Origin of the sequence: Sphingobium sp. B11D3A (assembly GCF_025961695.1) — a bacterium.
Classification (GTDB): domain Bacteria; phylum Pseudomonadota; class Alphaproteobacteria; order Sphingomonadales; family Sphingomonadaceae; genus Sphingobium.
Genome location: NZ_JAOQOE010000001.1, coordinates 2,024,019 through 2,079,402 on the forward strand (window position 1 = coordinate 2,024,019; position 55,384 = coordinate 2,079,402).

59 protein-coding genes, 1 tRNA gene and 1 other RNA gene (2 of these 61 only partly in view) are annotated in these 55,384 nt (G+C 65.8%); 33 read left to right on the plus strand and 28 right to left on the minus strand.

What is annotated here, in order from left to right; all coding sequences use genetic code 11:
- The 3 genes from M2332_RS09635 to M2332_RS09645 all read right to left on the minus strand — a co-directional run.
- Positions 1-472, minus strand: the beginning of a protein-coding gene (locus M2332_RS09635) for a glycerate kinase (RefSeq protein WP_264573869.1). 749 nt of this gene lie to the left of the window's left edge; the window shows 472 of its 1,221 coding nt (coding positions 1-472); the start codon lies at positions 470-472; its stop codon lies beyond the left edge, outside the window.
- A 6-nt stretch (positions 473-478) separates the two neighbouring features.
- The gene (locus tag M2332_RS09640; RefSeq protein WP_264573870.1) at positions 479-1,447 is read right to left on the minus strand and encodes an NAD(P)-dependent oxidoreductase; all 969 of its coding nucleotides are present in this window, start codon (positions 1,445-1,447) and stop codon (positions 479-481) included.
- Positions 1,448-1,536: 89 nt separating this feature from the next.
- Complete coding sequence (locus tag M2332_RS09645; protein ID WP_181561226.1) at positions 1,537-2,037, minus strand: MarR family winged helix-turn-helix transcriptional regulator; 501 nt, start codon at positions 2,035-2,037, stop codon at positions 1,537-1,539.
- A 231-nt stretch (positions 2,038-2,268) separates the two neighbouring features.
- Here M2332_RS09645 and M2332_RS09650 point away from each other — a divergent pair, with 231 nt between their 5' ends.
- The gene (locus M2332_RS09650) at positions 2,269-2,916 is read left to right on the plus strand and encodes a c-type cytochrome (protein WP_181561225.1); all 648 of its coding nucleotides are present in this window, start codon (positions 2,269-2,271) and stop codon (positions 2,914-2,916) included.
- A 36-nt stretch (positions 2,917-2,952) separates the two neighbouring features.
- Here M2332_RS09650 and M2332_RS09655 read toward each other — a convergent pair whose 3' ends face one another.
- Positions 2,953-4,074, minus strand: a complete 1,122-nt coding sequence (locus tag M2332_RS09655) for an NAD(P)/FAD-dependent oxidoreductase (protein ID WP_264573871.1) — start codon at positions 4,072-4,074, stop codon at positions 2,953-2,955.
- Positions 4,075-4,174: 100 nt separating this feature from the next.
- Between M2332_RS09655 and M2332_RS09660 the strand changes: the two genes are divergently transcribed.
- The 9 genes from M2332_RS09660 to galE all read left to right on the plus strand — a co-directional run bounded on the left by M2332_RS09660 (position 4,175) and on the right by galE (position 13,450).
- On the plus strand, positions 4,175-4,648 hold the full coding sequence (locus M2332_RS09660; RefSeq protein WP_181561223.1) for a prepilin peptidase: 474 nt from the start codon (positions 4,175-4,177) through the stop codon (positions 4,646-4,648).
- A gap of 55 nt (positions 4,649-4,703) precedes the next feature.
- The gene (gene cpaB / locus M2332_RS09665) at positions 4,704-5,675 is read left to right on the plus strand and encodes a Flp pilus assembly protein CpaB (RefSeq protein ID WP_181561222.1); all 972 of its coding nucleotides are present in this window, start codon (positions 4,704-4,706) and stop codon (positions 5,673-5,675) included.
- A 1-nt stretch (position 5,676) separates the two neighbouring features.
- A complete protein-coding gene (locus M2332_RS09670; RefSeq protein ID WP_264573872.1) occupies positions 5,677-7,125 on the plus strand; it encodes a type II and III secretion system protein family protein in 1,449 nt (482 codons plus the stop codon).
- A 16-nt stretch (positions 7,126-7,141) separates the two neighbouring features.
- Positions 7,142-7,801, plus strand: coding sequence for a CpaD family pilus assembly protein (locus M2332_RS09675; RefSeq protein ID WP_264573873.1), 660 nt, complete (start codon positions 7,142-7,144; stop codon positions 7,799-7,801).
- Between the two features lies 1 nt (position 7,802).
- Entirely contained in the window at positions 7,803-9,092 is a 1,290-nt protein-coding gene (locus tag M2332_RS09680; protein ID WP_264573874.1) for an AAA family ATPase, read from the plus strand.
- Between the two features lie 46 nt (positions 9,093-9,138).
- Complete coding sequence (locus M2332_RS09685) at positions 9,139-10,134, plus strand: type II secretion system F family protein (RefSeq protein WP_264573875.1); 996 nt, start codon at positions 9,139-9,141, stop codon at positions 10,132-10,134.
- A 15-nt stretch (positions 10,135-10,149) separates the two neighbouring features.
- The gene (locus M2332_RS09690) at positions 10,150-11,136 is read left to right on the plus strand and encodes a type II secretion system F family protein (RefSeq protein ID WP_264573876.1); all 987 of its coding nucleotides are present in this window, start codon (positions 10,150-10,152) and stop codon (positions 11,134-11,136) included.
- A 95-nt stretch (positions 11,137-11,231) separates the two neighbouring features.
- Positions 11,232-12,287, plus strand: a complete 1,056-nt coding sequence (locus M2332_RS09695) for a mannose-1-phosphate guanylyltransferase/mannose-6-phosphate isomerase (protein WP_264573877.1) — start codon at positions 11,232-11,234, stop codon at positions 12,285-12,287.
- Between the two features lie 155 nt (positions 12,288-12,442).
- Complete coding sequence (gene galE, locus M2332_RS09700) at positions 12,443-13,450, plus strand: UDP-glucose 4-epimerase GalE (RefSeq protein ID WP_264573878.1); 1,008 nt, start codon at positions 12,443-12,445, stop codon at positions 13,448-13,450.
- Between the two features lie 5 nt (positions 13,451-13,455).
- Here the strand turns inward: galE and M2332_RS09705 are convergent, their stop codons facing one another.
- From M2332_RS09705 to msrP, 3 genes are read right to left on the minus strand one after another with little or no spacing between them, the layout of a single operon-like run.
- Positions 13,456-14,343, minus strand: a complete 888-nt coding sequence (locus tag M2332_RS09705) for a CHAD domain-containing protein (RefSeq protein ID WP_264573879.1) — start codon at positions 14,341-14,343, stop codon at positions 13,456-13,458.
- Between the two features lie 32 nt (positions 14,344-14,375).
- The gene (locus M2332_RS09710; RefSeq protein WP_264573880.1) at positions 14,376-15,023 is read right to left on the minus strand and encodes a sulfite oxidase heme-binding subunit YedZ; all 648 of its coding nucleotides are present in this window, start codon (positions 15,021-15,023) and stop codon (positions 14,376-14,378) included.
- A 4-nt stretch (positions 15,024-15,027) separates the two neighbouring features.
- Positions 15,028-15,966 carry a protein-methionine-sulfoxide reductase catalytic subunit MsrP gene (gene msrP, locus M2332_RS09715; RefSeq protein WP_264573881.1) on the minus strand — a complete coding sequence of 313 codons (939 nt, stop codon included), beginning with the start codon at positions 15,964-15,966 and terminating at the stop codon, positions 15,028-15,030.
- Positions 15,967-16,118: 152 nt separating this feature from the next.
- Between msrP and lysA the strand changes: the two genes are divergently transcribed.
- From lysA to M2332_RS09730, 3 genes are read left to right on the plus strand one after another with little or no spacing between them, the layout of a single operon-like run.
- Positions 16,119-17,381, plus strand: a complete 1,263-nt coding sequence (gene lysA, locus M2332_RS09720) for a diaminopimelate decarboxylase (protein ID WP_264573882.1) — start codon at positions 16,119-16,121, stop codon at positions 17,379-17,381.
- A 52-nt stretch (positions 17,382-17,433) separates the two neighbouring features.
- Positions 17,434-18,204 carry a siroheme synthase gene (locus M2332_RS09725; protein WP_264571755.1) on the plus strand — a complete coding sequence of 257 codons (771 nt, stop codon included), beginning with the start codon at positions 17,434-17,436 and terminating at the stop codon, positions 18,202-18,204.
- Positions 18,205-18,253: 49 nt separating this feature from the next.
- Entirely contained in the window at positions 18,254-19,159 is a 906-nt protein-coding gene (locus tag M2332_RS09730) for an SMP-30/gluconolactonase/LRE family protein (RefSeq protein ID WP_264573883.1), read from the plus strand.
- Here the strand turns inward: M2332_RS09730 and M2332_RS09735 are convergent.
- Positions 19,156-19,431 carry a hypothetical protein gene (locus tag M2332_RS09735; protein WP_264573884.1) on the minus strand — a complete coding sequence of 92 codons (276 nt, stop codon included), beginning with the start codon at positions 19,429-19,431 and terminating at the stop codon, positions 19,156-19,158. The genes M2332_RS09730 and M2332_RS09735 overlap by 4 nt on opposite strands.
- A gap of 252 nt (positions 19,432-19,683) precedes the next feature.
- Between M2332_RS09735 and ispG the strand changes: the two genes are divergently transcribed.
- From ispG to M2332_RS09755, 4 genes are all read left to right on the plus strand, one after another.
- Positions 19,684-20,850: a flavodoxin-dependent (E)-4-hydroxy-3-methylbut-2-enyl-diphosphate synthase gene (gene ispG / locus M2332_RS09740; RefSeq protein ID WP_264573885.1), complete on the plus strand. Its 1,167-nt coding sequence runs from the start codon at positions 19,684-19,686 to the stop codon at positions 20,848-20,850.
- On the plus strand, positions 20,847-21,164 hold the full coding sequence (locus tag M2332_RS09745) for a hypothetical protein (RefSeq protein WP_264573886.1): 318 nt from the start codon (positions 20,847-20,849) through the stop codon (positions 21,162-21,164). Before ispG ends, M2332_RS09745 begins: the two co-directional genes overlap by 4 nt.
- Before the next feature lie 156 nt (positions 21,165-21,320).
- Positions 21,321-23,651, plus strand: a complete 2,331-nt coding sequence (locus tag M2332_RS09750) for an FtsK/SpoIIIE family DNA translocase (RefSeq protein WP_264573887.1) — start codon at positions 21,321-21,323, stop codon at positions 23,649-23,651.
- Positions 23,652-23,790: 139 nt separating this feature from the next.
- Positions 23,791-24,399: a LolA family protein gene (locus M2332_RS09755; RefSeq protein ID WP_264573888.1), complete on the plus strand. Its 609-nt coding sequence runs from the start codon at positions 23,791-23,793 to the stop codon at positions 24,397-24,399.
- 72 nt (positions 24,400-24,471) lie between these two features.
- On the opposite strand, the gene M2332_RS09760 is transcribed toward M2332_RS09755, so the two are convergent.
- Positions 24,472-24,545 (minus strand) — tRNA-Gln (locus M2332_RS09760).
- A 158-nt stretch (positions 24,546-24,703) separates the two neighbouring features.
- Here M2332_RS09760 and M2332_RS09765 point away from each other — a divergent pair.
- From M2332_RS09765 to M2332_RS09775, 3 genes are all read left to right on the plus strand, one after another.
- Positions 24,704-25,774 carry a Ppx/GppA phosphatase family protein gene (locus M2332_RS09765; protein WP_264573889.1) on the plus strand — a complete coding sequence of 357 codons (1,071 nt, stop codon included), beginning with the start codon at positions 24,704-24,706 and terminating at the stop codon, positions 25,772-25,774.
- Positions 25,774-26,445 carry an RlmE family RNA methyltransferase gene (locus tag M2332_RS09770; protein ID WP_181561204.1) on the plus strand — a complete coding sequence of 224 codons (672 nt, stop codon included), beginning with the start codon at positions 25,774-25,776 and terminating at the stop codon, positions 26,443-26,445. The genes M2332_RS09765 and M2332_RS09770 overlap by 1 nt, the downstream gene beginning before the upstream one ends.
- A gap of 169 nt (positions 26,446-26,614) precedes the next feature.
- Positions 26,615-27,910 carry an MFS transporter gene (locus M2332_RS09775; RefSeq protein WP_264573890.1) on the plus strand — a complete coding sequence of 432 codons (1,296 nt, stop codon included), beginning with the start codon at positions 26,615-26,617 and terminating at the stop codon, positions 27,908-27,910.
- A 55-nt stretch (positions 27,911-27,965) separates the two neighbouring features.
- Here the strand turns inward: M2332_RS09775 and M2332_RS09780 are convergent, their stop codons facing one another.
- The 8 genes from M2332_RS09780 to M2332_RS09815 form a co-directional block, all read right to left on the minus strand.
- Positions 27,966-29,075 (minus strand): 5-methyltetrahydropteroyltriglutamate--homocysteine S-methyltransferase, encoded by a 1,110-nt coding sequence (locus M2332_RS09780; RefSeq protein WP_264573891.1) that lies wholly within the window; start codon positions 29,073-29,075, stop codon positions 27,966-27,968.
- 170 nt (positions 29,076-29,245) lie between these two features.
- Positions 29,246-30,118: a class III extradiol dioxygenase subunit beta gene (locus M2332_RS09785; RefSeq protein ID WP_264573892.1), complete on the minus strand. Its 873-nt coding sequence runs from the start codon at positions 30,116-30,118 to the stop codon at positions 29,246-29,248.
- 1 nt (position 30,119) lies between these two features.
- Positions 30,120-30,521, minus strand: a complete 402-nt coding sequence (ligA, locus tag M2332_RS09790; RefSeq protein WP_264571743.1) for a protocatechuate 4,5-dioxygenase subunit alpha — start codon at positions 30,519-30,521, stop codon at positions 30,120-30,122.
- A gap of 236 nt (positions 30,522-30,757) precedes the next feature.
- Positions 30,758-31,999, minus strand: a complete 1,242-nt coding sequence (locus M2332_RS09795; protein ID WP_264573893.1) for an RluA family pseudouridine synthase — start codon at positions 31,997-31,999, stop codon at positions 30,758-30,760.
- Positions 31,996-32,382, minus strand: a complete 387-nt coding sequence (crcB, locus tag M2332_RS09800; protein WP_264573894.1) for a fluoride efflux transporter CrcB — start codon at positions 32,380-32,382, stop codon at positions 31,996-31,998. The genes M2332_RS09795 and crcB overlap by 4 nt, the downstream gene beginning before the upstream one ends.
- Before the next feature lie 73 nt (positions 32,383-32,455).
- On the minus strand, positions 32,456-33,781 hold the full coding sequence (locus M2332_RS09805; protein ID WP_264573895.1) for a hypothetical protein: 1,326 nt from the start codon (positions 33,779-33,781) through the stop codon (positions 32,456-32,458).
- 64 nt (positions 33,782-33,845) lie between these two features.
- Positions 33,846-34,754 carry an RNA polymerase sigma factor RpoH gene (gene rpoH, locus M2332_RS09810; protein ID WP_264573896.1) on the minus strand — a complete coding sequence of 303 codons (909 nt, stop codon included), beginning with the start codon at positions 34,752-34,754 and terminating at the stop codon, positions 33,846-33,848.
- A gap of 52 nt (positions 34,755-34,806) precedes the next feature.
- Positions 34,807-35,754: an RluA family pseudouridine synthase gene (locus tag M2332_RS09815; protein ID WP_413715983.1), complete on the minus strand. Its 948-nt coding sequence runs from the start codon at positions 35,752-35,754 to the stop codon at positions 34,807-34,809.
- A 22-nt stretch (positions 35,755-35,776) separates the two neighbouring features.
- Between M2332_RS09815 and M2332_RS09820 the strand changes: the two genes are divergently transcribed.
- The 12 genes from M2332_RS09820 (at position 35,777) to M2332_RS09875 (ending at position 46,458) form a co-directional block, all read left to right on the plus strand.
- A complete protein-coding gene (locus M2332_RS09820; protein WP_264573898.1) occupies positions 35,777-36,268 on the plus strand; it encodes a M67 family metallopeptidase in 492 nt (163 codons plus the stop codon).
- Between the two features lie 9 nt (positions 36,269-36,277).
- Positions 36,278-36,931, plus strand: a complete 654-nt coding sequence (locus tag M2332_RS09825) for a histidine phosphotransferase family protein (protein WP_264574939.1) — start codon at positions 36,278-36,280, stop codon at positions 36,929-36,931.
- 92 nt (positions 36,932-37,023) lie between these two features.
- Positions 37,024-39,474, plus strand: coding sequence for a chemotaxis protein CheA (locus tag M2332_RS09830; protein ID WP_264573899.1), 2,451 nt, complete (start codon positions 37,024-37,026; stop codon positions 39,472-39,474).
- Positions 39,471-39,911 (plus strand): chemotaxis protein CheW, encoded by a 441-nt coding sequence (locus M2332_RS09835; protein ID WP_264573900.1) that lies wholly within the window; start codon positions 39,471-39,473, stop codon positions 39,909-39,911. Before M2332_RS09830 ends, M2332_RS09835 begins: the two co-directional genes overlap by 4 nt.
- A gap of 78 nt (positions 39,912-39,989) precedes the next feature.
- Positions 39,990-40,355, plus strand: coding sequence for a response regulator (locus M2332_RS09840; protein WP_181561191.1), 366 nt, complete (start codon positions 39,990-39,992; stop codon positions 40,353-40,355).
- A gap of 19 nt (positions 40,356-40,374) precedes the next feature.
- Positions 40,375-41,463: a chemotaxis protein CheB gene (locus tag M2332_RS09845; protein ID WP_264573901.1), complete on the plus strand. Its 1,089-nt coding sequence runs from the start codon at positions 40,375-40,377 to the stop codon at positions 41,461-41,463.
- A complete protein-coding gene (locus tag M2332_RS09850; protein ID WP_264573902.1) occupies positions 41,460-42,353 on the plus strand; it encodes a CheR family methyltransferase in 894 nt (297 codons plus the stop codon). The genes M2332_RS09845 and M2332_RS09850 overlap by 4 nt, the downstream gene beginning before the upstream one ends.
- A gap of 53 nt (positions 42,354-42,406) precedes the next feature.
- Positions 42,407-43,090, plus strand: coding sequence for an N-acetylmuramoyl-L-alanine amidase (locus M2332_RS09855; RefSeq protein WP_264572348.1), 684 nt, complete (start codon positions 42,407-42,409; stop codon positions 43,088-43,090).
- A 131-nt stretch (positions 43,091-43,221) separates the two neighbouring features.
- Positions 43,222-44,997 (plus strand): SLC13 family permease, encoded by a 1,776-nt coding sequence (locus M2332_RS09860; protein ID WP_264573903.1) that lies wholly within the window; start codon positions 43,222-43,224, stop codon positions 44,995-44,997.
- 78 nt (positions 44,998-45,075) lie between these two features.
- Positions 45,076-45,506: RNase P RNA component class A (gene rnpB / locus M2332_RS09865), an RNA gene on the plus strand.
- A gap of 101 nt (positions 45,507-45,607) precedes the next feature.
- Positions 45,608-46,147 carry a J domain-containing protein gene (locus M2332_RS09870; protein WP_264573904.1) on the plus strand — a complete coding sequence of 180 codons (540 nt, stop codon included), beginning with the start codon at positions 45,608-45,610 and terminating at the stop codon, positions 46,145-46,147.
- Positions 46,144-46,458: a (2Fe-2S) ferredoxin domain-containing protein gene (locus tag M2332_RS09875; protein ID WP_181561185.1), complete on the plus strand. Its 315-nt coding sequence runs from the start codon at positions 46,144-46,146 to the stop codon at positions 46,456-46,458. Before M2332_RS09870 ends, M2332_RS09875 begins: the two co-directional genes overlap by 4 nt.
- 32 nt (positions 46,459-46,490) lie before the next feature.
- On the opposite strand, the gene M2332_RS09880 is transcribed toward M2332_RS09875, so the two are convergent.
- The 7 genes from M2332_RS09880 to hisB form a co-directional block, all read right to left on the minus strand.
- Positions 46,491-48,014 (minus strand): amino acid permease, encoded by a 1,524-nt coding sequence (locus M2332_RS09880; protein WP_264573905.1) that lies wholly within the window; start codon positions 48,012-48,014, stop codon positions 46,491-46,493.
- 125 nt (positions 48,015-48,139) lie between these two features.
- Complete coding sequence (locus M2332_RS09885; RefSeq protein ID WP_264573906.1) at positions 48,140-48,517, minus strand: histidine triad nucleotide-binding protein; 378 nt, start codon at positions 48,515-48,517, stop codon at positions 48,140-48,142.
- A gap of 20 nt (positions 48,518-48,537) precedes the next feature.
- Positions 48,538-48,852: a phosphoribosyl-ATP diphosphatase gene (locus M2332_RS09890; protein WP_264573907.1), complete on the minus strand. Its 315-nt coding sequence runs from the start codon at positions 48,850-48,852 to the stop codon at positions 48,538-48,540.
- A gap of 60 nt (positions 48,853-48,912) precedes the next feature.
- Positions 48,913-49,677, minus strand: coding sequence for an imidazole glycerol phosphate synthase subunit HisF (gene hisF, locus M2332_RS09895; protein WP_264573908.1), 765 nt, complete (start codon positions 49,675-49,677; stop codon positions 48,913-48,915).
- 110 nt (positions 49,678-49,787) lie between these two features.
- Complete coding sequence (gene hisA / locus M2332_RS09900) at positions 49,788-50,534, minus strand: 1-(5-phosphoribosyl)-5-[(5-phosphoribosylamino)methylideneamino]imidazole-4-carboxamide isomerase (RefSeq protein ID WP_264573909.1); 747 nt, start codon at positions 50,532-50,534, stop codon at positions 49,788-49,790.
- Complete coding sequence (gene hisH, locus M2332_RS09905; RefSeq protein ID WP_264573910.1) at positions 50,531-51,145, minus strand: imidazole glycerol phosphate synthase subunit HisH; 615 nt, start codon at positions 51,143-51,145, stop codon at positions 50,531-50,533. The genes hisA and hisH overlap by 4 nt, the downstream gene beginning before the upstream one ends.
- A gap of 6 nt (positions 51,146-51,151) precedes the next feature.
- A complete protein-coding gene (gene hisB / locus M2332_RS09910) occupies positions 51,152-51,745 on the minus strand; it encodes an imidazoleglycerol-phosphate dehydratase HisB (RefSeq protein ID WP_264571726.1) in 594 nt (197 codons plus the stop codon).
- 109 nt (positions 51,746-51,854) lie between these two features.
- On the opposite strand from hisB, the gene M2332_RS09915 reads away from it, so the two are divergent.
- Positions 51,855-52,334, plus strand: coding sequence for an SspB family protein (locus M2332_RS09915; RefSeq protein ID WP_181561177.1), 480 nt, complete (start codon positions 51,855-51,857; stop codon positions 52,332-52,334).
- Between the two features lie 39 nt (positions 52,335-52,373).
- On the opposite strand, the gene M2332_RS09920 is transcribed toward M2332_RS09915, so the two are convergent.
- From M2332_RS09920 to M2332_RS09935, 4 genes are all read right to left on the minus strand, one after another.
- Positions 52,374-53,669 (minus strand): YceI family protein, encoded by a 1,296-nt coding sequence (locus M2332_RS09920; protein WP_264573911.1) that lies wholly within the window; start codon positions 53,667-53,669, stop codon positions 52,374-52,376.
- Positions 53,670-53,969: 300 nt separating this feature from the next.
- Positions 53,970-54,281, minus strand: coding sequence for a hypothetical protein (locus tag M2332_RS09925; RefSeq protein WP_264573912.1), 312 nt, complete (start codon positions 54,279-54,281; stop codon positions 53,970-53,972).
- Between the two features lie 315 nt (positions 54,282-54,596).
- A complete protein-coding gene (locus M2332_RS09930) occupies positions 54,597-54,893 on the minus strand; it encodes a hypothetical protein (protein ID WP_264573913.1) in 297 nt (98 codons plus the stop codon).
- 11 nt (positions 54,894-54,904) lie between these two features.
- Positions 54,905-55,384, minus strand: partial view of a hypothetical protein gene (locus tag M2332_RS09935; protein WP_264573914.1) — the end only. The gene runs 591 nt beyond the window's last position; the window shows 480 of its 1,071 coding nt (coding positions 592-1,071); its start codon lies beyond the right edge, outside the window; its stop codon occupies positions 54,905-54,907.

A 55,384-nucleotide genomic window follows, 5' to 3' on the forward strand; every position in this document is an offset into this window, starting at 1 on the left:
GGTGGCGCCGCACCATGTTGATCTCGCCGATCGACGCGCCGGAGCGCACCAGCGCGCGGGTCACCGCCTGCTTGGCCGCGAGATCGAGTGGCGGGGATGGCGCTGCGAGCAGGGCCGAGGCTCCACCCGAAAGGAGCACCAGCAGCAGATCGCCTTCCTCGGCGCTCTCAGCCAGGGCGAGGCATCGCTCTGCCGCCGCAAGACCTGCAGCATCCGGCACGGGATGGCTGGCTTCGACCAGCTCGATGCGGGTGAGCGGGCCGCCATAGCCAGTGCGGGTCACGGCGAGGCCGGTGGCATCCGGCCAGTGCTGCTCCACCGCCTGCGCCATCGGCACGGCGCCCTTGCCTGCGGCGATGACGAGCACGCGCCCCTCGGGCCGGGGCGGCAGGGCCGCAATGATCGTCTCGGCCCGCTTGCACGCCGCCACAGCGACGGCAAAAGCCTCCTGCAGCAAAGCGCGCCGGTTCATCGCCATTTAGCGGGCCGCCAGGAAGGTTGCGACATTCTCGCCGGTGCGCCGCGCCACTTCCGTCACCGCCTGTGCGCTCAGCCATGCCGAGTGCGGCGTGACGATCACATTGTCGCGTTGAGCAAGGCGCAGAATGGGGCTGCCCGGTGGTGGCGGCTCGACCGGCGCCACATCGATTCCGGCGCCGCCGATATGGCCTGACGCCAGCGCGTCCTCCAGCGCATCGAGATCGATCAGGGCGCCGCGCGCGGTGTTGATGATGACGGCACCGGCCTTCATGCCGGCCAGCGTCTGCGCGTTGAGCATGTGCCGCGTGTCGTCCGTCAGCGGGCAATGCAGGCTGATGATGTCGCTGGTCGCCAGCACCTCCTCGAAGGCCAGCCGCCCCTCACCGGCCGGCTGCCCTTGGCGCCCTGCGAACACGACATCCATGCCCATCGCCTGCGCGCGACTGGCGACGGCCTGCGCAATCGCGCCGCTGCCGAACAGACCGAGCCGCTGCCCGGCAAGATCCCGCACGGGCGCGGCGAAGACGCAGAAGGCCCGGCCGTTCTCCCATTGGCCATCAACCACCGAATTGCGAAACGGCACCAGCCCGCGAGCGAGCGCGAGGATCAGCATCATCACATGCTCGGCGACGGATGTGCCGGCGTAACCCACCACATTGCGCACTTCGATGCCCCGGGCCTTGGCCGCGACGCTGTCGACCACGTCCGTCCCGGTCGCCGTCACGGCAATGAGCTTGAGGGCCGGCAGCGAGCCCAGCATGGCGGCGTCCAGCCGCACCTTGTTGATGATCGCCACCTGCGCGCCGGCGAGGCGAGCCGCCACCTCCTGCGGCTCGGTGAAATCATGCTCGATCCATTCATGGGCCGTGCCGGGCCGGGGAATCTCGAACCCGCCCATCGTTATCTTGTCGAGATGCACAATGCGCGGCGCGCCGTGCGCTACCTGCTCGTTCGTGCCCGTTGCCATGCGGATCGCTCTCCCTAGATCGTTCGCAATGCAACTATCTAGCGCGGCAGGCCAAGTCCAGCGCCTGATGCGACGGACCCGAAAGGCAATCAGCCCATTGGAGATTCGTACAATAATCTCATGAGCTTGTCGGTGACGACATTGACCTGATCAATCTCCTTGTCGCTCAGCCCTTCCAGCACCGACGCGCGGAAGGCGTGGGCAACCGCCATGATTTCATCCAGCGCTTCCTGCCCGGCCGGCGTGAGCTGGATCAGCTTGGTGCGCCGGTCGCTGGGGTCCTGCAACCGCACCACCAGGCCATCGGCTTCCAGCGTATCGAGCATCCGCGTCAGGGTTGGCCCTTCGATACCGATCCGCTTGGCGATGGCAATCTGCGCGCTCGGTTCCGGCGACCGGGCGATCGTCGAGAGCGCTTCCATGCGGGCCGAACCATAGCCCAGCGGACGCAGGCGCTCGTCCAGCATCGCGCGATAGCGGCGCGCGACGAGGATCATGCGATAGGTGAACCCATATTCGCGATCCAGCCGGCTCCCGCCGGTGATCGTCGGCAGGACGATGGCTGCCGGTTCCTCAGAATTCTCAGCCAATAGTAACCCCCACGTGGCCGGCGCGCCTGATTGCAAGTCGTTCCAAAGGCCCGATCATTTGCCCCCTGTCAACCCGAGAGCTGACGCCCGGCCGGATTGCCGCCTAGCCGGGCCAGCGTATCGCAATGCACAATTGAGTGTTGACGCTGCCCGTCCGCCACGCCAGATGCTTGGGCACAAGCCCGCGAGGGTTGGAGAGGACGACAGATAAGATTGTTGGGAGTTGCTGCAATGTCCACCCTTCGCGCGCTGTCGACTCGCGCTCACGCTGCCCTGATCCTGCCTTGCCTTGCCGTGCTTTCGGCCTGTGGCGGCAGTGCCGAACCGGCCCAGAACAATGTTTCCGAACCTGACAATGTGCAGGAAAACGCCGTGAACGCGGCGGCGGTGCCTGTCACAAATGAAGCCGGCAATCAGGCGGCGACCACACCCGCGCCGGCTGCCGAGGCGACAGAGGCTGCAGCGACAAAGCCTGCCGCCGAAACTGCAGCACCCAAGGAAACCGCAGCGGCCACACCGGCCCCCGCGAAGGTCGCAACCTCGGCGCCCGCCAGTGCCCCAGCCGCCGCGCCGGAGGGCGATGCCGCCAATGGCGCCAAGCTGTTCGCACAATGCCGCGTGTGCCACTCTGTCGAGCCTGACAAAAATGGTCTTGGCCCCTCGCTTCACGGCGTGGTCGGCCGCAAGGCCGGAACGCTCGCCGGGTTCAATTACTCGCCGGCCGTCAAGGGGAGCGGCATTACCTGGTCGGCATCTGCGCTGAATACCTATCTGCGCTCGCCGATGAAGGCGATGCCGGGCACCAAGATGGCGTTTGCGGGCATTGCCGACGATGCCAAGCGCGCCGACGTCATCGCCTATCTCCAGACCTTGAAATAAGCCGCCAGGCTGAAGCCGAGCCCATGAGGTCCGGCTTCAGCGGGACGACCCGAACCGATCCGGCGCATAGATGGATGCATCGATGTGCCGGAGCGCCGTCGGCAGCGCCTCGCCGAGCAACGTGGCCGCGCCGATCTGTGCTGCGGCAGGCGCCGTCTGCATGCCGAAACCGCCCTGCCCCGCGAACCAGAAAAAGCCGGGCACAACCGGGTCATAGCCGTAGACCGGCAGCCGGTCGGGCGCGAAGCTGCGGAGTCCTGCCCATTTATGCTCCACGGCCGCGACCGGCCAGTCGGTGACCTGCATAAACCGATCGACCGCGCGCGCGACATCCAGCTCTTCCGGCACCACGTCGCGTGCATCGTCCGGCGTTTCGTCATGCGGGGTCACCCACAAGCGCCCCTGCCCTTCCGACTTGAAGTAGAAGCTTCCATCGAGCGCGATGACCAGCGGGACATGCGCGGGCGCCGTTGGGCAGCGCAGTTGCACGACCGTCCGGCGCAGGGGCGTGATGCCCAGCGGCACGACGCCGCAACGCCGGGCGACATCATCGGCCCAGGCGCCGGCTGCATCGACGATGATGCCGCACACCAGCGGCCCGTCGCTGGTCTCCACAGCCCAGCCAGCGCCCTCCCGGCGCGCTGAAAGCAGCCGATTCGTCAGCCGCTCTTCCGCGCCGCCGCGTCGTGCGGCCCGCCGATAGGCAGCGAGAAGCCCGCCGGTATCGATGTCCGCACAGGAGGGGGCCGCGACACCGATCGTCCATTCGTCGCGGATGCCCGGCACAGCCTCGGCAAGCGCCTCCCGCCCGAGTCGCGTGAACTGGACGTCGCTGCTCGCGAAATCGGCAATCAAGCGGTCGGCTAGCACCTGTTGATCATGACGGCCGAGATGGATGGCGCCGCGCGGCGAGAGAAAGCCATGCTCGGAAAATGACGGTTCCGGCCGCGCCAGCATCGGCCCGCTCGCACTGGTCAACGGCTGCACGCCGGGGCCGCCATAGGTTTCTTCCCAGAACGCCACCGACCGCCCGGAAGCGTGATAGCCGGGCTGATCTTCCTGCTCGATGAGCATGACCCGAGCGTTGCCAGCAATGCCAGCGGCCAGACTGAACCCGGCGATACCGCCGCCGACGATTAGGATATCGACCGAGGTCATCGGCACCGCTCCGAATCGGTGGCAGCGCGACAAAGCCAGGGAATGCGCGCCAGATAGTGGTTACGCTTTGGTAAGGCGTACACTCTAGTCGTGCCCCATCATGTCGGGTGTCTGGATATCGACAGCGCTCAGCGCCATGCTGGCTTTGCTTCTCATATGGGGAGCGACGACGGACCTGCGCAGCCGAATCATATCCAACCGACTCAATCTGGCCATCGCGCTGCTCGCGCCCTGCTGGTGGTGGGCCAATGGCCTGTCCTTCTATCCTGACGTTCTGCTGCAAATCGGCCTGGCCGCCGCAGTTTTCCTGCTGTTCACGGGCTTGTTCGCGCTCGGCATGATGGGCGGGGGCGACGTCAAGATGCTTGGCGCGCTGGCCTTGTGGCTTCCGCTGGCGGCAATGTCGACCCTCATCATCGTCATGGCGCTGATCGGCGGCCTCGTCACCATCGTGACCGTCGTCCACCACCGGACGACGCGCCGAATCGGCCAGCCGGAGATCCCCTACGGCGTCGCCATTGCGCTCGCGGGCCTTTGGGTTCTCGGCGAACGCTATCTTAACCATTTGACTTAATGATCACGCGGATTGGGGCCGGGGGTGGCTCCGCCGACTGGAGGCGAGTTTCGAAATGGAACCGAAGAAGATCGCGCTGCTTGCTGGCGCGTTGATCATAGCGGTGGCGGCGGCGTTTCTCGCCCGGTCCATGTTCACCAGCGGCGGGGGATCGCCACAGGCAACGGCATCGGCCATGCCCGATACCGCGCAGATGCCGCATGTGCTGGTGGCGACCAAGCCGCTGCCGGTCGGGACGATCGTCGGGCCGGATGCCTATCGCTTCCAGCCCTGGCCGAAGGAACTGGTCGAGGACGCCTATTATATTCAGGGGAAAGCCGACGAGGCCCAGATGGTGGGCGCGGTCGTGCGCACCGCCATTGCTGCTGGGCAGCCGGTCACGCAGGGATCGCTGATCAAGCCGGGCGATCGCGGCTTTCTCGCCGCAGCCCTCAGCCCCGGCATGCGCGCCGTGACGGTGCCCGTCTCGGTGCAGAGCAGCGTTGCCGGTTTTGTTTTCCCCGGTGATCGCGTCGATCTGGTTCTCACGCAGAGCGTGCCTGGCGGCGGCGACGGCCCGCCCCTCAAGGTCTCCGAGACCATCCTGCGTAACCTGCGCGTGCTGGCGACCGATCAACGCACCAACGCCCTCGACGAATCGGGCAATCCGGTGGTGCGGACATTCTCCAACGTGACCATGGAAGTCACGCCGCGCATGGCCGAAAAGATCAGCGTCGCCCAGACTGTCGGTGCCCTGTCGCTGGCGCTGCGCTCGCTGGCGGACAACACGCAGGAGCTGGAAGCCGCGCTGGCCTCCGGCGACATCGATGCGGTGGATGCCGAGAATGGCGGCAACACGCTGATCACCGCCGCGCGGCCGGTCGATGGCCGCTCCACCTATTCCACCGGTGCCGACGTCTCGCGCTATCAGCGCAGCACGGTTCCCGCCAAGCCCATCGATCCCTCGGGCGCGCCGTCCGGCAATGGTCCGATGGTGCGCGTGGCGCGGGGGACGGCGGTCACCAATGTCGAGCTGGGGAGCAAGTGAGATGAGCAGCCCGTCTAGGCTCCGTATGGCGCGCACCGCGACCGGCGTTCTTGCCACCGCGCTCGCCCTGACCGTCAGCGCTACCGTGGCGCCGGCCCTTCATGCCCAGGCGACCATGGCGCCCAAGACCGACGGCACGCTGCTGCTGGCCGTTGGCGAAAGCCGGGTGATCAACCTGCCGGCCAATCTCACCGACGTGGTGATCGCCAACCCCAATGTGGTCGATGTGCATGTCCGCTCGCAGCGGCAGGTCTATCTGATCGCAAAGGCATCGGGCGAAACCAACGTGTTCATCACCGCGCGCGACGGCAAGATGCTCTACGCCAATGCCGTGCGGGTGGGGAACAACATCACCAGCATCGACCAGATGCTCCGCCTCGCCATGCCCGAATCGGACGTGCAGGTGAACACCATGAACGGCATGGTGCTGCTCACCGGCACCGTCGCAGCGCCGGAAGACGCAGCGGAGGTCCAGCGGCTCGTCCAGGCCTTCTCGGGCGCCGACACCAACGTCGTCAGCCGACTGCGCACCGCGACGCCGCTGCAGGTCAACCTGCAGGTCCGCATTGCGGAAGTGAACAAGAACTTCACGAAATCGCTCGGTTTTAACATCCTTACGCAGGATACGACGGGCGGCTTCCAGTTCGGCATTGGCCGGGGCAACCCCGGCTCGCTGGCGACGGGCCAGTTCAACGTCATCGAGAATGGCACGTCCATGGCCTTCGCGGGCAATCTGCTCGGCCTCAACGTGCTCAGCACGCTTGATCTCGCAGAGAATCAGGGCCTGGCGGTCACGCTGGCCAATCCGAACCTGACGGCCCTCTCCGGCGAAACGGCGAGTTTTCTCGCGGGTGGCGAGGTGCCGATCCCCATCGCGACCCAGCAGCAGGTCAGCGTCGAATATAAGCAATATGGCGTCAGTCTGGCATTCACTCCCACGGTGCTTGCCAATGGCCGCATCTCGATGCGCGTGCGGCCCGAGGTCTCGCAGCTCGACAGCAGCTCGGCGGTGCGCGTGAGTGGGTTCGACATTCCCGGCATCCAGACCCGCCGCGCGGAGACGACCGTGGAACTGGGCTCGGGCCAGAGCTTCATGATCGGCGGCCTGCTCTCCACGGCGAGCGGCAACACGATCGAGAAGACGCCGTTCCTGGGCGACATCCCCATTCTTGGCAATCTGTTCAAGTCGCAGAGCTATCGGCGCCAGGAAACCGAGCTGGTGATCATCGTCACGCCCTATCTCGTGCGCCCGGTCGACGCGCGCCAGATCGCGCTGCCGACTGACGGTTATCGCAGTGCCGATGACGCGCAACGCATTCTGGGTGGTCAGATCCACGACGGTAGATCCGGCGATGCCCGGCCCACGCCGCAACCCCTGCCTCCCAAGACGGTCGAGCAGGGCAGCGTCGCCGCGCGCTCGGGCAATGCCGCACCCGGCTTCAGCTTCTGAGGTGGAAGGACGAGAGATGATCAAGACAAGCTTCTTCCGCGCAGCCGGCACCACAACCTTGATGGCGCTGGCCCTCATCGGCCAGTCCGCCGATGCCCGCTCCCGCGAGGTCAATCGCGGGGTCGAGCCAGTGCATCAACCGGTCGTCGAGCGCACCGATTTCGTCTTCGACCTGAACCCGGACGGCGCAGGCACGCTCAGCCGCATGGACGAGCGCCGGTTGACCGTCTGGTTCAACGCCCTTGGCCTTGGCTATGGCGACCATGTGACGCTCGCCGGCGATACCAGCGGTTCTCTGGCGCTGCGCGATGGCGTGACGCAGGTCGTGGGGCGCTACGGTCTGCTCGTGGATGGCGAGGCGCCACTGACGGCAGGCGCACCGCCCATCGGCGGCCTGCGCGTCGTGGTCAGCCGCTCGGTCGCCAGCGTGCCGGGCTGCCCGACATGGCGGGACAAGGCGGAAGCCAATTTGAGTGGCGGCCTGAGCGACAATTATGGGTGTGCCATGGCCACCAACCTCGCAGCCATGGTCGCCGATCCGCGCGACCTGGTGGAAGGGCGCGAGGGCGGCCTGGACGTCACCAATGTCGTGAACAGCAAAGCCATCAAGACCTATCAGGAGACGGCCCCGACGGGCGCCGGCGGCCTGCAGGGCATGTCGGTGGGAGGCAAGTGAGATGAACGCACCCTGGAAAGCCGGCGGACCGCATGGCCGCGATGCGTTTCACGCCTATGTCTGCGACGATCATAGCCTCGAGGTTCTGCGGACGGCGGTGCAGGAGATGGGCTGGCCCACCGAGAAGCTCTACAAGGGCGGGCTGCGCAACGCTGTGCAGTCGCTCTCGATGTCCGCAAGCCCCAACATCCTCTTTGTCGACCTCTCCGAATCGGCCGACCCGCTCACCGACATCAACAGTCTGGCGGAGGTCTGCGAGCCGGGCACGGTGGTGATTGCCTCGGGGCAGGTGAACGACGTGCGCCTGTACCGCGATCTCGTCGCCAGCGGCCTGCAGGATTATCTGCTCAAGCCGCTCGCCGTCGACACCATGCGCGATATTCTCACCGGCGCTCAGGCGGTCTTCCTGACGCCCAAGGCAGAGGTGGCGAGTGAGCGGGCGCACATGATGGTGTCTGTCGTTGGCGCGCGCGGGGGCGTCGGCGCCTCCACTGTCGCCACGTCACTCGCTTATCTCACCAGCGCGCGCGGCAAGCGCTCGACGGCCCTGCTCGATCTCGACGTGCATTTCGGCACCGGCGCCCTCGCGCTCGATCTCGAACCGGGGCGCGGCCTCACTGATGCGGTGGAAAATCCCAGCCGCATCGACGGGCTCTTCATCGAGCGCGCCATGGTCCGCGCCAGCGAAACGCTGGCCGTGCTCTCGGCCGAAGCGCCGATCAGCCAGCCATTGCTGACGGACGGATCGGCTTACTTCCAGCTGGAGGAAGAGCTGCGGTCTGCTTTCGAATGGACGTTCGTGGATATGCCGCGTGGCATGTTGGTCCAGCACCCGCATTTGATCCATGAATCCAGCGCCATCGTGCTGGTCACCGACTTCACGCTCGCGGCGGCGCGCGATACCATCCGCATCCTCTCCTGGCTCAAGACGAACGCCCCGCAATCGCAGGTGATCGTAGCCGCCAACAAGGTGCAGGTCGGCGTGGCGGAGATCACCCGCAAGGACTTCGAGCAGAGCATCGAGCGGGCCATCGACGTGGTGCTGCCCTATGACGCCAAGGTCACCGCCCAGGCGGCCAAGCTGGGCAAGACGGCAGCGGAAAGCGGCCGCTCCAGCAAGCTGGGCCAGGCCTTGCTCGATCTGAGCAACCGACTGAACTCGGCAGACCTCGCCGAGACGGGCGCCAAAGGCAAGAGCGGCGGATCGCTGATCGGCCGGCTGCTGGAGGTGAAGATCCCCGGCAAGGCGAAGAAGAAGATGGATGCCGATCCTGTGCCGGGCAATGATTGACGCGGCGCAAGCGCCTGCGAGCAAGACGTAACTGGATGAGACCCTGATGAATAGCCAGCTTCTCCTGCTGATCCTGCTCGCGGCGATGGCCATCGCCTTGCTGGTCATGGCCCTCTCCGGGCCGTCCGCCGACCGCGTCGGGAGCCGCCGGATCGCCGCCATTCGTGGGCGCCATGCAAGCAGCGAGAGCAACCAGATCGAAGCGCGGATGCGCAAGGCGATTGCCGCGCGGGGGCTCGATCAGGGGCATCTGTTCACATCGCTGATCCCGAACCCGGAACTGCTCGCCACCCGACTGCGCATGACGGGCAAGAAATGGACGCTCAGCCAATATGTCACGACATCCGTCGCGCTGGCGATTGGCGTGCTCGCCATCATGGTGCTGCGCGATTATTCGTTTCTTCTGTCGGTGCTCGTCGCGATTGCGATCGGCTTCGGGATTCCGCATTTCGTCGTCGGTCGGCTGATTGCGCGGCGGGTCAACAAGTTCACTACCAATTTCCCTGACGCGCTCGACCTGCTCGTGCGCGGCCTGCGTTCTGGCTTGCCGGTGGGCGAGACAATGATGGTCGTCAGCCAGGAAATCCCCGGGCCGGTGGGTGAGGAATTCAAGCTCATCACCGAGCGGATCAAGATCGGCCAGTCGATGGACCAGGCGCTGCAGGAAACCGCCGCCCGCCTCGGCACGGCGGAATTCAAGTTCTTCTGCATCACCATCAACATCCAGCGCGAGACGGGCGGCAATCTGGCCGAAACGCTCGCCAACCTCAGCAACGTTCTGCGCCAGCGCGCGCAGATGAAGCTGAAGATTCGCGCCATGTCGTCCGAATCCAAGGCATCGGCCTACATCATCGGCGCTCTGCCCTTCATCGTCTTCGGGCTGATCAGCTGGATCAACTTCAAATATATGTCGGCCTTTTTCATCGGCGATCCCAATGGCGTGTTCGGCCTCAGCCTGATGCAGGTCATCGCCATCGGCGCGATGATGTGGATGAGCATCGGTGTGTTCATCATGGCCAAGATGATCAGCTTCGAGATCTGAGGGGAGCGCGCGATCATGCAATCCACCGGCGCCACGCTCTTTGGCCTCACCGCAGCCGATCTCGGCACCTTGCTTGCCGCCATGGCGACCTTCGCCGTGCTGGTCGCGCTCTACGCCGCTACGACCGTGCGCAACCCGATGGGTCGGCGACTGCGGGCGCTGACCGATCGCCGCGAGCAGCTCAAGGCCGGCATCATCGTTGCCCCGTCCAAGCGGCGGACCAAGATAGTCCACCAGAGCGACACGACGGACTGGATGCAGAGCTTCCTGTCCTCGCTCAAGGTGCTGCAGGACGATCAGTTGCGGGATGCGCAGAAGAAGCTCGCCCAAGCCGGCATCCGCTCCAAGGAATATGCTATCGCGGTCATCTTCGCGCGGCTGGTGCTGCCGATCGCCGTGGGCGGCTCGGCGGCTCTGCTGATCTACGGTCTTGACCTCTGGCCGCACTGGGGGCCGCTCAAGAAGTTCGGCGCCTTCGCCGGGGCCCTGCTGCTCAGCTACAAGGCGCCGGACCTCTATGTCGGCAACAAGGTCACCAAGCGCTCCGATGCGATCCGCAAGGGTATTCCCGATGCGCTCGATCTGCTGGTGATCTGCGCCGAGGCCGGCCTGACCGTAGACGCCGCCTTCGCGCGCGTCGCCCGCGAACTGGGCTCGGCCTATCCCGAACTGGGCGAGGAATTTCAACTCACCTCCATCGAGCTCTCCTTCCTCACCGAGCGGCGCATGGCCTTCGAGAATCTGGCCGAGCGGGTGGATGTCGAGGCGCTCAAGGGTGTCGTCACCACGATGATCCAGACCGAGAAATACGGCACGCCGCTGGCCTCTGCGCTGCGCATCCTCTCCGCCGAATTCCGTCATGAGCGCATGATGCGCGCCGAGGAAAAAGCGGCGCGCCTGCCGGCGATCATGACCATCCCGCTGATCCTGTTCATCCTGCCGACGCTGTTCGTCGTCATCCTCGGCCCGGCGGCCTGCTCCATCAAGAAAGCGTTGCTGTAACCTCAGGTTACATTGCGGGCCGCCTTGCGGTCAGGCCGTCCCTGCGCCACTAGGGCCAGAATCGCCATTTGGCACGGACTATCAGGAGACCGTCATTGCCCGCTCAGATCATCACGCCGGTCATCCTCTCGGGAGGATCGGGCACGCGGCTCTGGCCGGTCAGCCGCAGCGAGCATCCCAAGCAATTCATCGCTCTCACGGCGCCGGAAACCATGTTCGAGCTGACGCTGGGCCGGGTAGCCGGTCTCGAAGGCGGCGCGACGCCCCTGGTTGTTGCGAACGCGGCCCATGCCGAGATCATCCGCAAGCAGGCGGGGTCCGAGTTGACGCTGATACTCGAGCCGAGCGCCCGCAACACGGCGCCCGCCATCGCGCTGGCGGCGTTGGCTCTGGAAGAGAGCGACAGCGCCCTGCTGGTGATGCCGAGCGATCATGTGATCGCTGACGTCCCGGCTTTCCATGCCGCCATCGAGCGCGCCCGGCCGCTGGTCGCCGATGGCTGGCTCGTGACTTTCGGCATCGAACCGACCGCACCGGAAACCGGTTTTGGCTATATCGCGCTCGGGGACGAACTGGCTGCGGGCGTCAACACCGTCAGCCGCTTTGTCGAAAAACCTGACGCAACCCGCGCCGCACAGATGCTCGCACAGGGCGGGCATGTGTGGAACGCCGGCATCTTCCTGTTCGGCGCCCGCGACTTTCTGGCCGCACTGGCGACGCACCAGCCCGCGATGCTGGCCGCTGCGCGCGCGGCGATGGCGGCAGCCACCCGCCAGGGCGCCGCGATTCTGCCGGATGCCGCAGCCTTCGCGCAATGCCCGTCCGACTCGATCGATTATGCCGTCATGGAACGGGCAGACAAGGTCGCCTGCGTCCCGGTCAGCATGGGCTGGTCGGACGTGGGGAGTTGGGATGCGCTTTACGACCTTGCCGACAAGGATGAGGCGGACAATGCCCTGCAGGGCGCCGCCTATGCCATTGATGCCAAGGGCTGCCTGATCCGCAGCGATGGCCCGGCCGTGACGGTCGTCGGCGCGGAGGACCTGATCGTCATCGCGTCGGGCGACGAGATCGTCATCCTCCCGCGCGGGCGCTCTCAGGAGGTCCGCAAGGCTGTCGCGGCGCTGAGTGAGCGGTCGGGGCGGTCATGAATCGCGCCCGCCCGCACTGGCTGCGGGCACTGCTGATCGTCCTGGCCTTGATGATCATCCTGCCGGTTGTCGCGCAGTTCGTGTAGAGCGGCAAAGGGCACTTCCAAGCGCAACACGCTCGTGGCAAGGCGGCCCCACGCAGCAAGGACAATCCGATGACCGACAAGCCCACCATCCTCGTCACCGGCGGCGCCGGCTATATCGGCAGCCACGCCGTGCTGGCGCTGGTTGATGGGGGATGGCCGGTCGTCGTGGTCGATAATCTCACCACCGGCTTCCGCTGGGCCGTGCATGAGAAAGCCGCGTTCGTGGAAGGCGATATCGGCGACGCCGCGTTCATGGAAGGCGTGCTGCGGCAGCATGGCGTCAAGGGCATCATGCATTTCGCCGGTTCCATCATCGTCCCTGAATCCGTTGAAAATCCGCTCAAATATTACCGTAACAACACCGCCAACAGCCGCGCCCTCATCGAGGCCGCGGTGCAGGCCGGCGTGCCGCACTTCATCTTCTCCTCCACCGCCGCCACCTACGGTATTCCGAAGGAAAGCCCGGTGCGCGAAGACAGTCCAAAGCAGCCGATCAATCCCTATGGCATGTCCAAGCTGATGACCGAGATCATGCTGGCGGACGTCGCCGCGGCCCATCCGCTCAATTTCTGCGCGCTGCGCTATTTCAACGTCGCCGGCGCGGACCCGCAGGGGCGCTCCGGCCAGTCGACGGCGGGCGCGACCCACCTCATCAAGGTCGCGGTGGAAGCGGCGCTGGGCAAACGCGAGAGCGTCGCAGTGTTCGGCACGGATTTCGATACGCCGGATGGCACGGGCGTGCGCGATTATATCCATGTGAGCGATCTGGCTGCCGCGCATGTGCTGGCGCTGGAAGCCCTGATGGCCGAGCCGGAGCGCAATCTGACGATGAACTGCGGCTATGGTCGCGGCTTCTCGGTGCTCGACGTGCTCGACGCCGTGGACCGGGTCACAAACCGAAAGGTCGAGCGCCGCATCGAAGGCCGCCGCGCTGGCGATCCGCCGGCGCTCATCTCCGATAACAGCCGCATCAAGGCCACGCTGCCCTGGCAACCCGCTTATGCGGATCTCAACACCATCGTCGATCACGCGCTGGCATGGGAGCGCAAGCTCTCGGACATCCGCGGCGACAGCTGAGCGGTTCAGCGCCGGTGCGGCGGGATAGCCCAGTGCGCGGCGAAGTCTGAGGATTTCTCCGCGAACAACGCCTCGCCCAGCCGGGCAGCCTTGCGGGCAAGAGCCTCGGCGCGTTGGTGCGCCAGGGCTGCGAGTTGCGCCGCCGCAGCAGGGTCGGACAGCAATCCACCATCCTGACGCAGGCGCGCGATCAGCATGTCGAGATCGTGCCGGTCGCCCAGCAGGTCGCCGAGACGATCGGTCCTGGCGAGGCGCCGCTTCGCGAGGTCCGGGTTCAACCGGCTCAGAAGGCGGATATGCTGGCCGTGATATTTGACGTGCTTGCGCCATGCATGACTGGCTTGCGCAGCAGCGGGGGTTCCGGCGATGGCCTCGAGCGCGCGCATCGCTTGCCGGGCCTGCCGATACGTCTTGCGCAAGCCCGGCAGGATCGCGTCCTCGCCCCGCGCGGTGAGCGCCCATGTCGGCGCGCGGACGCGGGCTGCGAGCAACGGCGCCCGACATGACTCGATCTGCTCGGCCATAGCCCCGGCAGCACCATGCCCCGGCGCTGCCCAATGTGACCGCAGCATCGCCCAATCCTGGCGCGCCTCGTCCGCATCGATCAGGCTATCCAGCGTCTCGATCAGCACCGCGCTGTCCCGCGCGCCGGAAAGCATTGCTGCGATATCCCGGAAGGCGGCATTTTCGGTTTGATAGGCTGGAAAGGCGGGGCGGACGAGCCGCAGCAGGCCGCGCATCGCCTTGCAGGTCCGTCGCAGCTGATGAACGGTCCGAGCGGGCAGCGCCTCACCGCTGCGAAGGAGAGCGAGGGCCTCGTCCAGTCGCTCACAGGCGATCCGGCGGAAACCCTCCTCCACGGATGTATCGGACGATCTGAACCGAAACGGCATGTCGCGCCCACCCCCTCGTGACGGGCTTGACGCTAAAGACTCGGGGCAGGCTGGTCCAGCTGGGATGCGGCGGAAGCCGGCCGCGCACTCCCTGCGCGCAGCCGCATGACCGCTCGCCAGCCGAGCAGCGCCGCCACGATCCCCCCGTAGATCAGCGGCGAGCGTGTATCGGCCTTCACAAGCAGGAAATAGTGCACGACGCCCATGATCGCGATGAGGTAGACAAGCTGGTGCAAACGCCGCCATGCGCGCACGCGCATCTTGCGCCGGATGCGATTGGCGGAGGTGATCGCCAGCGGGACCAGCAGCACGAAGGCCGCCATGCCGATGGTGATGTAGGGCCGCTTGACGATATCCGCGACGATGAACGACCAGCCGAACTGCTGGTCCACCGCCACATACATGATCAGATGCAGGGCCACATAGGCGAAGGCCCACAGGCCAATGCGGCGGCGATAACGGAGTAGCGCCGGCATTTTGAGCACCTTGGCCAGTGGACTGATCGCCAGCGTGATGCACAGGAAGCGCAGGCCCCACAGGCCCAGCTCGCGCAACACATATTCGATGGGATTGGCCGTCAGCCCATCGGTCAGGCCCTGCCAGACGAACAGCAGTAGGGGCGCCACGCACAGCAGCCAGACCAGTGCCGAGATCAGGCGATCGCGCGTCTTCCTGGTCATGCCGTCAGTAAAGCTTCTTGGGGTTCATGCCGCGATAGAGACTCGCAACTTGATCGCCATAGCCATTGAACGGCAGCGTCTTGCGGCGCAGCAGCTCGCCGATCCGCCGCTCACGCGCCTGCGACCAGCGGGGATGATCCACATCCGGGTTCACATTGCCGTAAAAGCCATATTCGTCGGGCGCGAGCATCTGCCAGCTCGTGCGCGGCTGGCGGTCGGTCAGCGTGATCCGCACGATCGACTTGATGCCCTTGAAGCCATATTTCCACGGCACGACCAAGCGAATCGGCGCGCCGTTCTGGCGGGGCAGCAGGCGGCCATAGAGGCCCACCGAAAGCAGCGTGAGGGGATTCATCGCCTCATCCAGCCGCAAGCCTTCGCGATAGGGCCATTCGATCACGTTCCGGCGCTGGCCGGGCATCTGCTTGGGATCGTTGAGGGTCTGGAAAGCCACATATTTAGCGCTGCCGAGCGGCTCCACCTCGCGCAGCAGCGCGGAGAGCGGAAAGCCGATCCATGGAATGACCATCGACCACGCCTCGACGCAGCGCATCCGGTAGATGCGCTCTTCCAACGGAAAGCGGCGCACGATGTCCGAAATATCGAACTTGCGCGGCTTCTGGCACAGGCCATCCACGGTGACGGTCCAGGGCGCGATTCGCAGGCTGCCGGCATTCGCCGCCGGGTCGCTCTTGTCGGTGCCGAACTCGTAGAAATTATTGTAGGTTGAGACGTCCGCAAAGGGCGTCAGCGTCTCGTCGATCTTCATTTTGTTGGGCGAGAACTTTACCGTCGCGGGCGCATCCGCCGCCATCGCCGCCGGCGCGATCAGTCCGGCGGCGCCGATGCCGGCCACCCCGGCAATGAACTCGCGCCGGCGCAGATACAGCGCTTCATCGGTGACGTCGTTTTCGGTCAGGTCGGCAGATTGACGGATCAGCATGGCAAGACTCTCCTGCCCCCAGAGCGGGAACAATGCCTGCCCTTGGCTGCATGTGCAATGAACATGCCCATGGCCGAAGGGGCAATAAACCCCTCCCGCCAGACGCAAAAGCCGGTTTCCATCCGCCGCACCAGCCTCTAGGGGCGCAGATCATGGATCATTTCGCTTACAAGGATGGCGTGCTGCACGCCGAGGACGTGCCGATGGCGGCGATTGCCGAGGCCGTCGGGACACCGGTCTACATCTATTCGCGCGCCACGCTGGAGCGCCATGCCCGCGTGTTCCGCGAGGCGCTGGCCGGCCTGCCCCGCAAGCACATCGCCTTTGCCATCAAGGCCAACCCCAATCTCTCCGTGCTGCGCGTGCTGGCGCGCGAGGGTTATGGCGCGGATATCGTCTCGGGCGGCGAGATGCAGCGCGCGCTGGCGGCCGGGATGCCGGCTGGGGACATCGTCTTCTCCGGCGTCGGCAAGACCCGCGCCGAGCTGAGCGCGGCGCTGGAAGCCGGGATCGGCCAGTTCAACATCGAGCTGGAGGAGGAAGGCGCCGTTCTCGCCGAGATCGCGGCCGCGATGGGCAAGACCGCCGATGCCGTGCTGCGCGTCAACCCGGATGTCGATGCCGGCACGCACGCCAAGATTTCCACCGGCATGAAGGAAAACAAGTTCGGCGTCGCCATCGATCAGGCGGGCGGCATCTTCCAGCGGCTCTGCGCCCTGCCCGGCCTCAACCTGCGCGGCATCGCCACGCACATCGGTAGCCAGTTGTTCGACCTCGCCCCCCTTGAAGCCGCCTATGGCAAGATCGGCGCGCTGATGGGCGAACTCCGCGAGGCCGGCCACACTATCGACCGCATCGATCTGGGCGGCGGCCTGGGCGTGCCCTATGAGCGTACGAAGGTGCCGCCGACGCCGGCCGATTATGGCGCAATGGTGGAGCGGGCGACCAAGGGCTGGGACGTCACGCTCTATTTCGAGCCGGGCCGCGTGATCGTCGGCAATGCCGGTGTGCTGCTCACCCGCGTCATCTGGGTGAAGCCCGGCGTCATCCGCCCCTATGTGATTGTCGATGCGGCCATGAACGATCTCGCCCGGCCCGCCATGTACGATGCCTTTCACGATTTCGAGGCTGTCGCGCCGACCGGTGAGCGGATCGTGGCCAACATCGCTGGCCCGGTCTGCGAGAGCGGCGACACCTTCGCCATGGCCCGCGATATCGACGTGGTGAAGACCGGCGATCTCGGCATCTTCCGCACCGCCGGGGCCTACGGCGCAACGATGGCCAGCACCTACAATTCGCGCGCGCTGGTGCCCGAAGTGATGGTGGATGGCGACCAGTTCGCCGTCGTTGCCGACCGCATCATGCCCGAGGCGATCATCGCCGCCGAGCGCCTGCCGGATTTTCTTAAGGACTGAGCATCGGCCGCAAGGGGCAGACGGACGGGCCAGGACCGGCTAGGAGAGCGCCATGCACAGCCTTCCGCTCTTCGTGATCCTGTCGGGCCAGCCGGTCATCCTGCTTGGCACTGGGGAGGCCGCGGACGCCAAGCGCCGGCTGATCGAGCGGGCCGGCGGCGTGCCGGTTGCGGACGAGAATGCCACTGCCCGCATCGCCTTCGTGGCGCTGGAGGATGAAACAGCCGCCCAAGCCGCCGCAGACCGGCTCAAGGCGCGCGGACTGCTGGTCAATGTCGTCGACCGGCCGGCGCTGTGCGATTTCACGACCCCCGCCATTGTCGACCGCGATCCGGTATTGATCGCCGTTTCCACGGGCGGCGCCTCCTCAGGGCTGGCCGCAGCCTTGCGTCAGCGGCTGGAGACGATCCTCCCGGCCCGGCTCGGCGCCCTCGCCAGCGCGCTCAATGCCGCCAAGGTCGCAATGCGGGAGGCCTGGCCCGATGCCCGCGACCGCCGCCGCGCGCTTGGCGAGGCGCTGGCGCCGGGCGGCATGCTCGACCCCTTCGGCACGCCTGCGGTGGACCCGTGGCTGGAAGCGCGCATCGCGCCGGCCTCCCGCGCCGTGCATGTCATCGCCTTGCGCTCGGACGACCCGGATGACCTGACGGTTCGGGAAGCCCGCACGCTCGGCCAGGCAGACCGCATCCTGTTCGCGCCCGACACCCCGCCCGCAATTCTCGCCCGCGCCCGCGCCGACGCGGAACGCCTGCCGCTCAGCGCGGAAGAAGCCCCGCCCGAACTGCCGGGGCTGACCGTCTGGCTCGTCCCGGCCGAGGATTGATAGGCCTTTCCGCCGTGAGCGCCGGGAATACCGGCTCAGGAGATCGTTCATGACGTCACATCCCTCCGCCCCCGCAGCCTCGCCCGCCGTATCGGTCGCGCTCGATGCCCGCGCCGCACTTGGCGAAGGGCCACGCTGGCACGCAGCCGAGCGCCGGCTTTATTGGGTGGATATCCTGCGCAATGAACTGCACCGCTTCGACCCAGAAACTGGGGCGGACGAGATGCGCGCCTTCGCCCAGCCGGTCGGCTGCTTCGCCTTCCGCGCGGCCGGTGGCTTGCTGCTGGCGATGAAGGACGGCCTCGCCATTCTGGCCGACTGGGGCTCCGAGCCGCAGCCCTTTGGCGATCAGATCCTCGCGGGCAAGCCGGACCTGCGCTTCAATGATGGGCGGACGGATTCGGCCGGGCGGTTCTGGGTGGGCAGCGTCAACATGGCCAAGAGTGCGCATGATGCCGCGCTCTATCGCGTCGGCACGGACGGGGCGATCGACCTGATCGAAAGCGGCATGCTCACCTGCAACGCGGCTGCCTTCAATGCGTCGGGGACGACCTTCTGCCACGCGGACACCCCCAGCCACGCCCTGCGCGCCTATGATGCCGATCCGGCGAGCGGCACGCTCTCCAACCGTCGCATCCTTCACCAGTTCGAGCACGGCACCGGGCGCCCCGATGGCGGATCGTTCGATGCGGAGGGTTGTTACTGGAGCGCCCTGTTCGAGGGTGGCCGGGTGGTGCGGCTCTCGCCCGAGGGCGAACTCCTCCAGACGGTGACACTGCCGGTCAGCCGGCCGACCATGATCGCATTTGGGGGGGAGGATCTGCGCACCGCTTATGTCACCACGGCGCGGGCCGGGCTGGACGAGACGGCACTGGCGCGCGAGCCGCATGCGGGCGCGATTTTCAGCTTCCCCATCGATGTGCCGGGTCTGCCCGAGGCGCCCTTTGGCGGCTAAGCCTGGGCTTTGTTGGCTCGCTTGGCAAAGCGGGTCACGAACACCGGTGGGCTGGTCGCGTAGCAGGCCTGTGCGAGCGGCAGCGCCGTTTCGCAGACGGCGCATTGGGCGCTGACGCGTCCGACATACCATTGGGTGCTGGCGCAATCGGGACAGTGATTGAGCTTGCCTGGCTCGTAGCGCGCGCCAATGGCCGTGCCATCGAATGGTTTGACGTGAATGCCCGGGTGACGAACGGCAGAGCTCAAAGCCTGCACAGGTGAATGCGCCATGTCACGATCCTTCCGGCGATGAAAACGTCCCGCGCGTTCGCGGGTTCCTGCCTGTGCCAACGGCTCGGCGCATCTGTCTCTTGTCGGGACGATTTACCGCGCGCGCCATGATGGCGACTTGCGACGGGTGCGTCCCGTGCCCCCCGCGGCGGGTTGATCCGCGCAATCCCCCCTCGCCTCTGCCCTAGAGCGGGGCTATAAGCGCCGGGATGATGACCGACCCCCGGACACGCCCCCTCTCCAAGGACAATCATGTCAGAGCATAATCCCGGCCTGCGCCCGTGGCGCGACATTGCGCGGCGCGAATGCCGCCAGATCATGGTCGGCAACGTGCCGGTCGGCGGCGGCGCGCCGGTGACCGTGCAGACGATGACCAACACGCCGAGCCACGATGCGAAGGCGACGATCGACCAGATCCGCCGCTGCGAGGAGGCCGGTGTCGACCTCATCCGGGTTTCCTGCCCGGACGTGGAGAGCACGGCGGCGATGAAGCAGATCGTCCGCGCGGCCAAGGTGCCGATCATCGCGGACATTCATTTCCACTATAAACGCGCGCTGGAAGCCGCCGATGCGGGCGCGGCCTGCCTGCGCATCAACCCCGGCAATATCGGCTCTGCCGCGCGCGTGAAGGAAGTGGTGGATGCCGCCAAGGCCAATGGCTGTGCGATCCGCATCGGCGTGAATGCCGGCAGCCTCGAAAAGGATCTGCTGGAGAAATATGGCGAGCCCTGTCCCGAGGCGCTGGTGGAGAGCGCGCTCGACCATATCAAGCTGCTGCAGGACCAGGACTTCCACGACTATAAGGTCGCGGTGAAGGCGAGCGACGTGTTCCTGGCCGTCGCGGCCTATATGCAGCTTGCCGACGCGGTGGACTGCCCGCTGCACCTTGGCATCACCGAAGCCGGCGGGCTGATCGGCGGCACGGTGAAGAGCGCAATCGGCATCGGCAACCTGCTCTGGGCCGGCATCGGCGACACCATTCGCGTTTCGCTCTCCGCCGAGCCGGAAGAGGAAGTGCGTGTCGGCTACGAAATCCTCAAGTCGCTCGGCATCCGCACACGCGGTGTCCGCGTCGTCTCCTGCCCGAGCTGCGCAAGGCAGGGCTTCGATGTGATCCGCACGGTCGAGGCACTGGAGAGCCGCCTTCAGCACATCAACACGCCAATCTCGCTCTCCGTGCTGGGCTGCGTGGTCAATGGCCCCGGCGAAGCGCGGGAGACGGACATCGGCCTCACCGGAGGCGGCAATGGCAAACATATGGTCTACCTCTCCGGCGTGACCGATCACCACATCAACGATGCCCAGATGATCGACCACATCGTTTCGCTGGTGGAAGCCAAGGCGGCCGAGATCGAAGCGGCCAAGCTTGAGGCCGAAATGAGCGATGCTGGCAATGCCAGCGCCGTGGCGGCCGAATGACCGACCGGCCCGACATGGCCCCGTCCGCGCCGAGCCGTGATCTGCGCGCTCCGCAGACGCAGGCTGCCTCGCGCGTCACCGGCGCCAGCGCCACGGGTGCGGTGGCAACCGGTGCGAGGGCGACGGGGGCCTCAGCGACCGGCGCAATTGCGGTCGGCGCCTTCGCATTGGGTGCCTTGGCCATGGGCGCGATTGCGATCGGCACGCTCGCCATCGGGCGGCTGCGCATTGGCCAGGCCCGGATCAGCCGGCTGCGGATCGACACGCTGGAAATCGGAAATGCCATTCGCACCGGGGAGACGCCTCGCCGGTGAGGCTCGCAGTCTCGGCGTCGGCCGTAGCGCCCCCAGCATGCCGAAAAACCGGGGACTCTTGACGCCGAGTCCCTGAAAGAGGATTGTCGCCGCGCGGAACATTTCGGGCACGGCGCGTGCGTGACCCCGCCGCGCCGGACGAAGGAGTGAGTGGCAATGGCAAGTCGGGCACCGATGAATCGGACCCCCGAATGGCAGGCGATGCTGCGCCGGAGCCTGATCCGCATCGGCACCTTTGCTGGCTCGGTAGGGCTGTACGCGCTGGCGCTGTTTCTGCTGCTGGCACTGCTCAGCTACAAGGTGAGCGACCAGGCGCTGAACACCGCTGCCGGGCCGGAGACGCGCAACCTGATGGGCGTCGCCGGCGCCTGGGCGGCAGACATTCTCTTCACCTTTGCTGGCCTGCCCGCCTTGCTGTTGCTGCCCTTCATCCTCGTCTTCGCGCGGCGCCTGTGGGCCGATGCGGACATGAGCGGCTGGCGGGGGCAGATCGCCAAATGCATCGGCGGCCTGCTGCTCATCGGCACCGGCCTGTGGATTGCCCAGCCCGAACCGCTGGTCGGGCTGCCGGCCCGCTGGGGCGGCGTCATCGGCTTCCTGTTCGCCCACGGCCTCACGGCCCTGACCGCGCGCCTCGGCGAAACCGCCGACCTCATTCTGCAATGGCTACTGCTGGCGGCGTTCATTGCGTCCGGCCTGTGGCTGTGGGTCCGCAGCCTCGCGCTCGAAAAGCCGCTTTGGCATCTCGCCCGCCCCGCCCTGCCGCTGCTCTCCAGCCTTGGCTCCTTGCGAACGGCGAAAGCTGGCAGCCTGGATGTCGCCGAGCCCGAACGCGACCCGCACCCCGAACGCGAGGCGGAACCACGCCGCCCGGTGGACACCACACCCCGCCAGCCGATCACCATCCAGTCGCCGAGCAGCGCCGCCATTCCCAAGGCGTTCGGCCCCGTCTCAGGACAGGAAGATCTGTTCGGCAATGGCGCGCTGCCCTCTCCCGACCTGCTGTCGCCCGCGCCTGCCAGCGCGGTCAGCAAGATCGACCGGCCCGGCCTGGAGCGTAATGCGCGGCTGCTGGAAAGCGTGCTCGATGACTTCCACGTCAAGGGCGCGATCACCGAGGTGCGCCCCGGCCCCGTCGTCACCATGTACGAGCTGGAGCCGGCACCCGGTATCAAGGCCAGCCGCGTCATCCAGCTCGCCGACGACATCGCCCGCAACATGTCCGCGCTCTCGGCGCGCGTCGCCACCATTCCGGGACGGACGGTGATCGGCATCGAGCTGCCCAATGCTGACCGTGAATCCGTGGTGCTGCACCAGCTCATCACCAGCCAGCAGTTCGCCGAGCAGAAGGGCGGCCTGCCCATCATCCTCGGCAAGAACATCTTCGGTGAGCCGGTCATCGCCGATCTCGCCGGTATGCCGCATCTGCTCGTCGCGGGTACGACCGGCTCGGGCAAGTCGGTCGGCCTCAATACCATGCTGCTCTCGCTGCTCTACCGGATGACGCCGGACGATCTGCGCCTGATCATGATCGACCCGAAGATGCTGGAACTGAGCATCTACGACAACATTCCGCATCTGCTCTCCCCGGTCGTCACCGAGCCGGCCAAGGCCATCCGCGCGCTCAAATGGGCGGTCGAGCAGATGGAGGATCGCTATCGCATGATGGCCTCCATCGGCGTGCGCAACCTCGCCGGCTATAATGAGAAGGTCCGCGGCGCCCGTGCCAAGGGCAAGTCGCTGGGGCGCCGCGTGCAGATTGGCTTCGACGAGCAGACCCGCCAGCCGATCTACGAGGAGGAGGAGCTGGATTATCAGCCGCTGCCGCAGATCGTGGTGGTGGTCGACGAGCTGGCCGACCTGATGATGACGGCGGGCAAGGAAGTCGAATTCCTGATCCAGCGCCTCGCGCAGAAGGCGCGCGCCGCCGGCATCCACCTCATCCTCGCGACCCAGCGCCCCTCGGTCGACGTCATCACTGGCGTCATCAAGGCAAACCTGCCGACCCGCATCAGCTTCTTCGTCACCTCCAAGATCGACAGTCGCACCATCCTTGGCGAGCAGGGCGCCGAGCAGCTGCTGGGCAAGGGCGACATGCTCTACATGGCGAGCGGCAAGGGCCTGATGCGCGTCCACGGCCCGTTCGTGAGCGATGACGAGGTGCGCGGCGTCGCCGACCATTGGCGCTCCAAGGGCCAGCCAGATTACATTTCCGCGGTCACCGAGGAGCCCGAGGATGGCAGCTTCGCGCTCGATGGCGTCGATCTCGGCGATGACAGCGCCGATGCCAAGCTGTTCCGCAAGGCCTGCCAGCTCGTCTTCGAGAACCAGAAGGCCTCGACCAGCTGGCTCCAGCGCCAGATGCGCATCGGCTATAACAGCGCGGCCCGCCTGATCGAACGGATGGAAAATGAAGGCATGGTCGGCGCGCCCAACCATGTCGGCCGCCGGGAAGTGCTGCGCGACGAAATGGGCAATCCCAAGTAAGGGCGGCCCGTTGCCCCGCCCCCGGCGCGGGAACGCGCTGCGGCGCGCGGCATTCAGTGGATATTCAACGGCAGGGACCTATCCGGGCGCGATGATCAGACTTCCCAAATTCACTCGACGTTCCGCCATGCTCTCTCTGATGCTCAGCGCGCTCGCGGCACCGGCCTTGGTGCCGGCGAGCCCGGTTGCTGCGCAAGCCGCGCGGTCGAGCGATCTGGCGAGCGTCAGCACGGCGGTTCGCGGCATCACCACGCTGAGCGGCGACTTCACCCAGACCGACCGCAACGGGCAGGTGCAGAACGGCAAGCTGCTCTGGAAGCAGCCGGGCAAGATCCGCTTCGATTATGGCGCCGGCGATCTGCTCATCGTTGCCGACGGCAGCTCGCTCTACATGATCGACTATCAGGTTGCGCAGGTGCAGCGCTGGCCGATCCGCAATTCACCGCTCGGCGCGTTGCTCGACCCCAAGCGCGACATCACCCGCTACGGCAAGATCGTCGACACCGGCGATCCGCGCGTCGTCTCGGTCGAGGTTCGCGATCCCCAGCATCCCGAATATGGCGTGATCACGCTCATCTTCACGCGCAAGGCAGGCGTGCCGGGTGGGCTCTCCCTCTATGGCTGGGTGGCGCTGGATGCGCAGGGCAATCGCACCAATATTCGCCTGAGCAATCTCAAATATGGCGCGCCCATTGCCGATTCGGCCTTCCGCTGGCGCGACCCGCGCGGAACCCGCGGCCCGCGCTGATCCGGCCGCGAAACCGACGACCGGCCGCGCCACCCCCAAAGGGGCGGACACGGTCGCGATGATCTGAAAAGCTGGATGCCCCGCGAGGATTCGAACCTCGATTGACGGAGTCAGAGTCCGTAGTCTTACCTTTAGACGACGGGGCAAGAGCGGGCGCAGATAGGGCGCGGACTGCCTGCGGTCAAGGCGATTTTCCACCCTCATCGTTCGGAGCATGGCAGCCACCTTGCGTCGCCCGCCACGCACGTCTAGCGTGGTGGCAAGTCCCGGCGGAAGTCCCGCCGGAAGAGAAGGTCAAGAAGTCATGGCGCATAAGGCGACGCCCGCGCCGCGCATGGGGCAGGAGCCCGGCACACTAGTGTCCGCCGGGAGCGCGAAACAGAAGGCGCGATCCTTCAATCGTCCGCTGCCGCGCGGCAATCTCGCTGCGCTCGACCTCGGCACCAACAATTGCCGCCTGCTCATTGCGCGGCCGGATGGCGACCGCTTCGTGATCGTGGACGCCTTTTCCCGTATCGTGCGCCTTGGCGAAGGCCTTTCCGCCACCGGGCGCCTGTCGGACGCCGCGATCGACCGCACCTTGTCCGCCCTCTCCGTCTGCGCCGAGAAGCTGCGCCGCCGCCGCGTGGTCCTGGCGCGCTCTGTTGCGACCGAAGCCTGCCGGCAGGCAGAAAACGGGCGCGCCTTTGTCGACCGGGTGCAGCGCGAAACCGGCATCATGCTCGACATCATTTCGCCCCGCGAGGAAGCGCGGCTTGCGGTCCTCGGCTGTAAGGCGCTGCTGGAACGTGGCGAAGGCCCGGCGCTCATCTTCGACATCGGCGGAGGCTCGACCGAGCTGGTGCTGCTCGATGGCGATGGCGATCAGTTGCGCATCGTCGATTGGCACAGCGCGCCGCATGGCGTCGTGTCGCTGGCGGAAGCTGTGGCGGGCCATGGCGACACCGCCAGCGAGCGAGCCGCCGCCTATGCCGAAATGCTCCGGCGGATGCGCGAGGCTTTTGCCGCCTTTGCCGAGCGGCTGCCCAAGACCGGGCCGGTGCGCCTGCTCGGCACGTCCGGCACTGTCACCACGCTCGCCAGCGTCCATCTGGGCCTGCCGCGCTATGATCGCAAGGCGATCGACGGGCTGACCGTACCGGCCGATGCCATGCGGGAAATCGCCGGCCGCCTCTCCACCATGAGCATAGCGGAGCGCATCGCCCAGCCCTGCATCGGCGACGAGCGCGCCGATCTGGTGGTGGCGGGCTGCGCCATCTTGGAAAGCATCCTCGACATCTGGCCGGCAGACCGGCTGGGCGTCGCCGATCGCGGTATTCGCGAAGGGATTCTCCGTGCGCTGACGGACAGCGCCTCAAGCCGGGACCTGGGATAATGGCCAGAGGTGACAAATCTGTCGGCACGCGCGTGCGCACGGCACGCGGGCGCACGGCCCAATCGACGCGCTGGCTGCAACGCCAGCTGAACGACCCCTATGTGAAGCGGGCCAAGGCGGAGGGCTATCGCAGCCGCGCCGCCTACAAGCTGCTGGAGCTGGACGAGAAGTTCGGCCTGCTCAAGGATGTCCGCCATGTGGTCGATCTGGGCGCGGCGCCGGGCGGTTGGACGCAGGTGGTGCGAAAGGTGCTGCCCAAAGCGAAGGTCGTGGGCATCGACCTCTTGCCCATCGAGCCGCTGCCCGATGTGACCCTGCTCCAGATGGACTTCATGGCAGACGAAGCGCCCGATCAACTGATCGCGGAGCTGGGCGCCGCGCCGGATCTGGTCCTGTCGGACATGGCGGCCAACACGGTCGGCCACCAGCAGACGGACCATCTGCGCACCATGGGCCTGGTCGAAGCGGCCGCCGATTTCGCGATGCAGACTCTGCGGCCCGGCGGCGCCTTCGTCGCAAAGGTCTTTGCCGGCGGGACGGATGATGGCCTGCTGCGCCAGCTCAAGGCAGCCTTTCGCACCGTCAAGCACGCCAAGCCGCCATCCAGCCGCAAAGGGTCGGTGGAGTGGTTCGTCGTCGCGCAGGGGTTCAAGGGCCGGCAGGCGCCATAAAGACGGTTGTGCGGTTGACCCGGACCGCACAAGGGGACTAGCGCGATCTGGCCTGCCACTGCGCGGGCAAGCAGCGTCGCTCACCCGCATGGACATGCGACCAGACGCCGCGTCGGGCGTTGTGCCGGAACAGGATAGAGGAGGCGGCATGAGGTCAGGCGGCAATGGCATGTTTCGCTCCCTCTCCAACCGCAACTTCCGGCTGTGGGTCAGCACCAATCTCTTTTCCAACATCGGCACCTGGATGCAGGGCACGGCCCAGACATGGCTGGTGCTCACCGAACTGACCGATCATAGCGCCGGCGCGGTCGGCATTCTCACCGCGCTGCAGTTCCTGCCGCAAGTGCTGCTTGTGGCGGTGACCGGATCGGTCGCCGACCATGTCGACCGGCGCAAGCTGCTCATCACGATCCAGTGCTTCCAGACCCTGCTGGCGCTCAGCCTTGGCGCGCTCATCATTTCGGGGCTGGCGGAGCTCTGGCACGTCTACATCTTCGGCTTTGCGCTCGGGTGCTGCATGGCGTTCGAGGCGCCGGCGCGGCACAGCTTCGTCTCTGATCTGGTGGGGGACGAGATCATCGGCAACGCGGTGGCCATGAACAGCACGGCCTTCCAGACCGCCCGCATGATCGGCCCGGCACTGGCGGGCCTGTGCATCGCGCTGGTCGGCACGGGCTGGGTGTTCGTGATCAATGGCCTGTCCTACCTGATCGTCACCACCGGCCTGCTCAACGTGCGGGTGACACGGCATGCCTATGCGGCGGCGCAGCCGCGCGGGGTGAGCCGGCTGCTCGACGGCTTTCGCTATGTGGCCGGGCGACCGGACATTCGCACGGTGTTCCTGATGCTGTTCTTCTTCGGCACGCTGGGCATGAACTTCGGCATTTTCATCAGCGTGATGGCGGCGACCGTTTATCAGCAGGGTGCCAGCGAATATGGCCTGCTGACCTCCATCATGGCGATCGGCTCGGTCACCGGCGCCTTGCTGACCGCCCGGCGCGACCGGCCCCGGATGCATCACGCGGTCATCGGCACCTTCCTGTTCGGCTGTTTCATGACCGCCGCCGCGCTCTCGCCGAGCTACATCCTGTTTGGACTGGTGCTGATCGGCGTGGGGCTTGCGGCGCAGACCTCGCTCACCTCATCCAACGGCTTCGTCCAGTTGGCGACGGATCGGGCGATGCGCGGGCGGGTGATGGCCATCTATGTCGCGATCACCTTGGGCGGCCTGCCGCTGGGTGCGCCGCTGATCGGCTGGGTCGCCGACACCTATGGCGCGCGGGCCGCGATGGGCGTGGGGGGCGCGGCGGGCTTTCTCTCCGCAGCGATTGGCCTCAGCTATCTGATCCGCGTGCGCAACCTGCGCTTCATCTGGGATGACGAAGGACCGCGCCTGCACATGAACCCGGACCCGCATCTGCGCGAACCCGGCCCGGCGGTGCTACCGCCAGATCGGGCGCTTTAGGAGCGACGCTCCCTCCCCCGCGCGGCGCGGCGGGAAGGAGCGCGTCTAGTCCTCGTCAGCCCCAGACCTCCTGGGCAACCTCGGCGACCAGTTCCATCTTCGCCTTCTGCTGGTCGAAGGCGATGTCATTGCCGTGGACGGTCGAGGCGAAGCCACATTGCGGCGACAGGGCAAGCTGGTCGAGCGAGGCAAATTTCGTCGCGTCGTCGATCCGGCGCTTCACCTCATCCTTGGTCTCCAGTTCACCCAGCTTGGTGGTGATCAGGCCGAGCACGACGATCTTACCCTTGGGCAGGAAGCGCAGCGGCGCGAAGTCGCCCGACCGCGCATCGTCATATTCGAGGAGGAAGGAGTCGATATCGACCTCATTGAACATGATTTCGGCGACCGGTTCATAGCCACCCTCGGCGGCCCAGCTGGAGCGGAAGTTGCCCCGGCACAGGTGCATCGCCGTGAACATGTCATCCGGCGCGGTGGCCAGCGCATCGTTGATCATCTTGGCATAATGGCGCGGCAGATCATCGGGATCGAGGCCGCGCTTGCGGGCATTCTCGCGCTGCTTGTCATCGCACAGATAGGCCAGGTTGGTATCGTCGAGCTGCAGATAGCGGCAGCCGGCATCGGCGAGATCGGCGACTTCCTCCTGATAGGCCGATGCCACGTCCGCGAAGAAATCGGCCATGTCGGGGTAGACCGCCTCGCTGATCCCTTCACGCCCGGCGCGGAAATGCAGCATGGTGGGCGAGGGAATGGTCACCTTGGGCGTCTCGCTCACCACGCTGGCGAGATATTCGTAATCCGCCCGCTGGATCGGCTTGGCGTGGCGAATTTTGCCCGTCACCACCATCTTGGGCGGCGCGAAATGCACGTCCTTGCCGATCGCATTCTGGAACTGCACTTCCATGCCGCCCTGCTCCTCGATCCCGTCGAGCTGCAGCAGGAAGTCGGTGTGGAAGAATTTACGGCGGAACTCGCCGTCCGTCACCGCCTTGACGCCGACGCTCTCCTGGAACGCCACGACATCGGCAATGGCCTTGTCCTCGATCGCGCGCAGCGCGGCAGCGTCGATCTTGCCGGCGGCATGATCGTGCCGGGCCTCGATAAGCGCCTGCGGACGCAGGAAGCTGCCGACATGGTCGGCGCGGAAAGGGGGTTTGGACGTCATGGCAGTCTCCAGCTCCAACCGGCGCAACGCACGCCGTACGAAACCCTCATATAAAGGATTCTTTATATATAGGAAGCTTTATGTGACAAACCGACACGCTGAGCCGACAAACGAAAAAGCCCGGCGCAAGGCCGGGCTTTCCTGGGATGCTGCGAAGAGGGCCAAGCCGCTCAGGCGCGCGCCTTCGCAGGCGCTTCCGCGATCTCCTTGGGCCGCAGCACGATGTGGCCGACGGCGGTGTTGGAGGCCGGAACATGATAGAAACGATGCAACGCCTCCACCTCGGTGCCGAGCGCGGCGCGCATGATGAGCCACATGATGAGCTCGATGCCCTCAGTGCCCGCCTCGCGCAGATATTCCAGCCGCGTGATGGCGCGCAGCTCATCGGTCTCGCCGACGAGCTTGTCCAGAAAGGCATTGTCGAACTCGGGATTGATCAGCCCGGCGCGCGGCCCCTGCAACTGATGGCTCATGCCGCCAGTGCCCCAGATCTGCACGTTGAGATCCTCGGGATAGGTTTCGACCGCATAGCGTATCGCCTCGCCCAGCGCCCAGCAGCGCGCGCCCGAGGGCGTCGGGAACTGCGTCACGTTCACCGCAAGCGGAATGACCTTGCACGGCCATTTGTCGACCTTGCCGAACATCAGGCTGAGCGGAACCGTGCAACCATGGTCCACATCCATATTGTTCATCAGGGTCATGTCGAACTCGTCGATGACGAGTTGCTCGGCCATGTGCGCCGCCAGCTCGATATGTCCTTCGACCACGGGCACGTCGCGCTTGCCCCACCCTTCGTCGGCCGGCTCGAATTCCTCGGCCATGCCGAGCGCGAAGGTCGGCACCACGTCCAGCATCATCGCGGAGGCATGATCGTTGTAGCAGAGGATGACCACGTCGGGCTTTTCTTCCTGCTCGAAGGTCTTCACCCACTCATAGCCATCGAAGATCGGCTTCCAGTAATCGTCCGTCGAGCGCCCGGTGTCGAAGGCCGCGCCGATGGCGGGGACGTGGCTGGTGGCAATGCCGGCAGTGATCCGTGCCATGTCAGTTGCCCTCCCGCTTGGAGCGCTGGCCAGTCGGCGAGCGACCGCCGGACCGCATCATCGCGGCATATTCGTCGGGCGTCATGTTGGTCATCGAGCTCACCGCGCGCTGCGTGCTCCAGCCGTCTGTATTGGAGAGCTTGACGAGGAAATAGATGTTGCCGCCCAGATCGATGAGCTTGCTGAAATCGCGATCCTGCACGGCGCGCTTCTGCTCTTCGCTCATCTTGAACTTGTCGAGATAGGCGCGCTCATGGTCCTTGAACTCGGCGCGGTTGCCTGCATCCATCAGCGACATGCAGAATTTGTGCAGGTGATAAGCCTCGCGCGAACGGCGGGCATTGAACACGGTCGTGCCGGGAATGTCTTCCAGCTCGCTGAGCGGATAAAGGCGAGTGCGCATGGCGGACCTTTCGATCGGTCGAATGAAGAATATAATGGAAGGCCTGCGCCTTTCCAATGGCAGAGGCCCTTGTCATTGTGCGCCTGCGAAATCAAGCGGGGTGATGCTGTCGGACGTGCGGATTGGCCCTGCCTGCAGCGCAAAATCGAATGAGAACACCTCGCCTTCAAAAGGATACGCAAGCCCCTCCTCCAACGAGGAGGCGAGAAGGTCGCCTCAGTCCGCTGTGCCTTTTGCTAATCCCGCCCCGGCTTTCGCGGCCGTGCGCCGCCGGTGGGCCGCTTGGCACCCGGGCGCGCGGCTGGCCCGGCCGGCTTGGCCCCCTTGCCGCGCGGCTTGGGCGGCCCCTTGAAGCGCTCGGGCTTGTCCGGCGCGCTGCGGGAGCGGCGTTCGCCGCGGCGGGCCTTGCGCATGTCCTTGGCGTGCGCGGTCGACGCGCGCTTGTCGGCGGCCTTGCGGTCGGAGGCGGTCGGCTGGATGTCGATCTCCAGCGGCAGATCGCCCTCGTTCACGTCAAAGCCCAGGCTCGCCAGCGTTTCAGCGAAATGGAAGGGCGGCTCGGCCTTCACGTCGAGCGGAGAGCCATCGGGATGGTCGATGCGGATGCGCCGGGCGTGCAGGTGCATCTTGCGGCTGATCGATCCGCTAAGGAACGCCTCCTTGCCGCCATATTTGCCGTCGCCCACGATGGGGTGGCCGATCTCGGCCATATGGACACGCAGCTGATGGGTGCGGCCGGTGTGCGGCTGCAGCTCCACCCACGCGGCGCGGTTGCCGGCGCGCTCGATCACCCGGTAGCGCGTGCGGGCGGGCAGGCCGTCCTTCTCATCGACATGCATCTTCTCCCCGCCGGTGCCCGGCTGCTTGGCCAGTGGCAGATCGATGAAGCCGTCCGAGACGGATGGCACGCCCATCACGATGGCCCAATAGACCTTGCGCGCTGTGCGGGACGAGAAGCTCTTGGCGAAATGTGCGGCGCTGCGCGAGGTGCGGGCGAGCAGCAGCGCACCGCTGGTGTCCTTGTCCAGCCGGTGGACGAGGCGCGGCCGGTCGTCGCGCTCGAACATCAAAGCATCGAGCAGTCCATCGACATGCTCGTGCGTCTTGGTGCCGCCCTGCGTGGCAAGGCCCGGCGGTTTGTTGATGACGATGGCCTGCGCGTCGCGATGAATGACCAGACCCTCGGCAAAGTTGATCTGATCCTCGGTCAGGATGGGGCGCGGGCGGGGTGCCTTGCCCGCTTCCTTTGCCGCAGCGACATCGAGCGGGGGCACGCGCAAGGTCTGCCCCTCGGCAATGCGGTCGCCCGGTGTCGCGCGGGCGCCATCGACGCGCAATTGCCCGGTCCGCGCCCAACGCGAAACGATGGCGAAGCTGGCTTCCGGCATGTGGCGCTTGAACCAGCGGTCGAGGCGGATGCCATCGTCCTCGGCGCGCACGGTGAACTGGCGGACGCCAGCAAGATCGGTCTTGCTCATGCCGTGGCACTCCGCATGAGGGTAAGGCCAAGCGCCAGCGCGCCGATGGAGGCTGCAACGGAGAGCAGCACATAGCCGAGCGCGTTCAGCGCTTCGCCGCGCTCGATCATCAGCATCGTCTCCAGGCTGAAGGCGGAAAAGGTGGTGAAGCCGCCGAGTACGCCCACGGCGACCAGGAGCCGGATCTGCTCGCCCTGCTGGCCCTGATAGCGCGCGGCCAGCCAGCCCGCGACAAGGCCCATGGCCAGCCCGCCCAGCACGTTGGCGGCGAGCGTACCCCAGGGATAGCCCGGCCCCATGATGCGCAGGCTCGCGCCTCCCAACTGGTAGCGCAGGGCCGCGCCGATGGCGCCGCCGATCATCACGAGAACTGTATTGAGCATGATCCACGCCCTAGCCGCTTTTGCGCAACAGGCAAATGGGCGTTCGGTGGCGAAGCCTTGGTGGCCAGCCTGCTCAGTCGGATGGCGCCAGCAATCCATCCCGAGCCAGTGTCCAGTCGATCTCGGCAACGAGCCTTGTGTAGCGCGGGTCTTCGACACTGCCGTAGCGCGCGGCGAAGGCGGCATCGCTCAGCCCCTCGTCGTTCTGAAGCAGGGCAGGCGGCAGCAGTCGTTCCTGCGTCGCGGTCGCCAGGCGTTGCGCGACGTCCTGCGACCGACGCGGATCGCCAGCGGCCTGCGCGATCTGGAAGCCGGAGCGGTCCGCCGCCAGATCGACGAAGGAGAAGCCCGAGGCGGTGCCGGTCTGGAATGCCGACGCGGCAGACAGGCTGTCCGCTAGTTCCTTCCATTCGCCCATCGCGGATGAAAACTGCACACCGGTCTGCGCAGCCAGCGCAGCGGACAGCGCCCAATGCTTGGGGAGGTCGTCCCGGCCATGGAGCGTGATTGCCGCCGCAGGCGACGGACAGCGGCGCGTGGCGCTCGGTTCCAGCCCGGCCAGTTGCCCGGCGCGCGGATCGACTACCAGCATCGCCAGCGCCACAAAGCCCGCCCGATTCGTTTCCGCCGTCGCGACTTGGCCCGGGGGGAAAGCGCGGCGGACCTGTATGGCGAAGTCGCTTTGCGGATCGCGCGCCTGCAGCGCCACCAGCGCGCAATAGCGATCGAGCACCTGCGCGCCGTCTATCGCGTCACCGCCAGTAAACTGATCGAGCAAGCCGGTCTTGGGCGGCAACTGCACCGCCGCCATCACCGCGCCATTGCGGATGGAGAAGCGTTGGACGACCGTGTCGAGCGGCGGGATCACGGCGCCGCGCAGACGCAGCAGCTGACGCAACCCCTCCAGCAGCAGCCGAGTCGGATATGCCGGCAACGAGACCGCGCCGATGCGCGCCTCTACTTCGGGAAATCCGTTACTCGGGCCGCTTACGACCAGACCGACATTCAGCCAGCGCCCCAGCGGCAGGGCATGGCTCGCGGCGACATGAAGCCGCTCATCGTGGAGATAGAGATCAAGCCGGTCAGGGCGGAAGCCATGGGTTGCGAGCGCGCTCAAGCCATCGAGATGAGTGGGCGTGAGGGTGAGCAGGCTGACACCGCCCGGCCGTTGCCTGCTGGCCTGCAACTGCTCGATCGCGGCCCGACCGGCACCGACCTGCAGAGGGGTGGGCGTGGGGCGTGCGTCGGCAAGGGGCGCCCCGCTGGTGAACAGCACCGCGCCGATGAGCACCGGCAGGACGAACAGGACAAAGAGGATCGCCAGAACACGCCAGACCTGCTCCCGCGGGCTACGGCCTGCCAATCCCATCCACGAGCCAGAGGCACGCTTGCGCTGCATCGCGTCCCCTATCCGTTACGACTGCCCTCTTCGCCTATCGCGATGAGCGCAACCCGCAGACTCGTCAGCCGGCCACCGTCATCAGGCGCTTTTCACCGGCGATTCGCAACATGGCGCGCTGCAGTTTCTCGAACGCACGAACCTCGATCTGGCGGACGCGCTCGCGACTGACGCCATAGACCTGGCTCAGCTCCTCGAGCGTCTTGGGCTCCTCCGCAAGGCGCCGCTCCTGCAGGATATGCCGTTCGCGGTCATTGAGGTCGTCCAATGCATCGAGCAGCATGTCGTGCCGCACGTCGCTTTCCTGCGCGTCGGCAATCCGCTCATCCTGCAACGGCCCCTCGTCCGCCAGCCAGTCCTGCCACTGCCCTTCGCCGTCATCGTTCATCGAGACGTTGAGGGATGTGTCGCCGCCCATGGCCATGCGGCGGTTCATGGAAATGACGTCATCTTCCGAGACACCGAGATCGGTCGCGATCTTCGTCACATCCTCGGGGCGCAGATCGCCATCCTCGAAGGCTTCGATCTGGTTCTTCATGCGCCGCAGGTTGAAGAACAGCTTCTTCTGCGCCGCCGTGGTGCCGATCTTCACGAGGCTCCACGAGCGCAGGATGAATTCCTGGATCGACGCGCGAATCCACCACATCGCATAGGTGGCGAGGCGGAAGCCCCGGTCCGGTTCGAATTTCTTCACGCCCTGCATCAGCCCGATATTGCCCTCGGAGATCAGCTCGGAGACGGGCAGGCCATAGCCGCGATAGCCCATGGCGATCTTCGCCACGAGTCGCAGATGGCTCGTCACCAGCCGCGCCGCAGCCTCCGGATCGCCATGCTCCTGATAGCGCTTGGCGAGCATATACTCCTCCTCGGGCTTGAGGAGCGGGAACTTGCGAATCTCCGACAGATAGCGGTTCAGGCTCGCATCGCCGCCAAGCGCAGGGATCGTTGCAGGGAGATTACTGCCGTTACTCACGAAACTTCATCCTTCTGGAGCGCGCAAACAAGAAGGGGCATCGCGCTCATCCTTATACGCAAAGATGGCTGAACAGTTGCTGCATGTCATCCGTAATCGGGCTTTCAAAGCTGAGAGGCTGGCTTGTGACCGGGTGGATGAAGCCCAACCGGGCCGCATGAAGCGCCTGACGATGAAAACCGAGTTCAGCGAGCAGCGCCTTGTGGATGCCGCCACGGGCATAGACAGGATCGCCCAGCAGGGGATGACCGAGATGGGCCATATGCACGCGCACCTGATGGGTCCGTCCCGTCTCCAGCCGGCATTCGATCAGCGCCGCCCGGTCCAGTCGCTCGAGCGTGCGATAATGGGTGATGGCGTGCTTGCCGCGCCCCTCGCGCTGCACCGCCATCTTCTTGCGATCCGCATCCGAACGGCCGATCCACTGATCGACTTTGCCGGAAGGCGGCGTAGGCCGCCCCTGCACGATGGCGAGATAGCGCCGGTCGATACTGTGATCCTTGAACTGGCGGGCCAGCCCCTCATGTGCCTGATCGGTCTTGGCGACGACGAGCAGACCGGAGGTATCCTTGTCGATGCGGTGGACGATGCCGGGCCGCGCGACCCCGCCAATGCCGGAGAGCTGCCCGGCGCAATGGTGGAGCAAGGCATTGACCAGCGTGCCATCCGGATTGCCGGCGGCGGGATGCACCACCATGCCAGCCGGCTTGTCCACCACGATCAGATGCGCATCCTCATGAGCGATCACCAGATCGATCGCCTGCGGTTGCGCCTCGGCGGGGATCGCCTCCGGAATCTCTACGGCAAAGGCCATGTCGGCCTTCACCTTATAGGCCGGATCAGCCGCCGGGCGACCGTCCGGCCCGGTCACTTGCCCTGCCAGGATCAGCGCCTTCACGCGCTCGCGCGACAGGGCTGGCAGCACGCTCGCAAGCGCGCGGTCCAGTCTCATGCCGTGCTCGGCCTGCGTGATCAGCGCCGTAATGCTGGTAACCCCCATTTCCACGGCCTAATATCTGGGGATGGCCGTGCACATATCAAGACCGTTGCGCGATGCGATCCGCGCGCAGGCGAAGGCTGCCGCCCCGCTGGAATGCTGCGGCCTACTGATGGGCCAGCGCTTGGCCGGCGCGGACGGCGGGACGACCATCACCATCACCGAACTTCGCGCTGCCGCCAATGTCGCAAACCAGCCCGAGCACCGCTTCGAGGTCGATCCGGCCGTGCTCATCGCCGCGCATCGCGAGGCGCGGCAGGGCGGACCGGCTATTGTCGGCCATTATCATTCGCATCCCCATGGCGAGGCCGTCCCCTCGGCGGTCGATGCGGCCATGGCGGGGGCGGCGGGCGAGATCTGGCTGCTCGTCGACGCGCGCGGCGACCTTCTGGCCTGGCAGGTTGTCGCGTCAGGCCGCATCCATGGCGTTTTCGATCCCGTCGAACTGGTCGGTTCGCCGCATGGGCGGCTTGCACCCGCGCGCCCGCAGCGCCATGAGGGCACGGCCATCGCCTGAAGAGAGGATATCCCCGTCTTGGTCAAATCCACCGCGTCCGACTCCATCGATTTCGCCAGCCTGCTCTGCTCTCGCCTGTGCCATGATCTGCTCAGCCCCGTCGGCGCGCTCAACAACGGCATCGAACTGCTTGCCGATGAGACCGACCCGCGAATGCGCGAGCAATGCCTCACGCTGCTGGCGGACAGTGCCCGGACGACGGCCGGCAAGCTCAAATTCTTCCGCTTGGCCTTCGGAGCCGGGGGCGGATATGGCGAGGCCATTCCCGTGCACGAAATCCGCTCTGCCGTGGAAGGCATGTTTCCGCCCGGCGGCAAGATCTCGCTCGACTGGATGATTGCCGGGGACAGCCTCTCCAAGCCGGCCGCCAAGCTGCTGCTCAATCTGGTGCTGTTGACCGGCGAAGCCCTGCCGCGCGGCGGCGTGATCGCGATCGGCGCGGAGCAACAGGGCGGAACGACCGAGATTGCGGTGCGCGGCGAAGGCGCACGCATCACCTTCGACCCCGCCATTCGTGCCGGGCTGGAAGGGCATGGCGATCTGACCACCCGCACGGCCGCAGCCGTGATGATCCGCACGGTGGCGACCGAAGCCGGCGGCGAACTGATGATCTCCGGCGCCGACGAGCCCCACCTGCTGTTCGGCGCGCGCCTGCCGGCTTGATCCCGCCTGTGTGAGAGCCCGACCGGCAGGTCTTAACCGGGCTTTCACGACTTGGCCCCAAAGGTGTCGCCGCGTTAACCACAGGCGGCGGCATGGACGAGATCATCGGGGAGTTCATTGCGGAAACTCTTGAAACGCTGGAGGTCCTCTCCGGCGAAGTCGTCGCGTGGGAAGCGGACCCGACCGACAAGTCTCGCCTCGACGCGTTTTTCCGGTTTTTCCACACCGTCAAGGGAAGCTGCGGCTTCCTGAACCTGCCCCGTTTCGAGCGGCTGGCGCATGGCGCCGAGGACGTGCTGGCAGCCATCCGGCGCGGCGAACGGCTGGCCGATCCCGCCACCGTCACGGCTGTGCTGGCGGTTATGGACCGAATCGGCGCGCTGGCGCGTGGTCTGGGCGGCGAGCCCGTCCCGGATGAAGCCGATGATGACGGGCTGCTGGATGCCCTGTCACTCCGATCCGGCGGCTTCGAGCTCTTTCACCCGATCGCCGCGCGTGCCGCAACGATGCCGGCCCCGCCCCACGAACCGCCCGCGCAGCGCGCGGACTCGCTAGAGACACCCGCTCCCGCGATGCCCAGCCCGCAGCAACCGACCGCCCCGCCGCGCGACAAAGCCCCGCGCACGATTCGGCTGCCGTTGGCGCTCATCGATCAGCTGATGAACGGCATCTCCGACATGGTGCTCGCCCGCAACGATCTGGCGCGCCGGATGCGTGACCATGGCGTCGCGCCGGATGTGGAGAGCAGCTTCGAGCGGATGTCGACCAATGTCGCGGACCTGCGCGACATGATCAGCAAGACGCGCATGCAGCGGGTCGACCGCCTGTATGCGGCCATCCCGCGCATGGTGCGCGACCTCAGCCGCGAACTGGGCAAGAAGGTCACCGTGACTCTCGACGGCGGCGATGTCGAGATGGACCGCGAAATGATCGAGATGGTCGCCGACCCGCTCACCCACATCGTCCGCAACGCCCTCGATCACGGTCTTGAGTTGCCGGCAGACCGCATCGCCGCCCGCAAGCCGGACGTCGGGCGGCTGAACATCGTCGCCCGGCAATCGGGCAACCAGATCGTCATCGAGGTGGCCGACGACGGGCGCGGCATGGACCGGGCCGCCCTGGTCGATCGGGCGGTCGCGGCCGGACTTGTCACCGCTGCCGAGGCGGCCGGGATGAGCGACGCCGAGAAGCTGAACCTGATCTTCCTGCCCGGCCTCAGCACGGCGCGGGAGGTGACCTCCATCTCCGGGCGTGGCGTCGGCATGGATGTCGTGCGGGCCAATATCGAGCAGATCGGCGGCGTGATCGACATCACCACGACGCCTGGCGACGGCACGGTGATCACCATGCGCGTGCCCCTGACACTGACCATCATTCCGGGCCTGATCGTGCGGTGCGGCGGGCAGACCTTCGCCATGCCGCGTGGCAATGTCGTGGAACTCATTCACGAAAACAGCAACATGGTCTCGATCGAGGAGGTCGCCGGCGGACGCATCGCGACCATTCGCGGCGAGCGTCATCCGGTTGTGACGCTTGAGGACGTGCTGGGCCTTGCCCGTCAGGCCGAAGCGAACGGGCCGCGGACCTTGATGGTCATTCGCTCCTCGGCCGGGCAAAATTATGTGCTGGGTGTCGAAACCGTCGACAGCAATGAGGAGCTGGTCATTCGCCCGGCCTCACCGGTGATCGCATCCGCCGGGGCATTTGCGGGCATGACGCTCCCCGACAACGGCCAGCCAATGCTGCTGCTCGACGCCACCGGGCTCTTCCAGATCGCGCAATTGCCCGTGGTCGATGCCGACAAGGCGCGGCGGGATCATCACAGCCAGGAACCGACCGAGGCCATCGATACCTTGCAGGTGCTCTTCTATCGCGACCGGGATGGCGTGGAACGGCTGATGCCGCTGCCCATCGTCGAGCGCGTCGAGGAACTGGACTGTACGCAGATCGGGCGCTCCGAGGGACGGGCATTCGCGCGGATCGAGGAGCGCCTGCTGCCGGCGCTCAATGTCCGCCCGGATGAGACCGGTGTGCTAAAGGCCATGCGCCTGCACGATGGGCGCGATCTGCTCATCTTCCTCATCGAAGAGGTGCTCGACATCCTGGAAATCCCCGCCCGGCTGGAAGTGCCGATCGGCCGGGGACGGATCGCCGGCCTGGTGCTGGTTGGCGAGCAGCAACTGGAGCTGGTCGATCCGTTCACCCTGTTTGAGGAGGTCGCGGCCCGCCCGGCCTCTGACGCTGCCGCGCAGGCCGTGCGCTGCATGATCGCCGATGTCGAAGACCCGTGGATGCGCAACATCCTGGCGCCGCTGCTCGTTCAGGCCGGCTATGACGTCGTTCTGGGCGCCGCAGGCGACGCGCCGCCCGATGTTGTGCTATGTGGAAGCGGACATGCCCCGGCGCTCATGGGCGTTCCGGTGCTTGCCCTGCGGGAGCAGCCGCAATTGCCGGCCGACCCCAATGCGCCCCCCTCCATCTACCGCTATGATCGCGCCGGGCTGATGGCGGCGATTTCCAGCTTCGCACGGAAGGCCGCATGACCGACTCGCTGTTCCTGTTCGCATCCATCGCGGGCGCCCCGATTTCCGTGCGTGCCTGTGCCATCGAAGCCGTGGTGCGGCTGGGGGATATCGTCCCCGTGCCCTTGGCGCCTGCGCACGTGCGCGGGCTCGCGGCGCTGCGCAGCCGTGTGCTCACGGTAATCGATCTGCAATCGCGCATCTTTGGCAAGGCGGGGGATGCACAGACCGCACCGCTGGCGATCGTCGCGGACATTGCCGGGCACAGCTATGGTTTCCTCATCGATGCCGTGACCGATATCTGCCAGGCGCAGGGCGGCGTGCAGCCATTGCGCGGCCGCATCGATCCTGCGTGGCGGCCATTCGTTTCCGGCCTCGTCGATTATGATGGCCGCAGCCATCTTCTGCTCACGCTCGCCGATTTCACCAACGCCCCGTCTGGCGCGCTGGCCGCGTGAGATATTTAACGAATTTACCAAAATGACACGCTCTGCCCGTAGGTTACGTAGCCAAGCAAGTATCAGGGGTCGCGACTCATGCCGAACTGCCTCATTGTCGATGACTCCAAGGTGATCCGAAAGGTGGCACGCCACATTCTGGAATCCCTCGATCTCGACGTTCACGAAGCGCAGGACGGACGTGAAGCGCTCGACATGTGCGAAGGGCAGGTGCCGGACGTGGTGCTGCTCGACTGGAACATGCCGGTGATGAGCGGCCTGGAATTCCTCAAGGAACTCTCCCGCCGCAATTTCGCCCATCCGCCCAAGGTGATCTTCTGCACCACCGAGAATGGCGTGGACCATATCCGCGCCGCCGTCGATGCCGGTGCCGACGAATATGTCATGAAGCCCTTCGATCGCGACACGCTGGAGAGCAAGCTCCAGATCGTCGGGGTTCTCTAGGGGCTCGGGAGCGCCGGGAATGGCGTGCGCTGCCCTCCTGTCCGATGCCAGCTCCGGAACCGATGGTTCGCGCATCGATGTGCTGATCGTCGATGATTCGCTGGTCGTCCGCCGCGTGCTGGGTCGGGTGCTGGGCGAAGATCCGCGCTTCCGCGTGGTCGGGACGGTCGCCAGCGGAAAGCAGGCTCTGGCTTTCGTGGCCAGAAAGTCGGTGGACCTGGTGCTTCTCGATATCGACATGCCCGAGCTCGACGGCCTGCAGGTGCTCCCCCACTTGCTTGGCCCCGATCAGCGCCGGCAGGTGGTGCTGCTCAGCGGCTCGTGCAGCGAGGGCAGCGAGGTCGCCTTGCAGGCGTTGGCTTTGGGTGCCGGTGATGTCGTGGCCAAGCCCAGCGCCGGCCATTTCAGCCCGCAATTCGTCGAGCATCTGCTCGATCGCCTGGCCCATCTGGCGCCAGCGGCTGAACGTAGCCGCACGCCGGAACGATTCGATGAGGCGAGCGCACGCCTGCGGCCACCAGGCACGCTCGTGCGCGCCGTGGCCATCGGCGGATCGACCGGCGGGATCAGCGCGATTCTCTCCGTCATCAAGGGCCTTGAGGACAACCCGGCCTTTCCCATCTTCATCACCCAGCATCTGCCTGCCAGCTTCCAGCCGCTGCTGGCAGAACAGCTCCGCCGCGCCACACATCTGCCCGTGGTTCTGGCGGAACAGGCCATGCCAGTGCAGCCGGGCACCATCCATCTGGCACCCGGCACTGCCCATCTTTCGCTCGGCAAAGGAGCGCGCGGGCAAATATTGGTGCGATTGAGCACCCAGCGCTGCCTGCATGAAAGCTTCCCGGCGGTCGACCCGATGTTCACCGCCCTGGCGCGCTTTTACGGACGCGGCGCCTGTGGCGTCATCCTCTCCGGCATGGGACGCGACGGACTGGCTGGCGCGCAAGCCATTGTCGGCGCGGACGGCTGGCTGATCGCGCAGGACCACCAGTCGAGCGCGGTATGGGGCATGCCCGGTTCGGTCGTGAAGGGAGGTCTCGCCAGTGCCATTCTGCCCCCCGCTCAGATCGCCGAGTTGATCCTGCAGCAATGGCATGCAGGCGCATGACCATGCAGCCAGTTTCCAACGCCGCCTGTCGCCTCGCCGAATTGCTCCACCGGGAGACCGGGCAGACGCTCTCGGAAGCGAGGCGATGGCGCATCGAAACGTCGCTGCGACCGCTGTTGCGCGCACACGGGCTGAGCACGCTGGAAGAGCTCGTGAACGCGATCGAACGGGCGCCTCACGGGCTCCTACAGGCCGAAGTGATCGACGCGCTGCTCAATCACGAAAGCTCGTTCTTCCGGGATGTGAGCGTCTTCCACGCGATCGAAAACAGCGTCCTGCCCGCACTCGCCCGGACGCGCGCGGATCGGCGACTGCGCATCTGGTGCGGCGGGTGCTCGACCGGGCAGGAAGCCTATTCGCTGGCCATGATCGTCCACCGCTCGGCCGCGCTGGCCGATTGCACGGTCAGCATCCACGCCACGGACGTATCGGCCCTCGCGATCGCCAAGGCAAAGCGCGGACGGTTTTCGCAGATGGACATGCAGCGCGGCCTGCCGATCAGCGAATTGCTGCGCTGGTTCCATCCTGTCGATAACGAATGGCAGATTGCCGGCGAGCTTCAGCAGATGATCGTGTTCCAGCAGGACAATCTCCTCGACCCCGTTCATGGCGCAGGCCCATTCGATCTCATTCTGTGCCGCAACGTGCTCTTCTACTTTTCCGAAGAGAGGCGCCGCCGGGCATGGAAAACGCTGTCGGGCCGGGTTCGGCCCGGCGGCTATCTCGCGCTCGGGGCGGGCGAAATGGCCTGTGCCGAGTCCGGCTTTTCGGCCTGCCGGGGCCTCAGCTGCCTGTATCAGGCCCGTGAAGCCCGGCCCGATCAACCGCGCATGATGCTGCCTGCAGGCGGCGCTTCCTCCGCACCCGCCATTGAGCTAGGACAGGGCTGACCGCACCGCCCGGCAACATGCCGGCATGCGCAAGGAAAGTGGCCCAGTTCTGCATGATCGAGACGCCGTCACCCAATTTTGACGACCGAACGCTCCCGGTGTCCATCCTCGTCCTGCACTATACGGGGATGCCGGACGCCCAGAGCGCGATCAACTGGATGGCCAATCCGGATAGCAAGGTCTCCGCCCATTATGTCGTCACGGAGGAGGGCAAGGTGGTCCGCATGGTCGACGAGACCAAGCGCGCCTGGCACGCCGGACGGGCGTGGTGGCGCGGCATCACCGACGTCAATTCCGCGAGCATCGGCATCGAGATCGTCAATCCCGGCCATGAATGGGGCTATCGGCCCTTCCCGCAGGCGCAGATCGATGCGCTGATCCCGCTCGTCCACGACATCATGCAGCGCCACCGCATCACGCGCGGCAATGTCGTCGGCCACAGCGATGTGGCGCCCGCACGCAAGCAGGACCCCGGCGAGTTGTTCCCCTGGAGCAAGCTCGCCCGGCTGCGCCTCGCCCTGCCGCGCCCGACCCGCAATCTCATGGACCCACTCTGGAGCGACGGCGCCTTTATGCTCGCGCTCGAGCGATTCGGCTATGATATCGCCGAGCCGGAAGCCGCGGTGACGGCGTTCCAGCGCCGTTTCCGGCCGGAATTGATCGACGGCGTGATCGACGGGGAATGCCGCGCCATCCTGCTCGCGCTGCTGCTGCCAAGGCCCCGCGGCGACGACTGAGCGCGATCGGACAAGACGGACCGGAATATTTTTCAGTGCCCGCACACTGAAATCCATTTCGGGCGTTTGGCGGGGATGATGACAGCGAGGGTGGTCGCGCAGCGCCGCGACGGGCTTGGGGGGAGAATGCGATGACCGGGCCGCAATGGCTCTCTATCGCCACGCTTGCCGGCATGATGGTGCTCTTCCTCTGGGGGCGCTTCCGCTATGACGTCACGGCAGTCATCGTTCTGCTCTTCGCGGTCCTGATCGGCATTGTCGATCCGGCCGACGCCTTCTCCGGCTTCTCGGACGATATCGTCATCATCGTCGGCTCGGCGCTGGTGCTTTCGGCCGCCGTGCAGCGCTCCGGCGCGATCGAGGTGGGGCTCAAATTCGTCGCGGGCCGCGTGCGCCATGTCCGCTCGCAACTGCTGCTGCTTACCGCCACGGTCGGCACGGCCTCGGCGCTGGTCAAGAATGTCGGCGCGCTTGCCATGCTGATGCCCGCCGCCTTCCAGATGGCCAAGCGCAACAACGCCAGTCCCTCGGTCTTCCTCATGCCCATGGCCTTCGCCTCGCTGCTGGGCGGGCTGATGACGCTGGTCGGCACCTCGCCGAACATCATCGTCAGCCGCGTGCGCACGGAGATGACCGGCGAGCCCTTTGGCATGTTCGATTATTTCCCGACCGGGTTTGGCCTGTTTATCGTGGGCCTGCTGTTCCTGCGTTTCGGCTACCGACTGCTCCCGCGCGATCGTCGCGGCGCGGCGACCATGGGCGATGCCATGGACATCTCCGGCTATGTCACCGAAGCAACCGTGCGCGAGGACACGCCGCCCGACGGCGAGACGATCGCCGCCTTCCTCAAGCGCCACGACCATGAGGTGCAGATCACCAGCCGTCTGCGCGGCCGGCGTCCGCTCTCGACGCAGGGCAATGCGCGACTGCAGGAAGGCGACGTGCTGATTCTCTACGGCGAGCCGGATGCGCTGGAGCGGGTCATCGCCCGCGACGCGCTGGAGCTGGACGGCGAGACGCGCGATTTGCCCGAAGGCAGCGAAGGGGACGAGATCGGCGTCACCGAGGCAGTCGTGACGGCCGAGTCCCCGCTGGTCGGGCAGAGCGCGGAGCGGCTGCTCCTCCAGCAACGTTATGGCGTTAATCTCATCGCCGTCTCGCGCGCCGGGCAGATGCTCGGGCGCAAGCTGGGCGAGATCAGCCTGCGTGCGGGCGATGTCATCGTGCTGCAGGGGCCCCTCGGCCTGCTGCCGGCGCGGCTGCGCGATCTCGGCGCGCTGCCGCTGGCGGAGCGGGGCGTCAAGCTGGGCAAGTCACATCGCGGCTGGCTGCCGCTGCTCATCCTCGCGGTTGCGATGACCGCCACGGCGAGCGGCTATGTGCCGGTGGCCATCGCCTTCTTCGCTGCCGCCGCGCTCACAGTCATCAGCGGCGCGCTGCCGGTGCGGGAAGCCTATGATGCGGTCGAGTGGCCCATCCTCATCATGCTCGCCGCGCTCATCCCGGTCAGCGACAGCATCCGGAGCACCGGCGCGTCTGATGTCATCGCCACCAATCTCGCTCATGTCGCCGCCGCCCTGCCCCCCTGGGGCGCCGTCGCGCTCATTCTGGTCGCGGCCATGGCCGTGACGCCGTTCCTCAACAATGCCGCGACGGTGCTGGTGATGGCCCCCATCGCCGGCGTCTTCGCGCATGACTTGGGCTACCGGCCGGAAGCCTTCCTCATCGCCACCGCCGTGGGAGCGGGCTGCGACTTCCTCACGCCCATCGGCCACCAGTGCAACACGCTGGTCCTCGGCCCCGGCGGCTACCGCTTCAGCGACTACGCCCGCCTGGGCGCGCCGCTCTCGCTGCTGGTGGTGCTCATCGGCACGCCGCTCATCATCTGGACCTGGCCACTGCAGTAAGGGAGCGAGGACCGGGGAAGCTGGAAAGAATCGCCTCGTGCGTGACTCCCCTCCCCCGCGCCGCTATAGCCCCGTTCGCCAGGCGGTCGGGCGGCCGCGGCGGGCGCTTGCGTCCGGCGAGGAAAGTCCGGGCTCCACGAAACAACGGTGCCGGATAACGTCCGGCGGCTCTCCTCGCGGGAGTTAGGGACAGTGCAACAGAGAGCAGGTCACGTGCGCCTTCGGGCTTGGGCTTCGGCCGCGTGAACAGTGAAAGGGTGCGGTAAGAGCGCACCGCGTCCCCGGCAACGGCGGACGGCACGGTAAACCCCACCGGGAGCAAGACCGAATAGGGGCGGCGCGCAGGTCTTCGGGCCTGCTAGGCTTGTTTCGGCCGAGATCGCCCGGGTTGGTTGCTTGAGGCCCTGCGAGAGCATGGCCCTAGAGGAATGGTCGCCCATCCGCATGCGCGTCCCTTTACGGGATACGGCGGCGGTGGACAGAACCCGGCTTACAGACCGCCTGGCATTTTTGCTGATCGCCTGCAGGGCAATGGCGCGACCGTCGCGATGCCCGCATTTTCACCGCGCTACGGTGGATTTCACTACGAACCCGCACTAAGTGAGATCGGATGGCCAGAAGCGGACGGAACAATGACTGGGGCTTTCCCCGCTGGCGCAGCTATGGCTCGGCGCGGGAAGCGCAGGCCGTTCGGCTGTGCGACCGGCATGGCTGCGACCAGCCCGGCAACTGCCCCGCGCCCAAATCCCCCAACAGCCCGGACCGCTGGTATTTCTGCCAGGCTCATGCCGCTGAATATAACAAGGGCTGGGATTATTTCGCGGGATTGGACGAGGAAGAGCGCAACGAGCGCATGCACAATGAGCAGCGCGATGCCTCCGGCTATCGGACCAGCGCCCATAATCAATGGGCCGGCCCCGGCGATGGCACCCGCTCGCGCGACGAGATGCGCGCGCTCGATGTGCTGGGGCTGGAGAGCGATGCCGATTTCGAGGCGGTGAAGCGGAGCTGGCGCGCACTCGCCAAGGAATGCCACCCCGATGTGCGGCCCGACGATGCCGACGCCGCCACGCGCTTTCAGGCTATCCAGGCCGCCTATGACGTGCTGCGCGTGGCCGAGGAGCGCAAGAGCTGGAAGCCCGCGCCATGAGCGCCCGTCAGGTCCGCAGTCGCTGGTCTAACGCGGTGCTGGTTTGTCGCAAATGCGAGAAGAAGATCAAGGGCGGCGGCTTCGGGCCGGAGGGGAACAAGACCCTCGGCAAGGCCCTGCGCAAGCATCTGCAGCTCGGCAAGGGTCGCAAGGCCGGTGCCGGCATTCTCGAGGTCGGCTGCCTCGACATCTGCCCCAAGCGCGCGGTGACGGTGGTCGACACCAGCAAGCCGGACCGATGGCTGATCATCCACCCCGGCGCCAATCTGGATGTTCTCGCGCACGATTTGGGGCTGCGCAACAAATCCTGAGATGATCGATGCGGCGCGGCTGACCGGTGCCGTCAGTCGATGGGCGGCACGGGCTGCGGCGGCGCGTCGGGATCGGCCTCAGGCACCTCGACGGTGCCGCGCCCGACATGGCTGCGCGAGCGGCTATAGGCGAAATAGACGACGAGACCGACTACAGCCCAGGCCACGAACATCAGCTTCGTCTCGATACCGAGTTTGAAGAAGAGGTAGATGCAGCCGAGGATCGCGACCGGCGCGGTGATGGCGATGGCCGGCGTACGGAACGGCCGCTTGCGCGTCGGGTCCGTCCGCCTCAGCACGAGCACGGCGATGGAGACGGCGGCAAAGGCGAACAGCGTGCCGGAATTGGAAATGTCGGCGAGAATGCCGACCGGGAAGAAGGCCGCGAACAGGGCCACGAAAACGCCGGTGATGATCGTGATGACATGCGGCGTGTGGAACTTGGGGTGGACCTTGGAGAACACCGCCGGCAGCAGCCCGTCCCGGCTCATGACGAAGAAGATGCGCGTCTGGCCGAACATCATCATGAGGATGACCGACGGCAGGGCAAGACCAGCAGCCAAACCGATGAGGTTGCCGATCTGCGGCCAGCCGATCTCCCGCATCGTCCAGGCCAACGCTTCTTTCGAGCAGACCACTGCCTGATCGCCGATGGCCGCGCACTGATCGGCCAGCGCCTTGCTGCCCGGCGCCAGCGCTTCCCCGGCCGGGCCCATCAAAGGCTGCGAGCCCACCGTGCCGACAACCCCGGCAGCAACCAACAGGTAGAAAATCGTGCAGATGGTGAGCGAGCCAATGAGGCCGATCGGCATGTTGCGCTGGGGATTCTTGGTTTCCTCCGCCGCGGTGGAGACCGCATCGAAGCCCACATAGGCAAAGAAGATCGACGCCGCCGCCGCGCCGATGCCGCCGAAGCCCAAAGGCGCAAACGGCGAGAACTGCTCCATGTTCATCACTGGCAGCGCCAGCACGATGAACAAGGTGAGTGCCGCGACCTTGATCACCACGAGCACGGCATTGACCATCGCGCTCTCACGCGTGCCGATGACCAGCAGCCAGGTGACCAATAGGGCGATGCCCATGGCCGGCAGATTGACCAGACCGCCATCGAACGGCCCGCGCACCAGCATGTTGGGAATGTCGATGCCCAGCGCATGTTCCAGCAGGCCGACGACATAGCCGGACCAGCCGACCGAGACTGCCCCCGCCGCCACGGCATATTCGAGGATCAAGGCCCAGCCGACCATCCAGGCGATCAGCTCGCCCATCACCGCATAGCTATACGTGTAGGCCGATCCCGAAACCGGGACCATCGAGGCCATTTCCGAATAGCAGAGCGCCGCCACGGCACAGACGAAGCCGGCGATGACGAAGGAGAGCATCATGCCCGGCCCCGCCTTCTGCGCCGCTTCCGCCGTGAGCACGAAAATGCCGGTGCCGATCACGGCGCCCACACCCAGCATGGTCAGCTGGAAGGCCCCGAGCGATCGGTGCAGTGATTTCTTTTCGGCAGTGGCGAGAATGGCGTCGAGTGGCTTGATGCGGCCAAAGATCATGCGCGTCTCTCTATACAGCGCGGCTGCAGCCGCTCCCCCTGAACTGACCGCCAAGCCTATAGGCTTATCGGCGACGCGCAAGGGGCTTGCGACAGGGGAAGGCGTCGCGGGCAGGCAAACCGCGCTCAGCGCGCCAGCATCGGCCCCAGCGCGCGTCCGCCGAACAGATGAACGTGCAGATGCGGCACTTCCTGCCCGCCATGCGCGCCGACATTGGCGAGCAGGCGATAGCCCGGCTCCACCAGCCCCGCCTCGCGGGCAATCACGCCGACCGCGCGCACGAATGCCGCGATCTCGCCCTCACTTGCACGGGCCGAGAAATCATCCCAGCTCACATAGGCGCCCTTGGGAATCACGAGAATGTGCGTCGGCGCCTGCGGGGCGATGTCGTGAAAGGCGAGGACGTGATCGTCCTCGAACACCTTGTTGCAAGGAATCTCGCCGCGCAGGATCTTCGCGAAGATGTTGTTTTCGTCATAGGGAAGGGTCGGGTCGATCGCCATGGCTCACTCCGGAAAGACGGTCATTTCGGACGGTTGGCTTTCTCATCCAGCCCAGAAACGCCCTCGCGCCGGTCCAGCTCGGCGCAGACATCGGCAAGGGTAACGCCACGCTCGGCGAGCAGGACGAGCAGGTGGAACATGAGGTCGGCCGCTTCGCCGGTCAGGGCCGCCTTGTCCTCACTCAGCGCGGCGATCACCGTCTCGACGGCTTCCTCTCCGAATTTCTGCGCCATCTTGCCAAGCCCCTTGGCGCGCAGGCGGGCAACATAGGAGCTGTCGGGATCGGCCTCGCGCCGGGCGAGGATGGTCTGTTCGAGGCGGAAGAGGCTGTCCATGGCGCTTGTCCTTGCCGCTGCGCCGCCGGGCGTCAATGGCTTTTCCGGCTGACGCCGCGCTCAGAGATGGCGGACGGGAATGCCCGCAGCGGCCAATGCCGCCCGCGCCTCACGCACGCTGTGCTGGCCGAAGTGGAAGATGGAGGCCGCCAGAACCGCGCTGGCATGGCCCTGCATCACGCCCTCGACCAGATGATCGAGCGTGCCGACGCCCCCGCTGGCGATGACCGGCACGGTGACGGTATCGGCAATGGCGCGGGTGAGCGCAAGGTCATAGCCCTGCTTCGTGCCATCGCCATCCATGGAGGTGACGAGCAATTCGCCCGCGCCAAGCTCTGCAAGCCGCGCCGCGTGAGCAAGCGCGTCGATTCCGGTGGCACGGCGGCCGCCATGGGTGAAGATTTCCCAGCGGCCCTCACCGACCCGCCGGGCATCGACGGAGGCCACGATGCACTGGCTGCCGAACCGATCTGCAATCTCGCTCACCACCTCGGGACGCGACACGGCGGCGCTGTTCACGGCGACCTTGTCCGCGCCGGCAAGCAGGAGCGCGCGTGCATCCTCCGCGCTGCGCACGCCACCGCCGACGGTGAGCGGCATGAAGCAGACTTCCGCCGTGCGCGCGACGATATCGAGCAGCGTGCCGCGATCCTCGTGGCTGGCGGTGATATCAAGGAAGCACAATTCGTCCGCGCCGGCAGCATCATAGACCTTCGCCTGCTCCACCGGATCACCGGCATCGCGCAGATCGACGAAGTTCACGCCCTTGACCACACGGCCATTGGCAACATCGAGACAGGGGATGATGCGGGTGCGGACGGTCATGGATTTACGCCCCTACACCCGTTCGCGTCGAGCGAAGTCGAGACGCGCGAGGACAGTGCTGGCCGTGTCTCGACTTCGCTCGACACGAACGGGGTGTGGAAGCGCAATCATCATCCCGCATTCGCCACCGCAATGGCGGCGCGCAGATCGAGACGACCGTCGTAAAGCGCCCGGCCGGTCACCACGCCCTCGATGCCATCGCCAGCATGGAGGCTGAGCACGCGGATGTCCGAGATATCCGCCACGCCGCCGCTGGCGATCACGGGAATGTCCACGGCGCGCGCCAGTTCGACCGTCGCATCGATGTTCACGCCCTTGAGCAGGCCATCGCGGCCCACATCGGTGAACAGCAGCGAAGCAACCCCGGCATCCTCGAAGCGGCGGGCGAGATCGACGACCGGCATATCCGATTTCTCAGCCCAGCCGTCGGTCGCGATCATGCCCTCGCGCGCGTCCACCGCGACGACGATGCCGCCGGGATAATCCGCCGCCATATCCTTGACGAATTGCGGGTTCTTGAGCGCCGCCGTGCCGATGACGACACGCGACACACCGAGCGCGAACCAGCCCTGCACGGCCTGCGGATCGCGGATGCCGCCGCCAAGCTGGACATGGCCGGGGAAGGCCTGGACGATCGACGCAATCGCGGCGCCATTGACGGCATGGCCGGCAAAGCTGCCATCCAGATCGACCACATGCAGGAAATCCGAGCCCTGCTCGGCCCAGATGAGCGCCTGCGCGGCGGGATCATCGCCATAGACGGTCGCCCGGTCCATATCGCCCTCGGCCAAGCGGACGACCTGCCCGCCCTTGAGATCGATGGCTGGAAAAACGATGAACGGCGGAATATCACTCATGGCGCCCACTCCAGAAAACGGGCGAGGGTCGCAAGGCCATAAGCCTGGCTCTTTTCCGGATGGAACTGAACGCCCAAAATATTGTCCTTGCCGACCGCCGCCACCAGCGGTCCGCCATGGTCGGTGGTGGCGACGACATGCGCCGCCTCCGCCGCCTCGAAATGATAGCTGTGCAGGAAATAGGCCTCGCCCGGTTCGACCAGCGGATGGGCGCGCGCGCCGACCACATCATTCCAGCCCATATGCGGGATCTTGATCGCCGGATCGTCGCGCTCGATGCGCCGCACCGTGCCGGGGATCCAGCCCAGCCCCTCATGCCGCCCGAATTCCTCGCCGGCATCGGCCAGCAGCTGCATCCCTACGCAAATGCCGAGGAACGGCCGACCGACCGCGAACACCGCCTCGTGCATCGCCTCGATCATGCCCGGCAGCGCGCGCAACGGCTCGATGCAGGCGCGAAAGGCGCCCACGCCCGGCAGGACGATGCGGTCGGCCCGGCGCACCACCTCGGCATCGGCCGTAATGACAACGCCATGCGCCCCGGCGGCCCGGAGCGCATTGTGCACGGAGTGGAGGTTCCCCGCGCCATAATCGATGAGCGCGATGGTCATGGACTGTCAGCCGCCCAACGTGCCCTTGGTGGAGGGGATCGCATCGCTTTTGCGCGGATCGATCTCCACCGCCTGCCGCAGCGCGCGGGCGAGCGCCTTGAAGCAGCTTTCCACGATGTGGTGATTGTTGCTGCCATAAAGGTTCTCAACATGCAGGGTGATCCCCGCCGACTGCGCGAAGCTCTGGAACCAGTGCTCGATCAGCTCGGTGTCCCACTCACCCAGCCGGTGCATGGGGATCTCCACCTTCCAGACCAGCCAGGGGCGACCGGAAATGTCGAGCGCGACGCGGGTCAGCGTCTCGTCCATCGGCGCGTGCGCCTCGCCATAACGGGCGATCCCGCGCTTGTCCCCGAGCGCCTTGGCGATCGCCTCGCCGACCGCGATACCGGTATCTTCGGTGGTGTGGTGCTGGTCGATATGCAGATCGCCGACCGCCTTCACTGTGAGATCGATGAGCGAATGGCGCGAGAGCTGCTCGAGCATATGGTCAAGAAACCCGATGCCGGTCGAAATGGAATAAGTGCCGGACCCATCGAGATTGACGCGCACCTCGATATCGGTCTCGCCGGTTTTCCGCCTGATCTCCGCGCTACGCATGGCTGCGGCCTATAACGCGCGCGGCGGACCATGCAATGCGCTTCTCGACCGTTAACGGCTGTAACGCTCTGTGCTTGACCGGCGAGCCCCCCGCGCTAGGACTGTGGCCATGACGGAAGAGCCAGCAGACAGCCTGATTCCCTATGACGAAATCGTGCAGGAGGCGCTGCGCGCGATTCCCGGGCGCGTTTTGCAGGATATTGCGCTGACGGGCGTCCTGCCGGGCAATCATCATTTCTACATCACGTTCAAGACGCAGGCGCCGGGGGTGAGCATTCCCACCTGGCTGGCCGAGCGCTTCCCGGACGAGATGACCATCGTGCTGCAGCATAAATTCTGGGATCTCAAGGTTACCGATACCAGCTTCGAGGTCGGCCTCACCTTCAATCAGGTGCCGGCGCACCTGGTGATTCCGTTCGCGGCGCTGCGCTTCTTCGTGGACCCGGCCGTCAACTTCTCGCTGGAATTCCAGGTGATGGAGAGCGGCGAGGCCGTCGAAACCATGGAGATGGCGGAAAACGATACGCCGGTCGCCCAGGCCGAAGACGGCTCCAACGTGGTGACGGTAGACTTCGGAAAGAAGAAGTAAGGGCCACGCGAGCGGGACCCGCGCACGTCCTATTCCCGCTTACTCCGCCCGCTTTGCCTGAAAATTGAAGCTGATCGTTACGGCATCCGGAATCGTACCGGTGTCGGACCATTCTCCGGTTCCAACGCCGAAGGCCGTGCGGTCGATGCGCGTGGAGCCGCGGGCGCGGGCAACCATTCCGTCGATATCCAGCGTGAAATCGAGCGTCACTGGCTTTTGCTGCCCGTTGAGCGAGAGCGTGCCCGTCGCGCGGTAGCGATTGCCATCGCGATGCGTGATGCGCGTTGCCCGGAACGTCGCGCGCGGATGCGCCGCCACGCCGAAGAACTCGTCACCGCGCAGCATGTCGTCACGCTGGCTGTCGGCACTGTCGACCGACGCCAGATCGACCGTCACGGCGATGCGCGAAGCGGGCAGATCATCCGGGCTGAACAAAATGTCGGCATCCCAGCGTGCAAAGCCGCCTTCGATGTCGGAGCCGGAATAGGCCGTGCGGAAATTGAGCGTGCCGCCGCGCTGCACCGTCCAGGCGACGGCCTTCTGCGCCTCGTCCTTGGCTGGCTCGTCCGCTGGCGCCGCAGCCTGATTGGCCGCCAGCGCGTCTTCGGCTGCGTTGCTGGCGTTGACAGCAGGGTCACCCGCGTTATCCGCGACCGCCACGTTTGAGCCCGCAAGACCGGCTTCCGCTTGCGCCGGGGCCTTGCCGCCGAACGGCAGCACCCAGGCCAGTGCAAAGGCCGTTAGCGCGCCCGCAATCGCGAGACCGGCCACCACATTGAGCGCGCCCCGTCTGCTCAAGGCACTAGGCACCATGCGGCCAAGAATATCCTTGCGCAAAAAGTGGTGCCGCAGTGCTCCCGCGACATGCAGAATCACCAGCCCGGCCAGGAGCCAGCCAAGCAGGCTGTGCACGGCTTCCGCCGGGTCGTGCAGGGCAGCGCTCACCGGCAGATGCGGCCATGGAATGACGCCGAACAGCAGTGTCGGCACCTTGATCGCCGAGGTCGAGACGATGATCCAGCCCGTGAGCGGTCCGAGGATCATCACCACATAGAACAGGGCATGGACACCGCCGGCGAGGGCAGCAAGCAGCAGGCTCGTGTTGAGCGGGCGGGGCCGGGGCACCAGCAGCCGGATCACCAGGCGCGCCACGCTGAGCAGCAGGATGCTGATGCCGATCGTCTTGTGAAGCTGATAGGCCGCGAACTGCGGCAGGCCGGTCAGATCCTCCAGGCGCCATCCCAGCGACACCTGAAAGAGCAGCAAAGCGGCAAGCGACCAGTGCAGAATAATCGCGGCAAGCGAATAGCGCGCAGGCGATTGATGCAGGCTCATGTCCGTCGCGTTCCCCCAACACCCAGTCGAATAGAGTGCCGCCGAACCTGCCAGCCGGACAGGCGCTTAGCAAGCGCGCAGGCGAGCGGCGTACCGCTTCGGCGAGGGTAAGCGCTCAAAAGACAAGGAAGTCGGAGCAGCCGCCAGACCGGGGCGACGGCACAACACCCGCCGTTAGGGAAAAATCCTGCCACAGACGAAAAAGATGGGCACTCAAATCACCGAGAAGTTTCTATTGATCGCGCGTCATAGGGCGGCTTCGAAAGGTGCGTGACACGACCGCCGCCTAAAATCGGACGTTCAATCCCTCGCGTCGCGGAGCGCTTCCAGTTCGGCCAGCCTCACTGGGTCGCCGGCGGCAAGCGTTTCCTCAAGATAGAAGCTATTGGGTATGTCGAGCACCAATTTGTGGGCCTTGCCGCTATATTCTGAGGCGATCACAGGAAATGCGTCGACCAGCTCTCGAAGAAAACCTTTGTCCAAATCTTGAAGCCTCGCTGCCATATCCTCCATCATGAGGACAGACACATCAAGATCTAGCAATTCCTCATCAGTCATATTCAAGAACAGAAAAAAATCTGCGACTATTCTGGCGATCTGTTCAACAATCATGGCTTGACCACCCTTACCTTGATGTTGCCTATCTTCATTTTTTTAAACAGCTTGAGCGCAGCAATACGCTAAGCTTTATTTGGACCTTCCCAGGTTCCGATAGAGCGATTATGCGCTAGAGCCTCCGACTGGCGCAATAGCTGGTGATCGCCCGGTTTGCCGACACATCTGAGACCCTGCCCGTAAAGCTGACATCGCTCGCGTGGTTGGTCGCGCTCGCCGGCAAGGCCAAACTGCGGAAGCCACCCTTCAGCACGCGATGAAGCACAAAGCCGTCGGCATAGGTGACGCGCAACCCGCCCTAAAACCGGACGTTCAATCCCTCGCGTCGCGGAGCGCTTCCAGTTCGGCCAGCCTCACCGGGTCGCCCGCAGCAAGTGTTTCCTCAAGGTAGAAGCTATAGGGTATGTCGAGCACCAATTTTTGGGCCTCGCCGCTATATTCTGAGGCGATCACAGGAAATGCGTCGACCAGCTCTCTAAGGAAAGCTTTGTCCAAATCTTGAAGCCTCGCCGCCATATCCTCCATCATGAGGACAGCTGCATCAGGATCAAGAACCTCATCATCGGTGAGATCGAGAAACAATATGAAATCAGCGATGATCCGCGCCACCCCTAGCACACTCATGGCTTCACCACCCTCACCTTGATGTTCGTGATCTTCATCTCTTTAAACAGCTTGAGCGCAGCGATTCGCTCGGCTTCGTTGGGCACTTCCCAAGTTCCAGTGGCGCGATTATGCGCTAGTGCTTCCGACTGCCGCAATAACTGGGCACGCGCCCTGGGGCGGTTCACGACCCTGAACTTTCGGTCGATCACATATTCACCCTGCACGCCATCAAACTTGACCGGTCTTCTCGAGCCATCCGGCATCGTCCGCATCAACGTGGGCGCCTGACCGGGCCGAGCACCCGTCGCGGCATCATTATATCGCTTCGCCAGCGTTTCGCGACCGAGGTTTTCCTTAACCCAGCCGATCTGCGGCGGCTCATGAGGTGGGCGAGGGACGGTTCCGCGCAGACGGCGTAACGCCGCAACCTTGCCAACCACCGCGCCGGGCGCGACTGCCAATGCGGTATTGCCGGCGACCGATCCCGCGGCCCG

Coding starts and splice junctions, on each gene's coding strand:
- M2332_RS09685 (WP_264573875.1), top strand. CDS start 9,139: ATGAATAGCCAGCTTCTCCTGCTGATCCTGCTCGCGGCGATGGCCATC.
- M2332_RS09860 (WP_264573903.1), top strand. CDS start 43,222: ATGACCGGGCCGCAATGGCTCTCTATCGCCACGCTTGCCGGCATGATG.
- M2332_RS09850 (WP_264573902.1), top strand. CDS start 41,460: ATGACCATGCAGCCAGTTTCCAACGCCGCCTGTCGCCTCGCCGAATTG.
- msrP (WP_264573881.1), bottom strand. CDS start 15,966: ATGCTGATCCGTCAATCTGCCGACCTGACCGAAAACGACGTCACCGAT.
- hisA (WP_264573909.1), bottom strand. CDS start 50,534: ATGAGTGATATTCCGCCGTTCATCGTTTTTCCAGCCATCGATCTCAAG.
- M2332_RS09735 (WP_264573884.1), bottom strand. CDS start 19,431: ATGGCGCATTCACCTGTGCAGGCTTTGAGCTCTGCCGTTCGTCACCCG.
- M2332_RS09680 (WP_264573874.1), top strand. CDS start 7,803: ATGAACGCACCCTGGAAAGCCGGCGGACCGCATGGCCGCGATGCGTTT.
- M2332_RS09775 (WP_264573890.1), top strand. CDS start 26,615: ATGTTTCGCTCCCTCTCCAACCGCAACTTCCGGCTGTGGGTCAGCACC.
- M2332_RS09885 (WP_264573906.1), bottom strand. CDS start 48,517: ATGGCGATCGACCCGACCCTTCCCTATGACGAAAACAACATCTTCGCG.
- M2332_RS09710 (WP_264573880.1), bottom strand. CDS start 15,023: ATGACCAGGAAGACGCGCGATCGCCTGATCTCGGCACTGGTCTGGCTG.
- ispG (WP_264573885.1), top strand. CDS start 19,684: ATGTCAGAGCATAATCCCGGCCTGCGCCCGTGGCGCGACATTGCGCGG.
- ligA (WP_264571743.1), bottom strand. CDS start 30,521: ATGCGCACTCGCCTTTATCCGCTCAGCGAGCTGGAAGACATTCCCGGC.
- M2332_RS09770 (WP_181561204.1), top strand. CDS start 25,774: ATGGCCAGAGGTGACAAATCTGTCGGCACGCGCGTGCGCACGGCACGC.
- hisF (WP_264573908.1), bottom strand. CDS start 49,677: ATGACCGTCCGCACCCGCATCATCCCCTGTCTCGATGTTGCCAATGGC.
- M2332_RS09855 (WP_264572348.1), top strand. CDS start 42,407: ATGATCGAGACGCCGTCACCCAATTTTGACGACCGAACGCTCCCGGTG.
- M2332_RS09915 (WP_181561177.1), top strand. CDS start 51,855: ATGACGGAAGAGCCAGCAGACAGCCTGATTCCCTATGACGAAATCGTG.
- M2332_RS09920 (WP_264573911.1), bottom strand. CDS start 53,669: ATGAGCCTGCATCAATCGCCTGCGCGCTATTCGCTTGCCGCGATTATT.
- M2332_RS09815 (WP_413715983.1), bottom strand. CDS start 35,754: ATGGGGGTTACCAGCATTACGGCGCTGATCACGCAGGCCGAGCACGGC.
- M2332_RS09765 (WP_264573889.1), top strand. CDS start 24,704: ATGGCGCATAAGGCGACGCCCGCGCCGCGCATGGGGCAGGAGCCCGGC.
- hisB (WP_264571726.1), bottom strand. CDS start 51,745: ATGCGTAGCGCGGAGATCAGGCGGAAAACCGGCGAGACCGATATCGAG.
- M2332_RS09835 (WP_264573900.1), top strand. CDS start 39,471: ATGACCGACTCGCTGTTCCTGTTCGCATCCATCGCGGGCGCCCCGATT.
- M2332_RS09840 (WP_181561191.1), top strand. CDS start 39,990: ATGCCGAACTGCCTCATTGTCGATGACTCCAAGGTGATCCGAAAGGTG.
- lysA (WP_264573882.1), top strand. CDS start 16,119: ATGGATCATTTCGCTTACAAGGATGGCGTGCTGCACGCCGAGGACGTG.
- M2332_RS09675 (WP_264573873.1), top strand. CDS start 7,142: ATGATCAAGACAAGCTTCTTCCGCGCAGCCGGCACCACAACCTTGATG.
- M2332_RS09660 (WP_181561223.1), top strand. CDS start 4,175: ATGTCGGGTGTCTGGATATCGACAGCGCTCAGCGCCATGCTGGCTTTG.
- M2332_RS09880 (WP_264573905.1), bottom strand. CDS start 48,014: ATGATCTTTGGCCGCATCAAGCCACTCGACGCCATTCTCGCCACTGCC.
- M2332_RS09705 (WP_264573879.1), bottom strand. CDS start 14,343: ATGCCGTTTCGGTTCAGATCGTCCGATACATCCGTGGAGGAGGGTTTC.
- M2332_RS09640 (WP_264573870.1), bottom strand. CDS start 1,447: ATGGCAACGGGCACGAACGAGCAGGTAGCGCACGGCGCGCCGCGCATT.
- M2332_RS09925 (WP_264573912.1), bottom strand. CDS start 54,281: ATGATTGTTGAACAGATCGCCAGAATAGTCGCAGATTTTTTTCTGTTC.
- M2332_RS09750 (WP_264573887.1), top strand. CDS start 21,321: ATGGCAAGTCGGGCACCGATGAATCGGACCCCCGAATGGCAGGCGATG.
- M2332_RS09890 (WP_264573907.1), bottom strand. CDS start 48,852: ATGGACAGCCTCTTCCGCCTCGAACAGACCATCCTCGCCCGGCGCGAG.
- M2332_RS09845 (WP_264573901.1), top strand. CDS start 40,375: ATGGCGTGCGCTGCCCTCCTGTCCGATGCCAGCTCCGGAACCGATGGT.
- M2332_RS09755 (WP_264573888.1), top strand. CDS start 23,791: ATGCTCAGCGCGCTCGCGGCACCGGCCTTGGTGCCGGCGAGCCCGGTT.
- M2332_RS09820 (WP_264573898.1), top strand. CDS start 35,777: ATGGCCGTGCACATATCAAGACCGTTGCGCGATGCGATCCGCGCGCAG.
- M2332_RS09670 (WP_264573872.1), top strand. CDS start 5,677: ATGAGCAGCCCGTCTAGGCTCCGTATGGCGCGCACCGCGACCGGCGTT.
- M2332_RS09690 (WP_264573876.1), top strand. CDS start 10,150: ATGCAATCCACCGGCGCCACGCTCTTTGGCCTCACCGCAGCCGATCTC.
- M2332_RS09745 (WP_264573886.1), top strand. CDS start 20,847: ATGACCGACCGGCCCGACATGGCCCCGTCCGCGCCGAGCCGTGATCTG.
- hisH (WP_264573910.1), bottom strand. CDS start 51,145: ATGACCATCGCGCTCATCGATTATGGCGCGGGGAACCTCCACTCCGTG.
- M2332_RS09795 (WP_264573893.1), bottom strand. CDS start 31,999: ATGAGCAAGACCGATCTTGCTGGCGTCCGCCAGTTCACCGTGCGCGCC.
- M2332_RS09785 (WP_264573892.1), bottom strand. CDS start 30,118: ATGGCACGGATCACTGCCGGCATTGCCACCAGCCACGTCCCCGCCATC.
- M2332_RS09725 (WP_264571755.1), top strand. CDS start 17,434: ATGCACAGCCTTCCGCTCTTCGTGATCCTGTCGGGCCAGCCGGTCATC.
- M2332_RS09780 (WP_264573891.1), bottom strand. CDS start 29,075: ATGACGTCCAAACCCCCTTTCCGCGCCGACCATGTCGGCAGCTTCCTG.
- M2332_RS09875 (WP_181561185.1), top strand. CDS start 46,144: ATGAGCGCCCGTCAGGTCCGCAGTCGCTGGTCTAACGCGGTGCTGGTT.
- crcB (WP_264573894.1), bottom strand. CDS start 32,382: ATGCTCAATACAGTTCTCGTGATGATCGGCGGCGCCATCGGCGCGGCC.
- M2332_RS09650 (WP_181561225.1), top strand. CDS start 2,269: ATGTCCACCCTTCGCGCGCTGTCGACTCGCGCTCACGCTGCCCTGATC.
- M2332_RS09730 (WP_264573883.1), top strand. CDS start 18,254: ATGACGTCACATCCCTCCGCCCCCGCAGCCTCGCCCGCCGTATCGGTC.
- cpaB (WP_181561222.1), top strand. CDS start 4,704: ATGGAACCGAAGAAGATCGCGCTGCTTGCTGGCGCGTTGATCATAGCG.
- M2332_RS09805 (WP_264573895.1), bottom strand. CDS start 33,781: ATGCAGCGCAAGCGTGCCTCTGGCTCGTGGATGGGATTGGCAGGCCGT.
- M2332_RS09830 (WP_264573899.1), top strand. CDS start 37,024: ATGGACGAGATCATCGGGGAGTTCATTGCGGAAACTCTTGAAACGCTG.
- M2332_RS09655 (WP_264573871.1), bottom strand. CDS start 4,074: ATGACCTCGGTCGATATCCTAATCGTCGGCGGCGGTATCGCCGGGTTC.
- galE (WP_264573878.1), top strand. CDS start 12,443: ATGACCGACAAGCCCACCATCCTCGTCACCGGCGGCGCCGGCTATATC.
- M2332_RS09870 (WP_264573904.1), top strand. CDS start 45,608: ATGGCCAGAAGCGGACGGAACAATGACTGGGGCTTTCCCCGCTGGCGC.